Here is a 57,671-nt window from a genome sequence, read left to right as displayed (position 1 = left end):
CTCATGCCCAGGTCGTCGAGCCATTGACGCAACGTATCCAGAGTGGGAACGACCAGTGATGTCATAATAATGTGCGACCTCTATTGATGAAAAAAATACCGGCACAGCTTACGCAAAAAGAGCGTGTCATACCACGATCGCAATCGATATTGTGTTTAGCCGCCGATTTTAAGACAAAATTCAGGCGTAGCATGGCGCTCGATCCACTGGATCATCTTGCCGGCAATGTCTATCCCGGTGGTTTTCTCGACCCCTTCCAGTCCCGGAGAAGCGTTAACCTCCATGACCAGCGGCCCACGTTCTGCACGCAAAATATCCACACCTGCAACATCCAGCCCCATAGTCTGAGCGGCTTTGAGCGCAATTTTTCTTTCGCGCGGCGTGATATTCGCAATCGTAGCAACCCCGCCGCGATGGAGATTAGAACGAAAATCGCCCTCTTTCGCCCGGCGTTCAATGGCGGCCACCACCTCGTCTCCCACCACGAAACAGCGAATATCCCGCCCTTGCGCTTCTTTGATATATTCCTGAACCAGAATATGAGCATTCAGCCCACGAAACGCATCCACGACGCTTTCCGCGGCTTGCCGCGTTTCCGCCAGCACCACGCCGATCCCCTGTGTACCTTCAACCAGTTTCACCACCAGCGGCGCGCCGCCAACCATATCAATCATGTCGCTGGTATCGTCCGGGGAGTGAGCAATCCCGGTAATGGGTAAATCGATTCCCTGACGCGCCAACAACTGCAGCGAACGCAGCTTATCGCGCGCGCGCGTAATCGCTACCGATTCATTTAACGGATAGCTACCCAACATTTCAAACTGACGCAGCGCCGCCGTACCATAAAAGGTAATCGCTGAACCAATCCGTGGGATCACCGCGTCAAAATGAGGAAGCTGGCGGCCCTTGTAATGAATAGATGACGCCGCCGGGCTGATGTTCATATAGCAAGAAAGCGGATCGATAATTTCAACCAGGTGACCGCGCTGCATCGCCGCTTCACGCAGGCGCTTACAAGAATAGAGCGTTCCGTCCCGGGACAAAATGGCAATTTTCACCCTGCACCTCTCAATGACCTGGTAAAAGCAGGCGTATCATACACTGGGTTGAAATCTTTAGCGCGTGGCCCATCCCTGTTTATGCAAATATTCCAGGATAAAGGGACGACTTTCTTTAATGATGGTTCGACGAATGTGATCGCTCCAGGTGTCACGACGCGTATTACTGCCGCGGGTCAGATAGTACTGCGCAAGCTGTTCGTCATACTGCGACAAAACGTCTGTATCAAGCGGCTGATACTGGTTTTCGTGCACAACCAGCGACGCAGGCAGGCGCGGCTTGATATCCGGGTTATCCGCAGGCCAGCCAAGGCACAAACCAAACAGCGGCAGAACGTGCTGAGGCAACTTCAATAATTCCGTGACCGACTCAATATTGTTACGCAACCCACCTATATACACACCGCCAAGTCCCAGCGATTCTGCCGCCGTCAGCGCATTTTGCGCCATCATCGCCGTATCAACCACGCCCAGCAGCAGTTGTTCTGCCAGCCCCAACTGCGCGTCAGGGCAAATCTGCAAATGACGGTTAAAGTCAGCGCAAAACACCCAGAATTCAGCGGCCTGCGCCACGTGCTTTTGACCGCCAGATAAGGTAGCCAGCGATTCACGCAGGGTTTTATCGGTTATCCGAACAATCGTTGTGCACTGTAAAAAACTGGAGCTTGAAGTGCCCTGAGCGGCGGCAATAATCGCCTCTCGCTGTGCGTCAGAAATAGCTTCTTCGGTGAAATGGCGAATGGAACGGTGGCTGCGGATTAAATCAATGGTTGGCGTCATCTCTTTTTTCTCTGTCTGAACGGGAAGAATCGTCGGGAGCGCGCGACAGGAGCTGCGGCGCCAGCAGTTGAGCAATGCGCCACATCAACATCACCGCGGCGGGGAGCATCAGCAGTACGCCCAGAAATATCATCACAACTAAGGCGAGCGGGCTGTTAAGCGGCGCGGGTAAGGTCAGATAATCGTTAAGCGACAGCAACGCCAGCGATAACAAAACCATCCCCATTATTTCCAGCATCAATACGCTTTTCGGTAATACACCAATGGTGCGCATAAGCGGTCTCCCGGCGAAATGGCTTTTATTATAAAACGTTCCGGCTCGTCGTGTTTAACAGTTATAGCTTGAGGATATCAAAGCAACAGGCCGAACCTGCTTTCCATCCGTCACAAATCGCGGCATCATAATAAGTATTCGCCATCCGGCCTGATAAGTTCGAGGAGAGAGAGATGTTTGCCGTTATTTTTGGTCGTCCAGGGTGCCCGTATTGCGTGCGCGCAAAAGAATTAGCAGAAAAATTAAGCAATGAGCATGACGATTTTAACTTCCGCTACATTGATATTCATGCCGAAGGTATTACGAAAGCCGATCTGGAAAAGACGGTAGGTAAGCCAGTAGAAACCGTTCCGCAGATTTTTGTTGATCAAAAACACATCGGCGGCTGCACGGATTTTGAGGCGTGGGCAAAAGAGAATATGAATCTGTTCGCCTGATAGCTGTTTCTACGCCCTCCGCAGGAGGGCGTGATCAGTTCTTTTTCCGTCGTTGATGCTGATTGAACAAGCTACTGATAAACAAAAAACACAATGCGCCAAGCGCGCACCAAAACACCGCACTGAATAACCACGCCAGTTCTTGCCACAATGAACGCGTCGGCATAAAAACGAACCGCATTAGCAACAGACAGCATGGCGCCGCCAACATTGCACCCAGAAGAGGTCTGAGCACCTCCCGACGGTGGGAGAAAAAGCTTGCTGCAGCACCAGGCAAGATAAAAAACAACAACCCGACCTCAGGATGCCCTGCCGCTCTGAATGCCCCTTTCACGTTTAGCGTTAATGAAAGACACACCACAATAAACAGCACAAAGCAGCAGATCGCCCCCGCCCAACTTTGCTTATGTTTCAATCGTTCCTCCTGACACATTCTCTATCGAACACTCTTTTCGCCCGCAGGCGTCCAGTCAGATAAAGTAACTCGGCATTCCATGCCAAAAACACACCCACACGATTCTTATAGCCGTTGATACGTAATGAGATTAAACTATCCGCATATATTGTTATGCTGCATTAATCGGGGCTGTGTGCGGTGCTGTCGCCCCTTAATTTCTGGCAAAAACATTAGCGTAAATTGCCATTTCTTTCAATAGCTTACTAGTAAACAAGAAGTTAGCCTCAGTGAATATAAACGTCGCAGATTTGTTAAATGGGAATTACATCCTGTTATTATTTGTGGTCCTGGCTCTGGGCCTCTGCCTGGGTAAATTACGCCTGGGTTCAGTCCAACTCGGTAATTCCATTGGCGTTTTAGTGGTGTCCCTATTATTAGGTCAGCAGCACTTTAGTATTAACACCGATGCATTAAATCTCGGCTTTATGCTGTTTATTTTTTGTGTCGGCGTCGAAGCCGGCCCCAACTTTTTTTCGATTTTTTTTCGCGATGGGAAAAATTATCTAATGCTTGCTCTGGTGATGGTCGGTAGCGCAATGCTGATCGCCCTGGGGCTGGGTAAGCTATTTGGCTGGGACATCGGCCTGACGGCGGGTATGCTGGCCGGTTCGATGACCTCCACGCCGGTGCTGGTCGGCGCAGGCGATACCTTGCGCCATTCCGGAATGGCAGGCGCGCAGCTTTCCACCGCCCTCGATAACCTGAGTCTGGGTTACGCCCTCACCTATTTGATTGGACTGGTCAGTCTGATTGTCGGTGCGCGCTACCTGCCGAAACTTCAGCATCAAGACCTGCAAACCAGCGCCCAACAAATTGCGCGTGAACGAGGTCTGGACACTGACGCCAACCGTAAGGTTTATCTGCCAGTGATCCGCGCCTATCGCGTAGGCCCGGAGCTGGTAGCATGGGCTGATGGTAAGAACCTGCGCGAGTTAGGTATTTATCGTCAGACCGGCTGTTACATTGAACGCATCCGCCGCAACGGCATCCTGGCTAACCCGGACGGTGACGCAGTGCTGCAAATGGGCGACGAAATAGCCTTAGTCGGTTATCCAGACGCGCATGCCCGCCTCGATCCCAGTTTCCGTAACGGCAAAGAAGTGTTCGATCGCGATCTGCTCGATATGCGTATCGTCACGGAAGAGATTGTGGTGAAAAACCACAATGCCGTTGGTCGTCGCCTGGCCCAGTTGAAACTGACCGACCACGGCTGTTTCCTCAACCGCGTGATCCGCAGCCAGATCGAAATGCCTATTGATGACAACGTCGTGCTCAATAAAGGTGACGTGTTGCAGGTGAGCGGTGATGCCCGTCGCGTTAAAACGATCGCAGATCGTATCGGCTTCATTTCCATTCACAGTCAGGTGACCGATCTGTTGGCCTTCTGCGCCTTCTTTATCATTGGTCTGATGATTGGGATGATCACCTTCCAGTTCAGCAATTTCAGCTTCGGCATCGGGAATGCAGCGGGATTACTGTTCGCCGGGATTATGCTGGGCTTCCTGCGTGCCAACCATCCTACGTTTGGCTATATCCCGCAGGGCGCGCTGAACATGGTGAAAGAGTTTGGTTTGATGGTATTCATGGCAGGCGTCGGTTTAAGCGCGGGTAGCGGCATTGGCAATGGCCTTGGCGCCGTGGGTGGTCAAATGCTGATTGCCGGTCTGATTGTGAGCCTGGTTCCGGTTGTTATTTGTTTCTTGTTTGGCGCTTACGTATTGCGCATGAACCGCGCCCTGCTGTTTGGCGCCATGATGGGCGCACGTACCTGCGCTCCGGCAATGGAAATCATCAGCGACACGGCCCGCAGCAACATCCCGGCATTAGGCTATGCTGGCACCTACGCCATTGCCAACGTTCTGCTGACGCTGGCGGGGACACTCATAGTCATCGTCTGGCCTGGCCTTGGTTAGCACTGAAAATTACCCTTAAAAGAAAATTTTTTGCAGTTCAGCAGAACTTTTCTTCAAGGTGTCAGTCATAACTATTGCCACTGCTTTTCTTTGATGTCCCCAATTTGTGGAGCCCATCAACCCCGCCGTTTTGGTTCAAGGTTGATGGGTTTTTTGTTGCCTGAAATTTGCTATCCCCCCTTCTCCCCGTAATTCCTCCCCAAATTTGCAGCACGCTGGTTATGGCACATACTTTTAATCGGTGCTTAAAGGTAACGGGAGTTTACTATGTTGCTTACTGGAAAGGTTGCGGTGATCTTCGGCGGCAGCGGTGCTATTGGTAGCGCGGTTGCACAGGCGATGGCACGCGAAGGTGCCCATGTATGCCTGGGCGCGCGCTGTCAGGAAAAACTTGATTGGGCGGCCAGTCGCCTGCGAATGGCGGGGGGTACCGTCGATACGTTTATCACCGATGTGCTCGACGAGCACGACACCTCAACACAAGTTACCCGCCTGGTACAGCAAACCGGTGGAATTGATGTGGTGGTTAACGCGACCGGCTTTATGCATGAACAGGGCAAGCGCATCGACGCATTATCCCTCTCTGAGTTTATGAGCGGTATCACCCCTTTCCTTGCGGCGCAGTTCAATATCGCAAAAGCCGTAACACCGCACATGGGCGGCGATCGAGCAGGCGTCATTCTCACCATCGTTGCGCCCGCCGCCCCGATGGCAATGCCCGGGCATCTCGGCCATATCGTCGGCTGTGCAGGAACAGAAGCGTTTATTAAAGCGCTTGCCAGCGAGACGGGACCAAAAAACATTCGTGTCGTCGGCGTGCGCTCGCATGCGATTGTGGATGCGGTAGCGGCCGGTTCCTATACCGGGGAGATTTTCACCGCGAAAGCACAGTCAATGGGTTTAACCGTCGAACAATGGTTAGGCGGTGCGGCACAAGGCACCATGCTCGGACGCCTGCCTACGCTGGCACAAATCGCTGAGGTTACAACCTTTCTGGCTTCAGACCATGCCGGAGCAATAACCGCCACAGTGGTAAATATTACCGGGGGCGCAACTGTAAGCTAATTTACTCGCTTTTTTACGCCGCGCGCTGCTGCGAGCCTTTTTTTGCACTCGGGCGGGAACACAATGCTATACCGCACATAATAACCAACGCGCTCACCAGATGATATGAATGCAGAGTGACGTGCAAAAACATAACGCTAAATAATCCGCCACTCAGTGGGATCAAGTGTGAATATATCTCTCCGCGGGTTGCGCCAATGGCGCTAATCCCTTTGTTCCATAACAGATATGACAGCCAGGAAGGAAAAATAACAAGGTATGCCAGCCCAGTAATAACGCCTGTATTGGCATAGCTATCCCAGCCCGGCATACCATTGCGCATCAGCTCCACAGCCAGTACCGGAATAAGCACCATCGCACCGAGCAGCGCGCTCACGGCGACAAAGGCATTTCCCTTCACCTCACGCGGTTTAATGCGCAAAAAAGCACAATAAACAGCCCAACTTACCGCCGACCCCATGGTCCAGACATCGCCCTGATTCAGATGTGCAAATACCCGCGCGTGTATCATATCGCCCTGCGACACCAGCCAGGTAACACCAACTGTACTCAGGATCACACCGGCTATATTTCGCGCAGAAATCCGCTCTTTAAAAAAGAACTTATTGATTAACAGAACGAGCGCCGGGGTGGTGGACATATAAATCGCCGCATTGAGCGAGGTTGTATATTGCAGGCCGATATACAGCGTTAAGGGAAAAAGAACCTGACCACAAAGCGCGAGGAAGACGATAGTACCAAAGGATTTTTTCATCACCGGCCATTGATCTGCGACCTGACGAAAATAGAGCGCCATCAATAATAACGCGGTAAATATCCAGCGTGCCGCTGATAAAACAATGGGATCAACTTCAGCGACCAATAGATGACCAATCACATAATTTCCACCCCAAAAACAGGCAGCCAGACTGAGTAAAAGATAGGGCATATATGCGCCTTATTGTCAGTTGTACGGTATGACCACAAGGCTACGGCGGCGTGAAAATGAATGCTAATATAACGTTTTTATCCATGTGCATAGATTAAAACTATGAAATTTACGCTAAGGCAACTTGAGTTTTACATCGCACTTGCAGAAACATTACAAATTTCCAAAGCTGCTGCGCGCTGTCATATTTCTCAGTCATCAATGACTATTGCCATGCGGAATCTGGAAAAAGCATTAGACGTGCAGCTATTTGTACGTTACCCCAAAGGGGTGAAGCTCACCGCCGAGGGCGAGCGCTTTCTGGCACATGCCTGCAACATCATCAACAGTAGCCACTCGGCTGTTGACGACCTGCATGACAGGAGTGAAATTCTTACCGGCACGGTGCGCATAGGCATTGCCGAAACGCTCTCTGCTTATCTTATCCCGGATATACTCAACGATATTGAACGACGTTTTCCTTTGCTGGAGATCGTGTTTTATGAAGCTACAGCACCGGAACTGGTACAAGCGCTCCGGGAACACAAGGTCGATTTTTGTCTGCTTCTGACCTCAAACATCAGCCATGATAACGACCTGGAGATCGAAACATTTATTCGTTCACAGCGCCGCCTGTGGACGTCTATTGGGCATCCGCTACAGAGCAAATCTTCGATCCGTTTAAAAGACGTCGAGAAGCTTCCATTTTTACTGCTGGAAACCGATAAGTACCCTGACGTAATCATCAATTACTGGCAGCAGCGTGGTTATACGCCCAATATCAGTTTTCGCAGCAACTCTTTTGAAGCCATAAGAAGCCTGGTTGCAAAAGGCAGAGGCATAACCATTTTATCCGACCTGGTGTATCGCCCGTGGTCACTGGATGGTCTGCGCGTTATGCACAGAACGATTGATGATTTTATTACTTATATGGATGTCGGGACGGTAAAAATAGCCGCCCGACCATTGACGCCAGCGGCGATGAAAGTCATCGATTTTTTACGTCAGGCCGTTACCCGCCTCGACAAACCATTTTGATAATTTTATCTCTGCGGCAATCCGGCAATACGCTCCACCATCACCAGAATATCTTCCCGCGACAGCGGTTTTTTGTCGGTGACAAAATGCAGCGTCATTCCTTCGAGAAACGCATCCAGCGCCCGCGCAGTTACCGGTTCAAACCATTGTTCCAGCGTTTGTTGACTGCGTAACATCCAGTTTTGCATCACCATTTTCAACGTCGGTTTGCGACTGGCGAAAGCATACAGCTGGTACATAAGTTCCATATTATCGGGCGTCGTAACCTGGGAGCTGTAAATCATCTCGGTAATGGCATGGCAGGCTGCCTGCGCATCCGCAACGTCGGCAAAAAAAGCCTGATACTGCTGAGACATTGTGTCAGTAAAGCGCCCGAACGCCTCCATTAAAAGCTCATCTATTCCTGAGAAATAATAGGTCATTGAACCCAGCGGCACCCCGGCAATCATGGCGATTTTTCGGTGCGTAACCCCATGGACACCGTAGGCGATTACCGCCGCCAGGGTGGCCTGAACTATCTTTTCCCGCCGTAGCGGATCGTTCGCGCGTCGCACTGCATTTCCTCTCCTTGCATTTGTGTACAAATGTACACAGTCTTGCTAATGTTGTCTTCTTCCCTCTTTTCTTTGGCTCGAATTCATGACTGGCATCTCATCACGCAAAGCCTTAAGACGTCGCACCTGGGCGCTTTTCACGTTTTTCTTTTTACCCGGATTACTAATGGCTTCCTGGGCAACGCGTACTCCTGCCATCCGAGATATCCTCTCCATCTCCACCGCCGAAATGGGCGCGGTATTGTTTGGACTCTCAATTGGTTCGATGAGTGGCATTCTTTGTTCGGCCTGGCTGGTGAAACGATTTGGCACGCGTAAAGTGATCCGCACCACCATGTCCTGTGCAGTCCTCGGGATGGCTATCCTCAGCGCAGCGCTCTGGTTGCATTCCGCATGGCTTTTCGCGTTTGGCCTGGGCGTGTTTGGCGCCAGCTTTGGCGCGGCGGAAGTCGCCATCAACGTCGAAGGCGCGGCAGTTGAGCGCGAAATGAACAAAACCGTGCTGCCGATGATGCATGGTTTTTACAGTCTGGGAACGCTGGCGGGAGCCGGGGTCGGGATGATGCTTACCGCCTTCAGCGTTCCAGCGACTTTACATATTTTACTGGCGGCAATGGTGGCAATCACGCCTATCTTTATCGCCATCAAGGCCATTCCAGACGGCACAGGCAAGAATGCCTCTGACGGCGCTCACTCCAGCGAAAAAGGCGTGCCTTTTTATCGCGACATTCAGTTGCTGCTGATTGGCGTCGTAGTGCTGGCAATGGCGTTTGCTGAAGGTTCGGCCAACGACTGGCTGCCGCTGCTAATGGTAGATGGCCACGGGTTTAGCCCGACATCAGGCTCGCTGATTTATGCTGGTTTTACGCTGGGTATGACCGTGGGTCGATTCACCGGCGGCTGGTTCATCGACCGCTACAGCCGCGTCGCGGTAGTGCGTGCCAGCGCGCTGATGGGTGCGCTTGGCATCAGTCTGATTATTTTTGTCGATAGCACATGGGTAGCAGGTGTTTCCGTTATTCTCTGGGGGCTTGGCGCATCACTCGGCTTCCCGCTGACCATTTCAGCCGCCAGCGACACCGGTCCCGATGCGCCAACCCGCGTCAGCGTTGTGGCGACCACCGGCTACCTGGCGTTCCTGGTAGGGCCGCCGCTGCTCGGCTATCTGGGTGAACACTACGGCCTGCGCAGCGCTATGCTGGTGGTGCTGGCGCTGGTGCTTATCGCCGCCATCGTCGCGAAAGCGGTGGCGAAACCGGATCTCAAAAATACCCCTGTGATGGAGAACAGCTAATGAGCATCAAATTAATTGCAGTCGACATGGACGGCACTTTTTTAAGCGACCAAAAAACCTATAACCGTGAGCGGTTTATGGCGCAATACCATCAGATGAAAAAACAAGGCATCCGTTTTGTCGTCGCCAGCGGCAACCAGTATTACCAGCTCATCTCCTTTTTCCCTGAACTGGCCAATGAAATCTCATTTGTCGCTGAAAACGGCGGTTGGGTAGTCAGTGAAGGGAAAGATATTTTTAACGGTGAACTGGCAAAAGACGATTTCAAGGCCATCGTGGATCATCTGTTGACCCGTACGGACATCGACATTATCGCCTGCGGTAAAAACAGCGCCTATACGCTCAAAAAATACAGCGATGAGCATAAATCCGTTTCCGCCATGTACTATCATCGTCTTGAGTTTGTAGATAATTTTGACAATCTCAACGACGTTTTTTTCAAATTCGGGCTGAATATTTCAGACGACCGTATCCCGCAGGTGCAGGCCGATCTCCATGAGGCAATTGGCGATATCATGGTACCGGTGCATACCGGCTACGGCAGCATCGATTTAATTATTCCAGGTGTGCATAAGGCAAACGGTCTGCGCCTGCTGCAACAACGCTGGAATATTAGCGACGACGAGGTTGTTGTGTTTGGCGATGGCGGAAATGATATTGAGATGCTGCGTCAGGCGGGATTTAGTTTCGCAATGGCCAACGCTCACGAACCGGTTGTCCAGGCGGCAAAATATCGCGCGGGATCGAACAATGAAGAGGGTGTGCTGGATGTTATCGACCGCGTATTAAAAAACGAAGCGCCGTTTACGCATTAACGCCTCAGCACAGACGGCAACAAAATGATGATATGATCTATTCATAATCCGCCTCAAATTAACTCCACTGGATTATTACCTCCGGTGATTACTTCAGGCGAGCGGATCATGAAGAAAAGTGTACTGATGGCGACATTGTTGCTGGGCTTTACCGGAACAGCATTTGCGCAAAGCGTTACCGTGGATGTACCAAGCGGTTATAAAGTGGTGGTCGTGCCCTCTTCCGTCAGCGTTCCGCAGGCGGTCAGCGTGACGACCGCGCCGCAAACGGTGTATGTTGCGCCGGCACCTGCCCCGGCCCCGGTCTATCGCGCGCATCCTTATGCGCGACATGTTGCCAGCGTAGGTGAAGGGATGATCATCGAACATCAGATTGACGATCACCACTAAGTTTTGCGAAGCCCGGGCAACCGGGCTTCAGCCTTCCCGGGAATTCCCTACCCGTTTATCTTTCAGAAAGATAACCATCAATATCAGCCACAGTACGCCGCTTGCCAGATTAAACAGGCTGAACAAGCCGTTTCCTCCCAGCAGATAAGCATGTTTGCTCAACTCAATACCGACGGTAAAAATCAGCATCTGCAACATGCCCATGGCGGCAGAAACCGTACCCTTACTCATTTCACTGGCAAACAACGTCAGGCGGACCAACCCCGCATTCGCCACGCCAATGCCAAACGCATAGATACTCAAACCCGCCGTCATCCACAAATACGCATGGGATGACACCACCGTGGCCGCCGCGGCAATCACCAGCCCGACGGCGATAGGCCAGCCGCCCATGATAATCAGCGAACGCACGGTCTTGCGCGAAGTCAGACGCGCCAGCACCAGATTACCAGCAATCAGCGCCCCAAAAATCGGCACCTGCAACAGGCCATATTCGTAACTGCTGAGGTGTTCTCCGCTGATGATAATAATCGGCGACTGGGCAATCCACGCCAGTAACGGCAGGCTGACAAAACCCAACGCCAGCGCGCCGGCAACAAAACGCCCATTTTTTAGCACTAGCTTATAATCTTTACCCAGATCTTTAATGGACAGTTTTTCACCAAGCCGGGTCGCCGTTTCCGGCATCGCGCGTTGCAGGCCAAAAAAGGAGATAGCTGCGAGGGCGGCAAACAGGATAAACATCCCTTCCCACGGCAGAACATGCACCCAGGCCGCGCCAACTAACGGTCCCAGCAGCGGCGCAATCAGCGCCACGTTTGCCATCAGCGCGGTAATTTTAATGCATACCGCTTCCTCAAAAGATTCCTGAATTGCGGCGTAACCCACCGCGCCAATAAAGCACAGGCTTATCCCCTGCAAGAAACGCAGAAAGGTAAATTGCTCAATATTCTGTGCCAGCAGAGTCGCAAGGCAGGTCACAATGAACCACAGCACACCGGTTAACATCACCGGGCGACGACCAATACGATCCGACAGCGGTCCTAACAGCCACTGTAAAAACATGCCACCCGCCAGATAGGCAGTCATGGAAGTGGGTACCCAGTCTAATCCGGCCTGATATTGCTCCACCACCGCCAACATTCCAGGTTGGATCATATCGTTACCGATATAAGTAGAGAATTCGTAAAGCACCAGACAGAGAGGAAAAAGTAATGCCTGACGCCCCAACCGGGCGCCTGAAGATAAACGGTTTTGCATGCAGTCTCTTAGCAAAGGAAAAAACGCGCAAAGTGTAATAAATGCGCCGTACCGGTGATAGTGAATTATGTGATTTGAAAGCAAAATGCGCACATTTTTACATTCATTTGCTCAAGAACATTTTGCTTTAAGGTTAATTTAAGTTGAGGCCGCTATCATGCTCAATAAGTCCCATTAATTGTCTTAAAAATAGTCATTTAGCAGACAAATAAGACAAGACCGCTTTTTATCCTGTAACAGCAATTTTATGCTCTCCCCCTATGGGCCTTTTAACAATTACACTGAGTCTGGACGTTATGCTGGAAAACCTGAACAACTCGCTTTTTTATCTCATCAATGCCACGCCGGACTCTGCGCAATGGGCTATCTCGCTCGCCATATTTATTGCCAAAGATTTAATCAGCATTGTCCCGCTGTTAGCCGTTATTCTCTGGCTTTGGGGACCGCGCGCTCAGGTTACTCTCCAGCGCCAGTTGGTCATAAAAATGGCGATAGCGCTGGCAGTCGGCCTGACTATTTCATGGCTGATAGGGCATCTGTTCCCCCACGATCGTCCGTTCGTTAACCACATTGGGTACAACTTCCTCCACCATGCGGCGGATGACTCTTTCCCGAGCGATCACGGCACGGTTATCTTTACTTTTGCTCTGGCTTTCCTGTTCTGGCATCGTCTGTGGACTGGCGCGCTGCTGATGGTTGTCGCCGTGGCGATTGCATGGTCGCGCGTTTACCTTGGCGTACACTGGCCGCTGGATATGCTGGGCGGATTCCTGGCTGGGCTGATCGGCTGCCTGAGCGCCCAGATGATCTGGCAACGATTCGGCGCCACCCTATATTTCGGCTTGCAGACCTGCTATCGCACCTGTTTCGCTCTGCCCATCCGTAAAGGCTGGGTGCGTGACTAACCCACGGTAAAAAGAGTAGTATTAGGCGCAATACGAGCACTTATACTACTCTCCAGGGGAACTATGGAAACTCGACGCGACGAGCGTATTGGTCAGTTGCTACAGGCGCTGAAACGCAGCGATAAATTACACCTCAAAGAAGCCGCGACGCTGCTGGGCGTATCTGAGATGACCATTCGTCGCGACCTGAATAATAACAATGCGCCTGTCGTCTTGCTCGGGGGCTATATTGTTCTGGAGCCCCGCAGCGCCAACCACTATTTAATCAGCGATCAAAAATCCCGTCTGGTTGATGAAAAGCGCCGTGCCGCCCAGCAGGCAGCGAGCCTCGTACAGGCGCATCAGACCATCTTTTTCGACTGCGGCACGACCACGCCGTGGATTATTGAGGCTATCGACAATGAACTGCCTTTCACCGCAATCTGCTACTCGTTGAATACATTTCTGGTATTGCAGGAAAAACCGCAGTGTCGCGTCATTCTGTGTGGCGGGGAATTTCATGCCAGTAACGCCATCTTCAAACCGCTCGATTTTCAGGAAACACTGAATAATCTGTGCCCGGATATCGCCTTTTATTCCGCGGCAGGCGTGCACATTGAGAAAGGCGCGACCTGCTTTAATCTGGAAGAATTAGCGGTGAAACACTGGGCAATGTCGATGGCGCAGCATCACGTTCTGGTGGTCGACCACAGCAAGTTTGGGAAGGTACGTCCTGCGAGGATGGGGGAATTAAAACGTTTTGATACCATCATCAGTGATAGCCGCCCCGACGATGAGTTTGTGGAATACGCTAAGGCGCAACGCATAAAGCTGTTGTATTAGGTGATACTGCCGGACAGCGATAGTAGCGCCATCCGGCAATCGGTTAGATTAAGAGAACCAACCGCCAAACCACTGGTGGAACTTCATCATCACAAAATCCCACATCCGGCTAAAGAAACCACCTTCTTCCACCGCTTCCATCACCATCAACGGACGCTGCTCGATAGATTTACCGTTCAACTGGAAGTCGATAGTCCCCACAACCTGCCCCTTTTTCAGCGGCGCGGTTAACTGTGGCTCGGTCAGCGTAAAGCTGGCTTTCAGGTTCTTAAGCTGACCGCGCGGGATGGTAACCGAACCCGCTTCCCCGGCACCCAAATTGACTTCGCTCTTATCGCCAAACCAGACGCGCTGAGTCACGAAGGTGGCATCCGGCTTGATCGGCGTAACGGTTTCAAAGAAGCGGAAGCCCCAGGTCAGCAGCTTTTCGGACTCATTAAAACGGATACGGTCGGTTTTCGCTCCCAGCACGACGGAGATCAGGCGCATATCCCCCTGGGTCGCGGAAGCGACGAGGTTATAACCTGCGCCCGCCGTGGTACCGGTTTTCATTCCGTCCACGTTCAGGTTGGTGCTCCACAACAGACGGTTGCGGTTCGGCTGGCGAATTTTATTAAAGGTAAACTCTTTCTCTTTGTGAATAGCGTACTCTTCGGGCACATCGTGGATTAACGCCTTGCCGAGCAACGCCATATCACGCGCGGTACTGAACTGCCCTGCCGCATCCAGGCCATGCACCGTCTGGAACGTGGTATTGGTCAGTCCCAGCTTTTTCGCGTAACCGTTCATCAGACCGATGAAGGACTCCTGGCTCCCGGCAACGTAATCAGCGAGTGCGATACAGGCATCATTACCAGACTGAATGATAACGCCTTTGTTCAGATCGGATACCGCAACCTGATCGCCTGGTTTGAGGAACATAACCGACGAACCGCGCAGGGCCGGATTACCGGTCGCCCAGGCATCTTTGCCCACGGTGACCATGTCGTTGAGATTAATTTTTCCGGCCTTCAGCGCCTGACCGACCACATAGCTGGTCATAATCTTGGTCAGACTGGCAGGATCCAGTTTCTCATCAGCATTACCTTCCGCCAGCACCTTGCCGCTGGCGTAATCCATCAGGATCCATGCTCGCGCGTCCACGCTCGGCGGAGCCGTGGGTTGCTCCGCCGCCTGTACGGTCGGCGCCAAAAGGATTAAGAGTGCAGAACCTGCAGCAAAGCTGCGAAGTGAAGAGAAGTATTGCGTCATAAATGCCACCCGAGTATCCATTCTAAAAAACCACGTCATACCACACCGTGTTTACACAAAACTGGCCAGACAACCTCGGCCAACCCATTGCAGAAAAAACCTGATGGATGACGTGTAAAATAAGTGCGGTGAGTAATAACGCACTAACGAGCTTAAAGAAACCGTAAGTTGGTAAAGTTTTTAAAGTTTATGCAATAACGCCGCGCAGCGCTGCCCCTGGCACGATTTTTTTAGACGTTGTTGCGTAAATATTAGGTTTACCCCACCATGTGAGCGAGTCAGAGGGTATCTGCAGCCATGAAGCTGCTCAATTAATTTGCGGGGTTACTATGATTACACTGTGGGGTCGCAATAACTCGACCAACGTAAAAAAAGTATTGTGGACGCTTGAAGAACTGGAACTGCCGTACAACCAAATTCTGGCGGGCGGGCAGCATGGCGGTAACCGCGACGCCGACTATCTGGCGATGAACCCGAACGGGTTGGTCCCACTGCTACGCGATGATGAAACGGACGTTGTCCTGTGGGAATCCAATACTATTGTCCGTTATCTGGCGGCTCAGTACGGACAAAATCGCTTATGGATTGACGCCCCGGCCGCGCGTGCCGTCGGCGAAAAATGGATGGATTGGGCGAACCAGACGCTGAGTCCTACGCACCGGGTTATCTTATTTGGTCTGGTCCGAACACCGGCCGATCAGCGCGACATGGCAGCCATTGAAGCAAGTGCTCAGGTTTGCGATAAGCTGTTTGCTATTCTGGATAACGCGCTGGCGGACCAGCCGTGGTTCTCCGGAGCTGAATTCGGCACGGCGGATATCGCCATTGCGCCATTCGTCTATAACCTGTTCAACGTTGGTCTCACCTGGACCCCGCGGCCACACCTGGAACGCTGGTATCAGCAACTGACTGAACGCCCGGCATTTCAAAAAGTGGTAATGATCCCGGTCAGCTAATCAGCTCAGGGACTCACTTTCAATAATTCCCCGTCGGACTCGTCGGTTAACACGTACAAATAGCCGTCTGGTCCGACGCGCACATCGCGGATCCGCTGCCCTCTATCCTGTAAAATGCGACCATCCTCCGTGACCGCATTCCCTTTGACGCTCAGCACGATCACCTCTTTATCTTTCAATGCGCCAATGAATAACTTTTGCCGCCACTGCGGGAAGGTATCGCTATGATAAAAAGCCATTCCGCTGACCGCCGGTGACTTTTCCCAGTAAAAGATGGGTTGCTCAGTACCCGCAACAATTTGGCCTTTTGCTTCGGGAATTTTAAGACCACTGTAATTAACGCCCCAGGTGGCGATCGGCCAACCGTAGTTTTTGCCTCTTGCGGGGATATTGATTTCATCGCCTCCGCGCGGACCATGCTCATTGAGCCACAGCGCATCGCTCCATGGATTCATCGCCATACCTTGTGGATTACGGATGCCATACGACCAAATTTCTGCCCGCGCCCCCGCCTGATTCACAAACGGATTATCCGGCGGTGTTTTGCCCTCGTCGGTCAGACGTACCACCTTGCCCTGCAATTTATCCAGATCCTGCGCGGTTGCACGTTGGTTATTTTCACCCAGGCCAATAAACAGATAGCCATGGCCATCAAACACCATGCGCCCGCCAAAATGGTTTCCGGTTGAGAGCTTCGGCTGTTGGCGAAAAACGGTCTGGAACGCTTGCAGGTGTTTGAGATCGTCGCTCAGGCGTCCGTAACCTACCGCCGTGCCGGCTTTACCTTCACTGTCGGCTTCAGCAAAGCTGAGCCACACTCGCCGGGATTGTGCAAAATCAGGCGCTAACGCCACATCCAACAATCCTCCCTGACCATTCGCCCAGACTTTAGGTACGCCGGTCAGCGGGTCGGAAAGCCCCTTATCAGGTTGCCAAAGTCGAAGCTGACCGCCTTTAAGGGTAATTAATATACCGCGATTATCGGGTAAAAAAGCCAGCGACCACGGGTGATCAAGTTTGGTTTGCAGCACCTCCACCTTTACCGCGGCGGCATAAGAGGAAAATAGCGCAAGTGGGATAGCACAGAGAAAGAGTCGACGCATAACACCTCCTTAATGGCTCTGCATAAAGCGTAGCCAGCAGGGGGAATTACCCCGTCACATTTACATAATCTTAACGAAAAGGGGGAGCGCCCTCCCCCTGATTCAGACGTGTTCCAGCGTTGGATAAGATTGCAAACACTGGATGCTCAGCGTCAGCGTTGTCAGGCAGTTTTCCAGTTTCTCTGCGTTAACGGCGATAAAAGTTGGACAATCGTGATGTCCACTCATAAGACAAACAGCGGCGGCGGCTAACGCCCCTTCAGCACGATGAAGGGCATTCCACTCTTCCTGATCAAGATGCATACCGTGAAGCTGTGATTGCTCGTGCAATTCGCGATTCAGCACAAAAAAATTATCACGCAGACGATCGCTCTCGCTGACTGACATGTAGCCTTTCGCTTTTCTCAACAGCAGATAAGCGGCAAGTTCGATACGGGCGTTTATCAATTTGTTGAGAAGATCGGTTCTCAGTCTGTCAACAACCATACTTTGTTCCTCCTCTTTCCAACCATGGTGCAACCTAATAGTATGGTTGTTTTTTGAACAAATAGATGTCCTACATCAACAAAGCTCAATTGATTAACATAATTTACAATGTTACAACTCCAGGCGATGCGCTTAGCGAAAAGAGTCAGTTTCCCGCTGGCATGACATTTTTTGCTATACCTGATGTGATTACTGCCGTAGTGCTGATTATGAGGGGTCTATGTCGAAAGCAAATGATGCAGAGAAAATTCGCACGCTCTCAAAAATTGATCTCAATCTGCTGACGATTTTCTGTTTGATCTATAGCGTAGGCAGTATCTCCCGAGTCGCTGATATGTTGAATATCTCACCCTCTGCCGTCAGCCAGTCCTTGAGAAAACTGCGCGAAATGATGGGGGATAATCTGTTTGTCCGCAGCGGAAATGCGCTGTTACCGACGGTCTACTCTGATGAGCTTTATGATAATACGATCCCTATTATCGACAAACTGTCGTTGCTGATGCCGCTTTCCACGCCTGCCGCCAAAAAAAGGCTAACGCTCTATACGGAATCCTTTATTTCCCCTATCGTCATTCCCGACGTTACCGCGAGGATAATCGATACCGACGCCGATATCAGTCTCTTGCATCTCACCGCCGACCTGAATGAACAGAGCATTATTGAGTTATTGAATATGCGTCAGGCGGATGCCATTTTTTCAACTTTTTCCGTTGAGTCAGCAAGCCTTTCATGCCAGAAAATATGCGATATGCGCCTGGTACTGGTAGCGTCGCAGAATAACGATTTATACGGTAGTTCCATTAGCGAAGCACAATTCAGAAACGCGAACCTGGTGGGTTATAATACCAAGAATGAAAAAATCATTTACCATCGCAGTATTGTGGATAAAAAATTCAGATCCGGGGATCGCTGCCTGCTGACCTCATCATTTACGGCGATACTGACGATTGTGTCCAATACCCATTGTATAGGGGTGATCCCGGAAAAGGTATTTGCAACACATGCTCATCTGTATGGGCTGAAAAAAATAAACACACCGTTTCCCCTGCCGCAATTTAGTGTGTTTGCTTCATCGCGCAAAGACAGCAATACCCATAAGATCCTCTCCCCCATTCTGGCCGATTTGCAAACCGCCTCCCTGTTATGAAAACCAGGGAGGCTCAGCGTTGGGAAAATTGCTATACGTGAATTTTAGCTATGCGCCAGATATGGTCGGCATATTCCTGCACCGTTCTGTCCGATGAGAAATACCCCATGTTGGCAATATTGTGCATCGTCCTGGTCGTCCACTCCCGGGGAGTTCGATACAGCTCATCCACCGCATCCTGACAGTTCACATAGCTGCGGTAATCCGCCAACACCTGATAGTTGTCGCCAAAATTGATTAATGAATCCAGCACGTCTCTGTAACGTCCGGGCTCCTGAGGGCTGAACATACCCGTACCGATTTGCGTCAGCGCCAGGTGCAGTTCCTCATCATTTTCAAAGAGGCGTCGCGGGTCATAGCCATCGCGTCGTAAGGCTGCAACCTGATTAGCCGTATTACCAAAGATGAAGATGTTATCTTCCCCAACGTACTCGCGCATTTCAATATTCGCACCGTCGAGCGTACCGATGGTCAACGCGCCATTCATACCAAACTTCATATTGCTGGTCCCGGAGGCTTCCGTCCCGGCCAGGGAAATTTGCTCTGACAGATCGGCAGCCGGAATAATTAGCTGTGCGAGACTGACGCTGTAATCCGGGATGAAAACCACCTTCAGTTTGCCGCCTGTTTGCGGGTCATTGTTGACTAACTGCGCCAAATCATTAATTAAGCGGATAATTTGCTTCGCCATGTAATAAGACGAGGCGGCTTTTCCGGCAAAAATATTCACCCGTGGAACCCAGTTGGCATCCGGCGCGGCTTTAATCCGGTTATAGCGCGTGATCACATGCAGCACATTCATAAGCTGCCGCTTGTATTCGTGAATACGTTTCACCTGCACATCAAACAGCGCATCAGGATTCACCACCACGCCGTAATGGGCGGCAATATGTTGCGCCAGTCGCTGCTTATTTTCATACTTCGCCCGGCGTACCGCCTCATTCACCGTCGGATAATCTATGTATTGCTTTAACTCGCCCAATTGCATTAATTTGGTCCGCCAGCTTTCACCAATATTCTCATCCAGCACATTGGCAAGCGGAGGATTAGCCAGCGCCAGCCAACGCCGCGCCGTGACACCGTTGGTTACGTTGGTGAAACGCAGAGGAAAGATACGCGCAAAATCAGCAAACAGAGAGTCGGTCATCAGTTTTGAATGCAACGCCGACACGCCATTTACCTTATGGCTGACAACCACCGCCAGCCAGGCCATGCGCACCACGCGCCCATTAGATTCATCAATCAGCGATACGCGCTGCAACAGTTCACTGTCATCGCGATAGCGCTCCTGTAACGTCTTCAGGAAGCGGTCGTTAATCTCAAAAATAATCTGCAAATGACGCGGTAAAATTCGACTTAACATTTCTACCGGCCAGGTTTCCAGCGCTTCGCTCATCAACGTATGGTTGGTATAAGAAAAAATCTGACAAGTCACGTCAAACGCGTTATCCCAACTAAACTGGTGATGATCGATCAACAAACGCATCAGCTCAGGGATCGCCAGCACCGGATGCGTATCATTGAGGTGGATAGCGATTTTATCGGCCAGATTATCGTATGTGCGGTGCAACTGATAATGTCGGCTCAGGATGTCCTGAATCGTGGCCGAGGCCAGGAAATAGGCCTGGCGTAAACGCAGTTCTCGCCCTGCATCAGTCGAATCATCCGGGTACAAAACTCGCGAGATCCGCTCGAAGTGATATTTGTTTTCCACTTCCGTAGCAAAGTCTTCCTGCTGATTCAGTTTGCCTGCATTGACCTCACTATTTACCTGAACGTTCCACAACCGCAATGTATTGGTGGTGTCCGTCGCATAGCCGGGGATAATCTGATCATGGGCCACCGCCAGAATATCTTCAGTTTCTAGCCAGCGGGTTTTATTCCCTTCTTGTTGCAGTCGCCCGCCAAAGCGCACTTTATAATGCGTATTATGACGTTTGAATTCCCACGGATTACCATATTCTAACCAATAGTCCAGCGACTCTTTTTGCACGCCATCGACGATATTTTGTTTAAACATACCGTAGTTATAGCGAATGCCGTATCCGCATCCCGGCAGGCCAAGCGTTGCCAGCGAATCAAGGAAACAAGCCGCCAGTCGTCCAAGGCCGCCATTCCCAAGTCCGGGATCATTTTCCTCGTCAATCAGCTCTTCCAGTTCCAGCCCCATTGCCTCAAGCGCGCTTCTGACTTCGTCGTAAATACCTAACGAGAGCAACGCATTAGACAGCGTACGGCCAATTAAAAATTCCATCGACAGATAATAAACCTGGCGCGCATCCTGAGAGAATTGTGCCCGATTAGAACGGTGCCAGCGCTCGACCATTCGATCGCGTACCGCATATAACGTCGCATTAAGCCACTCCCGTTTCGTGGCGATGGCGGGATCTTTGCCAATAGTAAATAAAAGTTTATTAGCAATATCATCTCTCAGTTTATCAACATCAGAGTCCGCCGCGAGCGGCAGTGGCGAAATATACATATTAACGTTACCTTTCAAATTATGCAGGATGGGTAATAGACAGGTGAATTATTTAAACTCCGGGTTTGCGAGCGTCAGTTTTTTGCCGAATAATTTCATGACTGGCGATAAACGTTAATTCTGTCATTAATGCACGCCAACTTAAGCCTGTGGCCAGTGAGATATAATATAAACTCACACCATTAGCATAAAGAGTTTTAGCCATTTCAAGTTTCGACTGCAAAACAATATCTTTCAAATTTAACCTCATTAATAACGCTCGACGAGATAAAATTTACGCTAATTAATTTCTACAGCCAAGAAGTGACACTTAAAGCCGGAATTAGAGTCGCTAAACACCTTCCGCTAACCGATCCACTATTTATAGGTATTGGTCTTTATTCTCCCGGTCTTATGCCGATCAGATATAGATGTACCGTGACGGCATCTGTATAATCCCCCGATTACGAGCAATGTACAGTATAAGAAAATGGCAAAAATTGGTTTTATATCACTAGGTTGTCCGAAAAACCTCGTCGATTCTGAGCGCATCCTGACCGAACTTCGTACCGAAGGCTATGATGTTGTGCCAAGCTACGACGACGCGGATATGGTTATCGTTAACACCTGCGGCTTTATCGACAGCGCGGTTCAGGAGTCCCTGGAAGCAATCGGCGAAGCGTTGAACGAAAACGGCAAGGTGATCGTTACCGGCTGTCTGGGCGCGAAAGTCGATCAGATCCGTGAAGTCCACCCGAAAGTGCTGGAAATCACCGGTCCGCACAGCTATGAACAGGTTCTGAAGCACGTTCACCACTATGTGCCAAAACCAAAGCATAACCCGTTCCAGAGTCTGGTTCCTGAGCAGGGCGTCAAGCTGACTCCGCGCCATTATGCCTATCTGAAAATTTCTGAAGGCTGCAACCACCGCTGCACGTTCTGCATTATTCCGTCGATGCGTGGCGATCTGGTGAGTCGTCCGATCGGCGACATACTCAGCGAAGCCAAGCGTCTGGTAGATGCGGGCGTGAAAGAGATACTGGTCATTTCTCAGGATACCTCCGCGTACGGCGTGGATGTGAAGCATCGCACCGGTTTCCATAACGGCGAGCCGGTCAAAACCAGCATGGTTGATCTGTGCGAACAGTTATCAAAACTGGGGATCTGGACGCGTCTGCATTACGTCTATCCCTACCCGCACGTTGATGACGTGATCCCGTTGATGGCGGAAGGCAAAATTCTGCCGTATCTGGACATCCCGCTGCAGCATGCCAGCCCGCGTATTCTCAAGCTGATGAAACGCCCAGGTTCAGTCGACAGACAGCTGGCGCGCATCAAGCAGTGGCGTGAAATCTGTCCTGAACTGACGCTGCGCTCTACCTTCATTGTTGGTTTCCCGGGTGAAACAGAAGAAGACTTCCAGATGTTGCTCGACTTCCTGAAGGAAGCACGCCTGGATCGCGTCGGCTGCTTTAAGTACAGCCCGGTAGAAGGCGCTGGCGCCAATGACCTGCCGGATCAAATCCCGGAAGAGGTGAAAGAAGAACGCTGGAACCGCTTTATGCAGTTGCAACAGCAGATCTCTGCTGAACGCTTGCAGGAGAAAGTGGGCCGCGAAATTCTGGTTATCGTTGATGAAGTTGACGAAGAAGGCGCGATTGGTCGCAGTATGGCTGACGCCCCGGAAATCGATGGCGCGGTATACCTGAATGGCGAAACCAGGGTGAAACCTGGCGATATCATCCGCGTGAAGGTCGAAAACGCAGATGAATACGATCTGTGGGGCACCCGCGTTTAAATAGAGCAACCCAACGTAGGCCGGATAAGCGTTACGTCTTATCCGGCCTATGGTTTATCCTTTTATCTTCGGGTCCAGCGCGTCGCGCAGGCCATCGCCCAGTAAGTTAAACGCCAGCACCGTCAGAAATATCGCCACCGCCGGGAAAATCGCCACGTGCGGCGCAATCACCATATCGGCCCGCGCCTCATTGAGCATTGCCCCCCACTCCGGGGTCGGCGGCTGCGCGCCCAATCCCAGGAATGACAAGCTCGCGGCAGAGATAATCGACGTGCCAATTCGCATGGTAAAAAAGACCACAATCGATGAGACCGTTCCCGGCAGAATATGGTTAAAGATGATGGTTGCATCGCTGGCGCCAATACTGCGCGCAGATTCAATAAAGGTCTGCTGCTTCAGCACTAGCGTATTCCCACGCACCAGACGCGCGAAGGCCGGAATAGAAAAAATAGCCACGGCAATAATCACGTTGGCAATACCGCTGCCCAGCACTGCCACCACTGCGATCGCCAGCAAAATACCCGGAAAGGCGAACAGTACATCGCAGATGCGCATAATCAGTCGATCCCACCAGCCTTCGTAATATCCTGCCAGTAACCCCAACACGGTGCCAATCGTCGCGCCAATAAATACGGCAAAGACTCCTGCCGCCAACGAGATTTGCGCCCCAACCAGCACACGGCTAAAGATATCCCGTCCCAGGGAGTCAACGCCAAACCAGTGCAGCATCGACGGCCCGTCATTCAGACGGTCATAATCGAAGTAGTTTTCGGCATCAAATGGCGTCAGCCAGCGGGCAAAAATCGCCACCATAATCAGGATAAGGACAAACAATCCCGCGATCATCGCCATGCGCTGGCGGCGGAAACGACGCCAGAACTCATGCCACGGCGTGCGAATCTGCTCTGGCTTAACAAGGGGCATCGCATTTAAAATCGCCTGTCGGCGCCAGTTAAAAAATCGCATCCTTACTTGTACCTGATAGCCGGATTAATGGCGGCGTAGAGTACATCCACCACTAAATTAATAAGAATAAACTCCAGAGAGAATAACAGCACCTCGGCCTGTATCACCGGGTAGTCGCGCATTTCGACTGAGTCCACTAACAGTCGTCCAAGCCCTGGCCAGTTAAACACCTTCTCAACCACGATTGAGCCGCCGAGTAAAAAACCAAACTGTAGCCCCATCATGGTAACCACCGGGATCATCGCGTTACGCAGACCATGTTTTAACACCACCCAGGTTTCACTCACCCCTTTAGCTCGCGCGGTGCGCATATAATCTTCACTGAGCACATCGACAAACGAAGCACGGGTAAAGCGGGCCAGCACCGCAGCCACCGCCGCCCCCAGCGTAATTGACGGGAGGATATAGTGCAGCCAGGTGTCAGCGCCCACGGTGGGCAACCAGCCGAGTTCAACGGAAAATATCTGCATAAGCAGCATGCCGAGCGCAAAAGCCGGAAAAGAGATCCCGGTGACCGCCAGCGTCATACTTAACCTGTCCGGCCAGCGATTACGCCACACGGCGGCGATAATCCCCGCCGTCATGCCAAATAACACTGCCCACGCCATACTGGCAATTGTCAGCCATAGCGATGGCATAAAACGGCTGGCAATCTCTTCCGCAACCGGGCGGCGAGAAACCATCGAGGTTCCAAAATCGCCCTGCAACACGTTGGTCATGTAATGCCAGAACTGAATATGCAGCGGTTGGTCCAGACCCAGTTGCTTACGCACCAGTTCAATCACCTCAGCATCGGCCTCCGGTCCGGCAATCAGCCGGGCCGGATCGCCGGGTAGCAGGTGAACAAATAAAAACACCAGCACCGCCACAATCAACAGCGTTGGGATCAACCCCAGCAGGCGCTTGAAAACATAGTTAAGCATCACGCTCCCTTCGCCGGCCCCTGCATTACGGGGCCGAATGCATCGCTTATTTTAAATCCGCATCATCAAAGCTAAATCCGGTATCCGGCATGATCCAGAATCCCGTCAACCTGGTGCTGTGCGCCGAAATCAGTTTTTCCACTACCAGCGGGATCCACGGCGACTCTTTCCAGATGATATCCTGCGCATCTTTGTACAGCTTCGCTTTCTGCGCCGGATCGTTGGTTTGCAAAGCCGCGGCTAAATCACTGTCCACCTGCTTATTGCTGTAGAACGCCGTGTTAAATAGCGTCGGCGGCCAGTTTTGTGATGCAAATAGCGGCGACAGCGCCCAGTCCGCTTCACCTGTAGAAGCAGACCAGCCGGTGTAGAACATCCGCACTCCGCTCTCTTTCTGCGCTTTACCTTCAACTTCCGCCGCTCGCTGACCAGCGTCCATCGCCGTTACCTGCGCCTTAATGCCCACCTGTGCCAACTGCTGCTGGGTAAATTGCAGTACTTTCTGCGCGGTACTGTGGTTATGCGAAGACCATAGCGTGGTGGTAAAACCATTAGGGTAACCCGCTTCTTTCAGCAACTCGCGCGCTTTCGCCGGATCGTAAGGCCACGGCGTATAGCTTTGCGCATAGGCAATCGATGGCGGGAGAACACCGGTGGCAGGCGTCGCGTACCCGGCAAAAGCGACTTTCACCAGCGCCTGGCGGTTGATGACATAGTTCAGCGCCTCACGCACCTTCGGGTTATCGAATGGTTTTTGCGTGACGTTCATGCTGATATAGCGCTGCATGATAGACGGACTGGCCACCAGTTCCAGGTTTTTGTTCTTCGCCAGTAGCGCCGCCTGCTCGTAAGGGATCGGGAAGGCAAACTGCGCCTCCCCGGTCTGCAGCATGGCCGCTCGCGTGTTGTTGTCGGTCACCGGACGCCAGGTAATCGTATCCAGCTTTGGCAACCCTTGCTGCCAGTAGCCCGCGAACTTCTTAACCTTGACAAAATCCGTCTGATTCCAGGTTTCAAGCTGATACGGTCCGGTGCCGACAGGATGAAAGCCGATCTCCTTACCGTATTTCTCCAGCGCGGCAGGCGAAATCATCGCCGTTGCCGGGTGCGCCAGAATATTGATGAATGCCGAGAACGGTTGCTTCAGCGTAATCTTCACCGTCGACGGGTCGACAACCTCGGTTTTATCAATATTCTTATACAGGTTGTAGCGTTTCAGATGGTTTTCCGGATTACTGGCCCGATCGAGGTTAGCTTTGACCGCATCGGCGTTGAAGTCAGTGCCATCCTGAAACTTCACGCCCTGACGCAGCTTAAGGGTGTAAGTCAGGCCATCATCAGAAACCGTATAACTCTCCGCCAGCACATTTTTCAGCTTCATCTCTTTATCAAGGCCAAACAGTCCTTGATAAAACGACTTTGCTACCGCCTGCGACAACGTGTCGTTCGCGTCATAGGGGTCGAGCGTGGTGAAGTTAGATCCCACTGCCACCACCACGTCTTTGGCGGCCCAGCCCGGTGCGGTGGCCAGCGCCGAGGCCACTCCCACAGCAACCAGCCATTTTCGAGCAACAATTTTTGTCATGTTATTCTCCTTAAACCCTGTCTGCCTGTTATAAACGCGAAAGCGCATTTTCTGGTTGTGGACGCGCGACATAATGCCCCGGGCCAACTAACTGTAGTGACACGGGGGAAATCTCTTCGCCGCGCTTGCGGATATTGCTGGGGATATCATCCGATAACAGCACGCGCTGGGGCCGATGATGTGATGGATCGGCAACCGGTACTGCCGCCATCAGTTTGCGCGTATACGGATGCTGTGGATTTTCAAATACCGCCCGCCGGGTGCCGATCTCGACAATCTGCCCCAGATACATCACCGCCACACGGTGACTGATCCGCTCCACTACCGCCATATCGTGGGAAATAAACAGATATGCGATCCCCATTTCGCGCTGCAGGTCGAGCAACAAGTTGATAATTTGCCCACGAATCGAGACATCCAGCGCCGAGACCGACTCATCGGCAATGATTACCTTGGGATTGAGCGCCAGCGCCCGGGCAATGCAGATACGCTGACGCTGACCGCCGGAAAACTCGTGCGGATAGCGCCAGGCATGCTCAGGGAGCAATCCTACGCGCTCCAGCAGCCAGGCAACCCGTTTTGCCGCCGCATCACCTTGCAGTAATCCATGCACCCGTAACGGCTCTAAAATGGAGTATCCCACCGTCTGGCGAGGATCGAGCGATGCATAAGGGTCCTGGAAGATGAACTGAATGTCCCGGCGCAGCGGCTGCAGTTTGCTGGCGGCGAGGGTATCAATCCGCTGTCCGTTGAAGATGATCTCTCCACGCTGAGACTCAACCAGGCGCAGCAACGCCCGCCCTGTGGTAGACTTGCCGCAGCCCGACTCGCCCACCAGCGAGAGCGTTTCTCCCGGCCACAGGTCAAAGCTAACGTTTTCCACCGCATGCACCTCACGGGTTACCCGGTTAAGAATGCCGCTGCGCAGAGGAAAACGCGTCACCAGATTGCGTACCCGTAGGATAGGCTCGCCTTCAACTACGGTGTCCTGCTTGGTTTGCGGTTCAACATGACTGGGATCGTGTAAAGAAATAAGTGGGAAACGGCGCGGATACTCTTGTCCGCTCATGGCGCCAAGCTGCGGTACGGCTGCCAGCAGCGCTTTAGTATAGGGATGCTGGGGCGCATGAAAGATCTGCTCAACGCTGCCGGTTTCAACCGCCTCACCCTGATACATTACCAGCACACGGTCGGCAATATCCGCCACCACGCCCATATCGTGGGTAATAAAGATCACCCCCATCGACATATCCTGCTGCAACACTTTTATGAGTTGCAGGATCTGCGCTTGAATAGTGACATCCAGCGCGGTGGTCGGCTCATCGGCAATCAGTACCGCAGGGCGGCACGACAGCGCCATGGCGATCATCACGCGCTGGCGCATGCCGCCGGAAAGCTGGTGCGGATAACGCGATAAAATCGCCTTCGCCTCAGGAATACGGACCTGATCGAGCATCCGTTTAGCTTCCAGCATCGCCTCTTCATGACTGGCCCCCTGGTGTAAACGGATAGACTCGGCAATCTGCTCACCCACGGTAAACACCGGATTTAGCGATGTCATCGGCTCCTGAAAGATCATCGCGATATCCGCGCCGCGCACGTGGCGCATCTGTGATGCGCTCTGTTCACCCAGCTCAATAACCTGGCGGTTGCGGCGTCGGAGGAGCATTTCATCACAGCTCACCTCGCCGCCAGCCTGTTCTATCAGACGCATCAGCGACAAAGCCGTGACCGACTTTCCTGAACCTGACTCGCCAACTATCGCCAGCGTTTCGCCACGCTTCAGACGAAATGACAGATTACGCACCGCACTTACGCGCTGCTGTTCCTGTTCAAAGGCAATGTTCAGGTTACTCACTGCCAGCACGTCACTGACGTCAAGCTCATCACTGTGTGGCAACGGTATCTCCTTTTTCCCGATAAATACCGGTGGTTGGCGTATCGCCCGCGTATCCCCAGGCACGGTACATGCCTTCACTGTTAAACGGTAAGGCGACATTGCCCTCATGATCGATAGCAATTAAGCCGCCACTGCCGCCCAACGCCGGTAATTTTTCCATCACCACACGCTCGCACGCCTCAGATAAACTCAGGCCGCCATAATCCATCAATGCCGCAATGTCATAAGCCGCCAGCGCACGAATAAAGACTTCTCCGGTTCCGGTGCAGGAAACCGCCACGTTTGCGTTATTGGCATAACAGCCTGCGCCAACCAGTGGACTGTCACCCACCCGGCCCGGCAATTTGTTGGTCATCCCGCCGGTCGATGTCGCCGCCGCCAGATTACCAGACATATCCAGCGCAACCGCCCCCACGGTACCCATTTTGTTGTTCTCATCCAGTGGGGTAGCGTTATGATCCAGCACCATTTCACCCGCCGTTCGCGCCGCCAGCAGTTGAGCGTAGCGTTCTGGCGTCGAGAAAATATCCGCCGAAACGCGCTCCATACCCTGCGCAATGGCAAAATTCTCTGCCCCATCACCTATCATCATGACGTGTGGGCTGTGTTCCATCACCAGGCGTGCCGCGAGAACTGGATTTCGCAGATGACTGACTCCCGCGACGGCTCCCGCTTTCAGGGTATTACCGTCCATCACGCAGGCGTCCAGCTCATGGGTTTCATCACGGGTATATACTGCGCCAATTCCGGCATTAAACAGCGGGCACTCTTCCAGCAGACGCACGGCCTCGGTCACCACATCCAGTGCGCTACGCCCCTCTTCGAGCATCCGCTGACCGGTTTCGACAACATCTGACAGCGCCTGTATATAACGCAACTCCTGCTCCTGGCTCAGCTGTGCACGGGTAATAGCCCCGGCGCCGCCGTGAATTGCAATAACTGCTTTACCCATTTTTTCGTCCATTAAGGTGACCGGTTCCGGGGTTATAAATATCAGAATTTCGGTGACTTATTGATTCGATTTTTGAATATAGAAAGATGCAGACGTCATGTAAAGGTAAAGGCCTGCCTCTCATAATCGATGCTGTCAGGTCATTCAGATGGAGTTAACAGAAATGAATCCCCGACGACGTTGAAGAACCTATTCAAGCAGATCGGTAATCTGTTTTTTTGCATGCCATACAAACCGTTGTACTGACGGCATGGATTCAGCCCAGTTCGTTTTGGCCACCCCCAGATATTCCGCACATGCAGCTTGCAGCGTGTCAGCATGCTCAACGGGCAATTTAGGCATGAGCCACGACGCGGCCTCATCCTTAGCGACAATATCGCCGGTCACGACGCTGTACCAGATACGCGCCAGAGCCAGAATAATATTGCGCTCATCACCCTCTAAATCTGCGGGTTCTTGCCACTGTTCAAGAGTATGTCGAAACGTTTTCAAGACATCATTGGCAGGAATGGCGTTGAAAAATATATCAGCGGGTTCACCGAACAACGGTACGCTGGCGCGCCGGGCCTGGGTCAGCAAAATGGCAAGATCAGCATCCGTCAGCGCCGGTTCAAACACGCCGGTGCCGATCTCCTCACGCAACCACTCGCCAAACTGCATTTCTCTTACGGGTGGGAATTGCCACGGTACGATCAGCGAGTACACAACAACGGTGACTTCCAGCGCGCGGTAACGTTCTGAGGTTCCGGGCGGCGCTGAAATGGTCAGCAATTCCCGCATCACGGTTTCTCTTAACCGGGCATCCATTGGTTCCCGTATGGTGACCAACAAATCAATGTCGCTGAGAGGTTTTAAACCGCTGTCGACAGCAGAACCATACAGATGAATAGCCACGAGATTCTCTTCGAAAAGCTGGCGGATGAGCGCACTGGCGGCATTCACCTGTCGTCGAATTGCGTCCGGAATAGGAGTAGCCATTTAGCCCCCTGGGGAAAAAGAGCGGAAATATTGAGTCTATACTGCATTTTTCCTGTGGCGCTATCCTCTGGCATGAAACCTTGATCAGATCTGATTCTAAGCCTGAGGTAGCATACTGTCCGCGGCCATTTTCTGACATAATGGCCGGATTCGATTTTGCCCGCAGGAGTCTTCTCATGGAATTTACCGCCGGACTGATGCCGCTTGAAACGGCTCTCTCTCAGATGCTGTCGCGTATTACCCCGCTCACCGCCGTCGAAACGCTGCCGCTGGTTCAATGCTTTGGCCGCATTCTGGCCGCCGACGTCGTTTCCCCCATTGATGTACCAGGATTCGATAATTCGGCAATGGATGGCTATGCGGTGCGATTAGACGATTTACGCTCGGGTCTGCCGCTTGCGGTAGCAGGCAAAGCCTTTGCCGGACAGCCTTTTCACGGCGAATGGCCCGCGGGGACCTGTATCCGCATCATGACCGGTGCCCCGGTGCCTGCCGGTTGTGAAGCGGTGGTCATGCAGGAACAAACGGAACAAACCGATGACGGTGTACGTTTTACCGCCGAAGTCCGCGGCGGACAAAATATTCGTCTGCGCGGTGAAGATATTGCAAACGGTGCAGTCGTCTTCCCCGCCGGGACCCGCCTGACAACCGCCGAGCTCCCGGTTCTGGCTTCGCTCGGTATTGCTGATGTGCCTGTTGTGCGCAAAGTCCGGGTGGCGTTGTTCTCCACCGGTGATGAACTGCAACTGCCGGGTCAACCGCTGGGCGACGGACAGATTTATGACACCAACCGTCTGGCCGTTCACCTGATGCTGCAACAGTTGGGCTGCGAGGTGATCAACCTTGGGATTATTCGCGACGATCCCAACGCGCTACGCGCGGCGTTTATTGAAGCCGACAGCCAGGCCGATGTCGTTATCAGCTCCGGTGGCGTTTCTGTCGGTGAAGCGGATTACACCAAAACCATTCTGGAGGAACTGGGAGAAATTGCCTTCTGGAAGCTGGCCATCAAACCGGGCAAACCGTTCGCCTTTGGCAAACTAAGCAACAGTTGGTTTTGCGGCCTGCCGGGTAACCCGGTGTCAGCAGCCCTCACCTTTTATCAACTGGTGCAACCAATGCTGGCGAAGCTTAGCGGCAACACGGGCTGTGGGTTGCCTCCTCGTCAACGCGTACGCACCGCGTCACGTCTGAAGAAAACGCCAGGCCGTCTGGATTTTCAACGTGGCGTATTGCAGCGCACCGCAGAAGGCGAACTGGAAGTCACCACCACCGGACACCAGGGTTCGCATATTTTTAGCTCCTTTAGCCTCGGCAACTGTTTTATCGTGCTGGAACGCGATCGTGGTAACGTTGAAGCCGGAGAGTGGGTAGAAGTCGAGCCGTTTAACGCGCTGTTTGGAGGTCTGTAATGGCGGAACTCAGCGACCAGGAGATGATGCGCTATAACCGGCAAATCATTCTGCGCGGCTTCGATTTTGAAGGTCAGGAAGCGCTGAAGGAGGCGCGGGTACTGGTCGTTGGTCTGGGGGGACTTGGCTGCGCCGCGACCCAATACCTGGCAGGCGCTGGCGTCGGGCATTTAACGTTGCTCGACTTTGACACCGTTTCCGTGTCGAACCTCCAGCGCCAGACGCTGCACAGCGATGCAACTGTAGGGCAACCGAAAGTGCTATCCGCCCGCGACGCGCTGGCGCGGATTAACCCTTATATCGCCATTACGCCAGTGAATGCGCTGCTGGATGATAGCGAAATTCACGCGCTGATCGCCAAACACGATTTGGTGCTGGACTGTACGGATAACGTCAGCATCCGCAACCAACTTAATGTTGGCTGCTTTAGCGCAAAGGTTCCGCTGGTTTCCGGGGCGGCAATTCGCATGGAAGGACAAATTACCGTCTTTACCTATCAGGAAGGCGAACCTTGCTACCGTTGCCTGAGCCGCCTGTTCGGTGAAAATGCCCTCACCTGCGTGGAAGCTGGCGTAATGGCTCCGCTAATCGGCGTGATCGGCTCATTACAGGCCATGGAAGCCATTAAATTATTGGCAAACTACGGTAAACCCGCATCTGGAAAAATCGTCATGTACGACGCCATGACCTGCCAGTTTCGCGAAATGAAGCTGATGCGTAACCCGGGATGTGAGGTGTGCGGGCAGTAACGGTAAGCCCCGGCGGCATTTATTTTCCGGGGCTGTATTAACATACATTCAATGCGTCAAAGATTTAATATCTTCCTCAGATAGCCCAGTGATTCTCACGATAAGCTCCCGTGGGAGACCATCGGCCAGCATTGAGTGGGCAATGCGCTGCGCTTCCTCGCGGCGACCTTCAACCCGGCCTTGACGCATGCCTTCCCGTAGCCCCTTTCGTTGCCCTGCCCTACGTATTTTTTCAACAATATTCATTGTACGCTCCTTGTGTTCGGGTACCTGCTGCGCCAGCTTACGCATAAATCGCCCAAAGCGCGGTTTGTGACCATGCTGGATTAGCAGATAATTAAACAGCGCTTTTAGCTGGCTGTCATTAGCACTTCCTGTAACCAGCAGCGTAGCCAGATTGTCCACCAGTCCTACTAAATCGCGCTGGCGAATATGCTTTTGAATCAATTCCAACAGTGCGATACGCCGGTGCTGCATAATTTCTTCATCCGGGATCACGGTAATATCCACCAATGGAAATGCCGACAGATAAAGCTGGCGCGCCAGGAGCGGATTATCAAACTCATCCAGCCAGCATAAAGAGAAGGGATAAGGCGTATCGACGCCATGATAAAACAACATCGGCACGACTAACGGTAAGCGGGTATGCCCGGCGTCAAGGTGGCTTTGCATTGCCGCTATCGCATAACGCATCAGGCGAAACGACATATGCACATCAGGACGACTTTGATGTTCAATCACGACATAGATATAACCCTCCCCTTCACTGGTTTTCATCGACCAAAGCACATCTGAATAATATGCGCGTAAGTTTTCTTCAATAAAACTGGTCGGTTGCAGTTCTAACGTCGCCAGATCGCAAAGCGCCCGTAGCGTGGGAGGAAGATGAATTTCAATAAAATCACGGGCTGTGGCAGGGTATTTTAAAAATGTTTTAAACAGCGCATCGTGCGGTGTGGCTGTAGGTGTTTTTTTCATGGCGGTCCGTCACCTGATAAACATGATGACGTGAATGTACCCGTCGCGATGACGGGTAGCATGCAGGCTTTACCGGTTTTACGAGGGGGATTCGCAGTTTATTGCTCTTAACTGCAACAGATTCATTTTAACGGAATCACCTACGCAAATATGCCGGAGTAATCCGACCTAAAACTAGATCGACGTCCGTCCAAACGCCCCCTGCCAGTCCTGCTCAAACTTCACAATCGCCGCATCCACAGCCGGAGAGGTCATAAACTGCTGCGCCACGTCCAGCGGCAGCGTGATGGACTCGCAGCCTGCCAGCAGGCAATCCAGTGCCTGACGCGGCGTTTTGAAGCTAGCTGCCAGTACTTTGGCGTGCGGCGCATGCATGTTCAGTAAGGTTTGCAGATCGGTCACCGTCTGAATACCATCTCCCCCCTGCGCATCCACGCGGTTTACGTATGGCGCAACATATTCCGCTCCTGCCAGCGCCGCTAACAGCCCTTGCGCAGCACCGTATACCGCGGTACCCAGCGTCGGGATCCCTTCTTCTTTCAGTAGCTTAATTGCCGCCAGACCTTCAGCCGTCACCGGCACTTTGACCACGATATCCGCGATAATTGCCCGCAGTTTACGCGCATCATTGACCATGCCTTCGGCGGTCGTCGCCATCACCTGCGCAAACAGACGGCCTTGTCCTCCCATCGCTTCCTGCAGTTGCGGCAGCAACACTTCCAGCCTCTCTTTACCAGCCGCCACAATGCTCGGGTTAGTGGTCACCCCAGCCAACGGCAAAACACGCGCCAGAGCTTTGACAGCGGCAACATCAGACGTATCTAAATAGAGTTCCATAACCTTTCCTCAAACGAATAATTAGCATGAATAAAAGGTAGCACGGCGAAACCTCACGGTTAGTTGACGCACATCAATATAACTTTCATTCGAAAGTAATTTAATCTTTATACGAAAGAAAAGAGGCCGCTTATGATTTTCAATATCCAGCGCTATTCCACGCATGATGGCCCCGGTATCCGTACCGTGGTGTTCCTTAAGGGATGCTCCCTGGGCTGCCGTTGGTGTCAGAACCCGGAAAGCCGCGCCCGCACACAGGACCTGCTCTATGACGCACGGTTGTGTCTCGACGGTTGCGATCTCTGTGCTCAGGCGGCACCTGCGGTGATCGAGCGAGCGCTGAGCGGTCTGCTTATTCATCGCGAAAAACTGACCGATGACGCTTTCGCTGCGCTGACTGACTGCTGTCCAACCCAGGCGCTGACCGTCTGCGGAGAGGTAAAAAGCGTGGACGACATCATGGCGACCGTACTGCGTGATAAACCGTTTTACGATCGTAGCGGTGGGGGTCTCACCCTCTCCGGTGGCGAACCGTTTATGCAGCCAGAACTGGCGGCAGAATTATTCAAGGCCAGCCACGATGCGGGCATTCATACGGCGGTCGAAACCTGTCTGCATGTGCCGTGGAAGTATATCGAGCCGTCATTACCTTACGTTGATCTGTTCCTGGCTGATTTAAAACATGTCGCCGACGCGCCGTTTAAGCAGTGGACCGATGGCAGTGCCTCTCGTGTATTAGACAATCTGAAAAAATTGGCCGCTGCGGGTAAAAAAATGATTATCCGCGTACCGCTGATTCAGGGTTTCAACGCTGACGAAGCCGCCATCCAGACTATTACCGATTTTGCTGCCGACGAGCTTCACGTCGGTGAGATCCATTTTTTGCCCTATCACACCCTGGGCATCAATAAATACCACTTACTCAGTCAACCCTACAACGCACCGGATAAACCGCTTGAGGCGCCTGCCCTGCTCGAATTTGCTCAGCAGTATGCCCACCATAAAGGTTTAACCGCGGCCCTACGAGGATAATCGCCATGACCACTCTGAAACTGGACACACTCAGCGACCGTATCAAAGCGCATAAAACAGCCCTGATCCACATCGTGAAGCCTCCGGTTTGCACCGAGCGCGCCCAGCACTATACCGAGATGTATCAACAACATCTGGATAAGCCGATCCCGGTACGCCGCGCGCTGGCGCTGGCCCATCATCTGGCGGAACGCACTATCTGGATCAAGCATGACGAACTGATTATCGGCAACCAGGCGAGCGAAGTGCGCGCTGCACCGATCTTCCCGGAATACACCGTCTCCTGGATTGAAAAAGAGATCGATGACCTCGCCGACAGGCCGGGCGCTGGCTTTTCGGTAAGTGAAGAGAACAAACGCGTATTGCACGAGGTGTGCCCGTGGTGGCGCGGCCAGACCGTACAGGATCGCTGCTACGGGATGTTTACCGATGAGCAGAAAGGTCTGCTGGAAACCGGCATTATCAAAGCCGAAGGCAATATGACTTCCGGCGACGCACACCTGGCGGTGAACTTCCCGCTGCTGCTGGAAAAAGGTCTCGACGGCCTGCGCCACAAAGTTGATGAACGTCGCTCCCGCATCAATCTGACTTGTCTGGAAGACCTCCATGGCGATCAGTTCCTGAAAGCGATTGATATCGTGCTGGAGGCCGTCAGTCTGCATATTGAGCGCTTTGCCGCTCTGGCACGTAAAATGGCGTCCACGGAGACCCGCGCCAGCCGTCGCGAGGAACTCCTGACCATGGCGGAAAACTGTGATGTGATTGCCCATGAGCCGCCTAAAACGTTCTGGCAGGCGCTGCAGTTGTGCTACTTCATCCAGTTGATTCTGCAAATTGAATCCAACGGCCATTCAGTGTCGTTTGGTCGCCTGGACCAGTATCTCTATCCTTTCTACCGTCGTGATGTGGAGCTGAATCAATCGCTGGATCGCGAACACGCCATAGAGCTGCTGCACAGCTGCTGGCTGAAGCTGCTGGAAGTAAACAAAATCCGCTCCGGCTCCCACTCCAAAGCATCGGCAGGTAGCCCGCTGTATCAGAACGTGACCATTGGCGGACAGAATCTGGTTAACGGTCAGGCGGTGGATGCCGTCAACCCGCTCTCCTACGCCATTCTCGAATCCTGCGGCCGCCTGCGCTCTACTCAGCCTAACCTGAGCGTGCGCTATCATGCGGGGATGAGTAACGATTTCCTTGATGCCTGTGTGCAGGTCATTCGCTGCGGCTTCGGGATGCCAGCCTTTAACAACGATGAAATCGTCATACCTGAATTTATCAAGCTTGGCATTGAACCGCAGGATGCCTACGACTATGCGGCCATTGGTTGCATCGAAACCGCCGTTGGCGGCAAATGGGGCTATCGTTGTACCGGTATGAGCTTTATTAACTTTGCCCGTGTGATGCTGGCGGCGCTGGAAGGCGGACGCGATGCCACCAGCGGCAAGGTCTTCCTGCCGCAGGAAAAAGCGCTCTCGGCCGGCAATTTCAACAATTTCGATGAAGTGATGGACGCCTGGGATACACAGATTCGCTACTACACGCGTAAATCCATCGAAATCGAATATGTCGTCGACACCATGCTGGAAGAGAACGTACACGATATTCTCTGTTCGGCGCTGGTAGACGACTGTATCGAACGCGCGAAAAGCATTAAGCAAGGCGGCGCGAAGTATGACTGGGTATCAGGTTTGCAGGTGGGTATTGCCAACCTTGGCAACAGCCTGGCGGCAGTGAAGAAACTGGTCTTCGATCAAGGCGCTATCGGCCAGCAGCAATTAGCTGCTGCACTGGCTGATGATTTTGACGGTCTGACTCACGAGCAATTACGCCAACGACTGATCAACGGCGCGCCGAAGTACGGTAACGATGACGATTCCGTTGATACGCTGCTGGCCCGCGCTTATCAGACCTATATTGATGAACTGAAACAGTACCATAATCCACGTTATGGTCGCGGTCCGGTTGGCGGCAATTACTACGCCGGGACCTCTTCTATCTCCGCCAACGTGCCGTTTGGCGCGGCAACCATGGCAACGCCGGATGGCCGTAAAGCTCACACCCCGCTGGCTGAAGGCGCGAGCCCGGCTTCCGGGACGGACCATCTCGGCCCGACGGCGGTGATTGGATCGGTGGGTAAATTGCCTACCGGCTCCATTCTCGGCGGTGTGTTGTTAAATCAGAAGCTGAATCCGGCCACGCTGGAGAATGAATCAGATAAGCAAAAACTGATGATCCTGCTGCGCACCTTCTTTGAAGAGCACAAAGGCTGGCATATTCAGTACAACATTGTGTCCCGTGAAACGCTGCTGGAAGCAAAAAAACACCCGGATCAATACCGTGACCTGGTGGTGCGTGTCGCAGGCTATTCCGCCTTCTTCACTGCCCTGTCTCCGGATGCGCAGGACGATATCATCGCGCGGACTGAGCATATGCTGTAAGCAATATTGTAGGCCGGATAAGGCGTTCACGCCGCCATCCGGCACGCTACCCTCCCCATTGCCGGATGCGCTGACGCTTATCCGGCCTACAACTGCTCTCCCCTTAGCCGGGTAAGGCGAAGCTGCCACCCGGCCTTTTACTTTCATTCGAAATTAAATTTGTGCTTCAGGTCACATTGTTATTAGAATGTTTCTGGTCGCAGTTATGAGCCAGGAGCAAGTATGACCATCAAAGTTATCGTCACCGATATGGACGGAACTTTTCTCGACGACGCCAAGAAATACGATCGTGCACGTTTTATGGCGCAGTATCAGGAACTGAAAAAACGAGATATTGAATTTGTCGTGGCCAGCGGCAACCAGTATTTCCAGCTGATCTCCTTTTTCCCGGAGCTTAAAGACGAAATATCGTTTGTCGCTGAGAATGGCGCGCTGGTTTATGAGCATGGCAAACAGCTGTTTCACGGCGAGCTTACCCGTCACGAATCACGCATTGTTATTGGCGAACTCCTCAAAGACAAGCAGCTCAATTTTGTTGCCTGTGGTCTGCAAAGCGCCTACGTCAGTGAGAATGCTCCTGAGTCTTTCGTGGCATTGATGTCGAAACACTACCATCGCCTGAAACCGGTGAAGGATTATCAGGACATTGATGATGTGCTGTTTAAGTTTTCACTGAACTTACCCGACCAACAAATCCCGTTGGTTATCGATCACCTGCATACCGCTCTGGATGGCATAATGAAGCCCGTCACCAGCGGCTTTGGGTTTATCGATTTGATTATTCCGGGCTTACATAAAGCCAACGGTATCAGCCGCCTGCTGAAACGCTGGAACCTGTCTCCACAAAACGTCGTCGCCATTGGCGATAGCGGCAACGATGCAGAAATGTTGAAAATGGCGCATTACTCTTTCGCCATGGCCAATGCGGCAGAGAGCATCAAAGCGATTGCCCGCTATCAGACCGATGACAATAACCATCAGGGCGCGCTGAATGTGATTCAGGCGGTGCTGGATAACACCTCTCCTTTTAACTAACGTCTAATCCTGCTAACCGGGGCGTGCTCCGGTTCTCACGCTTAATGCATTCCGTGCACACCATCAAGTTTTTAAACTTGCATTAACCTATTTTTAACTTATATTGCATGTGTAAGATAAATTAGTTTCGAATGAAAGTTAATGCGAGGTGGTTATGGCTTTTACGTTTACCAGCGACACATTGCCCGTCGATCACAAAGCGGCAATCCGTCAGATGAAACAACAATTGCGGGCACAGCTTGGGGATGTTCAGTTGATTTTCAATCAGCTGAGCGATGCCATTGCCACTCGCGTGGCGGAAATCAACACCCTCAAAGCGCAAGGTTCCCCGGTTTGGCCAACGTTGTCCTATGCGGATATCAAGGCGGGACGCGTAAACGCAGAGCAGCGTGAAGAGATTAAGCGTCGCGGATGCGTGGTCATCAAGGGACATTTCCCCCGTGAACAGGCGCTGGCATGGGATCAGTCGATGCTCGATTACCTGGATCGAAACCATTTCGATGAGGTCTACAAAGGCCCCGGTGATAACTTCTTTGGCACCCTCAGCGCATCCCGACCGGAGATCTACCCCATCTACTGGTCCCAGGCGCAAATGCAGGCCCGTCAGAGCGAAGAAATGGCCAATGCGCAGTCATTCCTTAATCGTCTGTGGACGTTTACAAGCGAAGGGAAACAATGGTTTAACCCGGACGTCAGCGTCATCTATCCTGACCGCATACGTCGTCGTCCGCCGGGAACAACGTCCAAAGGGCTGGGCGCGCATACGGATTCCGGCGCGCTGGAGCGCTGGCTTCTGCCGGCATATCAGCAGGTCTTTGCGAATGTTTTCAATGGCAAGCTGGAAGATTACGATCCATGGCAGGCGGCGCATCGCACAGAAGTTGAAGAGTACACGGTAGATAACACCACTAAATGTTCAGTATTTCGTACCTTCCAGGGCTGGACGGCACTCTCCGATATGTTACCAGGTCAGGGATTGTTGCACGTAGTCCCGATTCCTGAAGCGATGGCCTATGTGCTATTACGTCCATTGCTTGACGATGTGCCGGAAGATGAGCTTTGCGGCGTCGCGCCCGGCAGAGTTCTGCCGATTTCCACGCAATGGCATCCGCTGCTGATAGAGGCGTTAACCAGTATTCCGCAACTGGACGCCGGCGACTCCGTCTGGTGGCATTGCGATGTGATCCACTCCGTCGCGCCGGTGGAAAATCAGCAGGGCTGGGGCAATGTGATGTATATCCCTGCCGCGCCGATGTGCGAAAAGAATCTGGCCTACGCCCACAAAGTGAAGGCCGCGCTGGAAAAAGGCGCGTCGCCGGGGGATTTCCCGCGCGAGGATTATGAAGCTGACTGGGAAGGACGCTTCACGCTGGAGGATTTGAATATCCACGGTAAGCGCGCGCTGGGTATAGCTTAGCTGTCGTACAGTCCTTCCCGATCAACGGCGGTGCGTCGTTTCCCCTGACGTATCCGCCGTACTGATTCCCGTACGGCCAGCATGCCGTTAAGCAACAACGTCCCCACCGGCGCATCCGGGCGCATCAGCCGCTGCTGGAGCATATATACCGCTTCCGTTCCAAGTTCATCGCGGGGAACATGCACTGCGGTTAAGGGTACATCCTGAATCGCCGCCAGATTAAAGCCGTCGATGCTCATGACAGAGACGTCCTGAGGTACGCGCAGGCCGTGTTTTTGCAGGGCACTGATGGTACCCGCCGCCATAAAATCGCCGCCAACTAAAAATGCAGTCGGCAGATCCTTACCCTGCCGCTCAATAAGCCAGGCATTTACCAGCTCCTCCGTTTCACGAGCGCTAAAGCTCGGCACCACCAGCAGATCGCGCAGGTCATTAAATTTCAGGTTGTGTGACTGCCACGCGTCGCGGATCCCCGACAGGCGCAGCTCCATAGTGTAGCGGCGCAGACACATTACATTCAGCACCTCCCGGTGCCCCATTTCGAACAGATATTCCGCCGCCCGTTCGCCAATGGCGCGGTGATCGGGCGTGACGGCGGGCAGGCGCATGTGCCGGTCCCGGCAGTTAATTAACATGCAGGGTTTAGCGACATCCACCGCCAGATCGTGGATATGAGGATCGTCGATACCGAGAAGAATGGCGGCCTGGGTGTCCGGCTCGTTCATTCGCGTCAGAAACAACTGCGCATCGCTATCATTCTCTTCCAGCGCGCAATAGCGCAGGCGAACCTCGTGGGATGCCAGGCCTTTACTCACGCTCTGGATCACGCGGTAGTAAAAGATGTCGGACCGCTCGTCAAACGCCCGCTGCGGCGCAAAAACCACCAGAGAGTTAAGCAGCAAACGCCCGGCCGCCATGCCGTCAATCACCCCCAGCTCCCGCGCGCATGCCAACACCTTTGCCCGTGCTTTCTCACTGGTGTTGGCCTTCCCCGCCAGCACGCGGGAAACCGTGCTGATAGAGAGCTGAGTACGGGCTGCGATTTCGGTAATTTTTAGCCTTTTGTCCATTTTGTGATCTGGCTCCATTTGCAAAATGAAAAAATTTTCATGGCGCATTTATCAGTAAATAACTGGAATAGGAGCCATCATGCCAAATGACTTACGTTATTTATGAGAAATTTTGCACAAAAACGACTATTTCCCGCTCATGTTCTCCCTTAAGGTGAACTTGTCACACCACTTCCATACTAGTTGTATATCAACTTACGTATTTTAAATGTATAGAAATCAAAGCCATAAAAATTTGTGTGACACCTGAACCTCCGTCCCTTACCGTCCGTCTTGTGGAGAGTAAAATGAGTCAGGACATCAATAACACCGTTGCGACAAGCAACACCCGTCGCGTCATTAAGAACCTGCGCTGGTACATCCTGGTGCTGTTCTTACTTGGCGTCACCGTTAACTACATCACCCGAAACTCGTTAGGTATTCTCGCTCCGGAGTTGAAAGAGAGCCTCGGGATCACCACCGAGCAATACTCCTGGATCGTCGGCGCGTTTCAGATTGCCTACACCATTTTCCAGCCCCTGTGCGGCTGGCTGATCGACGTTATCGGCCTGAAGATTGGCTTTATGATCTGCGCCGCGATCTGGGCGCTGATGTGTATTTTCCACGCGGGCGCCGGAAGTTGGCTACACCTGGCCATTCTTCGCTTCTTTATGGGAGCGACCGAAGCGGCTGCGACCCCGGCGAACGCCAAAACCATTGGCGAATGGTTCCCGAAATCTGAACGTCCCGTTGCTGCCGGTTGGGCGGGTGTGGGTTTCTCCATCGGCGCGATGCTGGCACCGCCTATCATCTACTTTGCTCACGCCTCGTTCGGCTGGCAGGGCGCGTTTATGTTTACCGGCGTGCTGGCGCTGCTATGGGTGATCCTGTGGTGGGCGTTCTACCACAATCCGGAACAGCACCCGAACCTGAGTAAGGACGAGCTGGCGTTTATTAAGCAGGATAACGAACCGCCAGCGGTCAAACTGCCCTTCCTGACTGCGCTGAAGACCGTCTCAAAAAACAAACGCTTCTACGGCATCGCCATCCCGGCCTTTATGGCGGAGCCCGCCTGGGCAGTGCTGAGCTTCTGGGTGCCGCTGTACCTTGCCAAAGAGCACGATATGGATTTGAAGCAGATTGCGATGTTTGCCTGGCTGCCGTTCCTCGCCGCCGACCTCGGTAGCGTGGTGAGCGGTTACCTGACGCGTCTGTATACCCGTCTGTTCGGCTGCTCCCGCGTTAACTCTGTGGTAGCAAGCTCCGTGACGGGCGCATTCCTGATGATCTCTCTGGGCATCGTAGCCATCACCCGCGACCCGTATATCACCATCGTGCTGATCTCCATCGGCGGCTTCGGGCACCAGATCATCTCCTGCATGCTGAGCGCCCTGGTCGTGGAGTCGTTCGACAAAGGCCAGATGGCGACTGTCAACGGCATGCGCGGCTCTGCTGCGTGGATCGCCAGCTTCCTGTTCTCGCTGTTAATCGGCGTAACCGCCGACAAAATCGGCTTTAACCCGCTGTTTATTGCCATGGGCTTCTTTGACCTGATTGGCGCTGTCTTCCTGGTAGCATTTATTGCTGAACGTCGCGCTAAACGCGCCTGATAGTGGATGTATTGCATATGAAAACCCTGAAAAACTGGATCGTAGATAAGCAGTCAGCAAACCATCTTGAACTGCTGGTCGATAACCAGCACCGTCTGTGTCTGTATGTGCTGGAAGAGAATCTTTTCCGCGTGCTGGTTAAGCGCAAAGGCGAGCTGGCGCTGGACCGCACCTGGAGCATCGCACCGGAAAAAGACGTGCCGTGGGAAGGCCGCCATCGTGACGACATAAGCGGTTTCTCCTGCCCGGCCTGGAACCTGACGCAGCAGGATGGTGCGCTAACCGTGGCAACCGAACAGCTACGCGTGACCGTCCACCAGCCGCTGTGGCTGGAGTGGCACTACCGCAATGAGGCGGGCGAGTGGCAGCCGCTGGTCAATGACCGACCAACCAGCGCCTACCTGCTGAATGCCCACGGCGACGGCGTGGCGCACTATCTGAGCCGCTCTCAGGATGAGCGTTTCTACGGCCTGGGCGAGAAAGCGGGCGATCTGCAGCGCAACGGTAAACGCTATGAAATGCGCAACCTCGATGCGATGGGCTATAACGCAGTCAGCACTGATCCGCTGTACAAGCACATCCCGTTCACTATCGCCCGCCGCCATGATGTGAGCTACGGCCTGTTCTACGACAACCTGAGCAGTTGCTGGCTGGATTTGGGTAACGAAATCGATAACTACCACACCGCCTATCGCCGCTGGCAGGCGGAAGCCGGGGATATTGATTACTACATCTTTACCGGCAAGCGCGTGCTGGACGTCACCAAAGCCTTTGTCCGTCTGACCGGCAAAACGCTGTTCGGACCCAAATGGAGCTTGGGCTACAGCGGCTCGACCATGCATTACACCGACGCACCGGACGCGCAGAACCAGCTCATGAACTTCATCCGCCTGTGCGCAGACCACGCTATTCCGTGCGACTCGTTCCAGCTCTCGTCCGGCTACACCTCGATCAACGGCAAGCGCTACGTCTTTAACTGGAACTACGACAAGGTGCCGCAGCCGAAGGTGATGAGCCAGGCGTTCCACGACGCGGGGCTGAAACTGGCGGCCAATATCAAACCGTGCCTGTTGCAGGATCACCCGCGTTATAACGAAGTGGCAGAACGCGGCCTGTTTATTCGCGATTCAGAAACCGATGCGCCAGAACGTTCCAGCTTCTGGGATGATGAAGGCTCTAACCTTGACTTTACCAACCCGCAGACTATCCAGTGGTGGCAGGAAGGCGTGACCACGCAGTTGCTGGAGATGGGGATCGACGCCACCTGGAACGACAACAACGAGTTTGAAGTGTGGGACGGCGAAGCGCGCTGCCATGGCTTCGGCCAGGAGATCGCTATCAAGCACATTCGCCCGGTAATGCCGCTGCTGATGATGCGCGCCTCGCTGGAAGCGCAGCAGCGTTTCGCCCCGGAGAAGCGCCCGTATCTCATCTCCCGTTCCGGCTGCGCCGGGATGCAGCGCTACGTGCAGACCTGGAGCGGTGATAACCGCACCAGTTGGGACACCCTGCGCTTCAACACCCGCATGGGGCTGGGGATGAGTTTGTCCGGGCTGTTCAACGTCGGTCACGACGTCGGCGGTTTCTCCGGCGACAAACCGGACGCCGAGCTGTTTGTCCGCTGGGTACAAAACGGCGTGATGCATCCGCGCTTTACCATTCACTCATGGAATGATGACCACACGGTGAACGAGCCGTGGATGTATCCGGGCGTGATGCCTGCCATTCGTGGAGCCATTGAACTGCGCTATCGCCTGCTGCCGTATCTTTACACCCTGCTCTGGCAGGCGCATGCCGACGACGAGCCGATGCTGCGCCCGACCTTCCTCGATCACGAGCACGATGCGCAGACCTTTGAAGAGTGCGATGACTTCCTGCTGGGCCGCGACCTGCTGGTGGCAAGCGTCGTCGAAGCCGGGCAGCGCGAGCGTCGCGTCTGGCTGCCGGATAACGAAACCGGTTGGTACGATTTTTACACCAACGAGTGGTTCGCTGGCGGGCAATCGATCGTTCTCGACGCGCCGCTGGAAAAGCTGCCGCTGCTGGTACGCGCAGGTGCTGCTCTTCCGCTAAGCGAACGCATTACCCACGTGTCCGCTGAAAAAGACAACACCCGTGAGCTGAAGCTGTTCCCGGTGAAAGGCGTCGGCACAACCTCCGGCCTGCTGTTTGAAGATGACGGCGAAAGCTGGGGCTACCAGAATGGCAATGCGCTGTGGGTGGAATGGGAGATGGTGTGTGATGGCGCAGCGATCAATCTGAAGGTCAACGCACGTGGGGATTATCATCCGGCGTGGAAGGCGCTGAAGGTGTCGTTACCGGCGGGGGAAAAACGTAAGCTGCTGGTGAATGGGGTTGAAGGGGGCGAGTGGCTGGTGTAGTGCTGCCTGATGCCCTCACCCTACCCCTCTCCCACAGGGAGAGGGAATAAAGGCTCGACGCCTTTCCCTAAGTATTTCGCGCTGCAGGAAGGCGGCAAACCTGTGAATCCCCGGGAGCTTACATTAGTAAGTGACCGGGGTGAACAGGTGAAACCAACACATCTGCAGCGTGAAAGACGACGGGAAATTAGCCGTCGATACCTTTACTACGCAGGTAATCTTCGTAGTTACCGGTGAAGTCGATCACGCGCTCCGGCGTAATTTCAATCACACGGGTTGCCAGAGAACTGACGAACTCACGGTCGTGAGAAACGAAAATCAACGTGCCCTGATACATTTCCAGCGCCATGTTCAGCGACTCAATCGATTCCATATCCAGGTGGTTAGTTGGTTCATCCATTACCAGAATATTCGGTTTCTGCATCATCAGCTTACCGAACAGCATGCGCCCTTTTTCACCACCGGAGAGCACTTTTGCAGGCTTCTTGATATCGTCCTGGCTGAACAGCAGACGACCGAGGAAGCTGCGCACAACCTGTTCATCATCGCCTTCTTGTTTCCACTGGCTCATCCACTCGAATACGGTCAGATCGTTTTCGAACTCATATTCATGATCCTGCGCGTAGTAACCAACTTGCGCGTTTTCGGACCACTTCACGGTACCGTTATCCGGCTGCAAATCACCGACCAGCGTTTTCAGCATAGTGGATTTACCCACGCCGTTGGCGCCCAGAATGGCAATCTTCTCACCCACTTCGAGCAGCAGATTGAAGTTTTTAAACAGCGGGCCTTCATCAAAACCTTTAGTAAGCGCTTCCACTTCCAGCGCGTTACGGAACAGTTTCTTATCCTGTTCGAAGCGAATGAACGGGTTCTGACGGCTGGAAGCTTTAACTTCTTCCAGTTTAATTTTATCGATCTGACGGGCGCGGGAAGTCGCCTGACGAGATTTTGAGGCGTTGGCGCTAAAGCGGCTGACGAAAGATTGCAGGTCAGCAATCTGCGCTTTCTTCTTGGCATTATCGGCCAGCAGACGTTCACGCGCCTGTGTTGCCGCCGTCATGTATTCGTCGTAGTTCCCCGGATAAACACGCAGTTCGCCGTAGTCCAGATCCGCCATGTGCGTGCAGACCATGTTCAGGAAGTGACGGTCGTGCGAAATGATGATCATGGTGCTGTCACGTTCGTTCAGCGTCTGCTCCAGCCAGCGGATGGTGTCGATATCCAGGTTGTTCGTTGGTTCGTCGAGCAGCAGAATGTCCGGGTTAGAGAACAGCGCCTGCGCCAGAAGCACACGCAGCTTCCAGCCGGGTGCGACTTCGCTCATCGGGCCGTAATGTTGTTCTACCGGAATACCCACGCCCAGCAGCAGTTCGCCCGCACGCGCTTCAGCAGAATAACCGTCCATTTCACCGTACTGAACTTCGAGGTCAGCCACTTTATAGCCGTCTTCTTCACTCATTTCGGCCAGCGCGTATATACGATCGCGCTCCTGCTTCACTGCCCACAGTTCAGCATGCCCCATGATCACGGTGTCAAGCACGGTGAACTCTTCAAAGGCGAACTGATCCTGACGCAGCTTACCGATGCGCTCATTCGGATCGAGGGAAACGTTACCCAGCGTCGGTTCGAGATCACCGCCGAGAATTTTCATAAAAGTGGATTTACCGCTACCGTTCGCGCCAATCAGGCCGTAACGGTTGCCGCCGCCAAATTTGACGGAAATATTTTCAAACAGCGGCTTACTGCCAAACTGCATGGTGACGTTGCTGGAAACTAACACTGGCGTATCCTGAAAGAGAAAGAAATATGTGACAAACCGCTTATTATGCCATAAGTCTACGATAAGATCGCCCCTTCATGCTGAAGGGGGAAAGTGAAAGCAAAAGGAAAAAAATGTGATTTAGTACACATCCGAATTCCTTGTTGCTCAGATTGCACATATAATGCGTGCCCAACACTACATAAATCTCAACCCACTCGCCTGCCTGGCACTGAATCTCGCATACATGAAGATGAATATGAAATTGACAACGCTTTTCGCGGCGGCACTTGCGGTAGTTGGTTTTTGCAACACTGCCTCAGCCGTCACGTACCCGCTGCCTACCGATGGTAGCCGTTTGATTGGCCAGAACCAGGTCATCACCATTCCTGAAGGCAATACCCAACCGCTGGAGTATTTTGCGGCAGAATATCAGATGGGTCTGTCTAACATGCTGGAAGCGAACCCTGGCGTGGATACTTTCCTGCCGAAGGGCGGCACCGTACTGAACATTCCTCAGCAGTTGATCCTGCCGGATACCGTGCATGAAGGTATTGTTATCAACAGCGCTGAAATGCGTCTGTACTACTACCCGAAAGGCACCAACACCGTTATCGTTCTGCCGATCGGTATCGGCCAGTTAGGCAAAGACACGCCAATCAACTGGACCACCAAAGTAGAACGTAAGAAAGCGGGCCCAACCTGGACGCCAACGGCGAAAATGCATGCGGAATACCGCGCTGCGGGCGAACCGCTGCCGGCCGTGGTTCCGGCAGGCCCGGATAACCCGATGGGGCTGTACGCACTGTATATCGGCCGTCTGTATGCTATTCACGGCACCAATGCTAACTTCGGCGTTGGCTTACGTGTCAGCCACGGTTGTGTCCGTCTGCGTAACGACGACATCAAATTCCTGTTTGAAAATGTGCCGGTCGGCACTCGCGTACAGTTTATCGATGAGCCGGTGAAAGCCACTACCGAACCAGACGGCAGCCGCTACATCGAGGTACACAACCCGCTGTCCACCACGGAAGCACAGTTTGAAGGCGGGGAAATCGTACCTATTACGCTGAACAAGAGCATTACCAGCGTCACCGGTCAGCCTGATGTCGATCAGTCCGTCGTTGAGCAGGCGGTACAGAACCGTTCTGGTATGCCGGTTCGTCTGAACTAATCTGCTATACAGGCCCGATGGCGCTACGCTTATCGGGCCTACCAACGCAGTAGGCCGGATCAGGCGCCAGCCGCCATCCGGCACACCATATCAATTACATCATCTGCAGCAAAACATACCCTACCAGCGCCGCCCATATCAGCATCGGCAACGAATACCAATGAAAACGCCACCAGATCCGTCGATCGTTTGCCATGCGTAAAGCGATAAGATTCGCCAGCGATCCCGGCAGCAGACCAAACCCACCCACATTAACCGCCCAGGCCAGCAGCAGCGTCGGCGGAACGTAGTTCAGCAACAAAATCGTACTGGGAACATTACTGATAAACTGCGACAGGCCAATGGCCGTCAACCAGAGACCCGGCGCTGAGAGCGTGCCAATCTGGTGCGTTATCCCCTGCAATGCCGGTAGCTGCGTCAGCAAATACACATCAATAAACATCGCCATAAATACCAGCAGCAGCGTCCAGTCCACGCTGAGGATGACGCGACGCGCCAGAACCATGAACCCCGCCGCCACAATCGCCAGCCCCCACAGCTCTTGTTTTAACTCCAGCGCCGTCAGAAAGATGATATACAGCGCCAGACAGCTCCACACCAGGCGTGGTTGCCAGTCTGGCGCGCGCGTCCCGTTATGATAGTGCAATGCTTTGTTCGGGAAACTGAACCAGCACAGCACCACCAGCGTCAGCATCATGGCACCCGCGAGCGGCGCCATTTGCCACGTAAACGTGGTAAATGACAACCCGGAGCGCCCCCACATCAGGATATTTTGCGGATTGCCGATTGGCGTCAGCAACGATCCGGCGTTTACCGCCAGCGCCTCAAAGATAATCAGGCGATTCACCGGAATGGCGCACAATTTTTTCAGGGTGATGGTCAGCGGGACAACAATAAACAATGCCACATCGTTGGTCAGAAACGTCGACAGCAGCGCCGCCGCCAGCACCATAAATATCGCCAATTGGCGTTCAGTGTGAAAGCGGCGGGTCATCTTGCGCCCTAACACATCGAAGTAACCGCTTAATTCAACGCCTTTGGTCAGTAACATCAGGCCGCTAAGCGTAATAATGGTGTGCCAGTCAATCGCTCCAGGCCAGGAACGGGGCGTAAATGGCGTGAACACGCTCAGTACAACCCCGACGATGATTAACAGCTGGAAAAAACGATCGCGCTGCAAGGCGCGTAGTAAAGGAAAACTCATTCAGAGCCAGATCCTTGCTGTTGCGTAAAACGGCTAAAAGCCTCCAGCGTTTCCTTACTGACGTGGTGCTCCATTCCCTCTGCGTCACGGCGGGCAATTTCCGGGCTGATACCTAACATCAACAGGAAATTTTCCACAATCTGATGACGCTCCCGGCTCTCCTGGGCCAGACGTTCGCCTTCTGCGGTTAAAAACACACCGCGCCAGGGGATCATTTCAATCAACCCGACGGAAGCAAGGCGTTTCAACATTTTGGCAACCGTCGGCTGGGAAACCCCGAGTCGGGCAGCCATGTCAACCTGGCGCGCTTCACCTACCTCAATAATGAGATCGGAAATCAGCTCTACGTAGTCATCAATCAGCTCGCGGCGATGCGCCTCCCGGACCTGACGAAATCCTTCAACGTGTTCTTCGACATTCACCAATTGCGTCACTTTTTTTGTTGTTGGCGTACCTGCGCGACGACTCATTCTGCTTCCTCGTTACTGTGACGCGTTAACGGCATCTGATTAGAGAGCGCTCATTGTAAACCAGAGTTGCGTGGGCACAAAAAATTAACGTTTTAGCAATAGCTATATAATATAGCCTGTGCTATATCTGTATATAATAAAGACATCCCTCAAGGACTGATGGGATCGTGAAGTCAGGAGGTTTATATGAATGAATTTAAGAGGTGTATACGCGTGTTTAGCCATTCTCCCTTTAAAGTACGGTTGATGCTGATCTCTATGCTGTGTGACATGATCAACAGCAAACCAGAGCAGGATAAACCTTCAGAAAAATAATGCGGCGTCGCGGTACGCCGCTTCCTTTCCCTGCTGTCATCTGGGTACAGTAGTGTTTTTCGTCCCAATAACCCTGCTTTTTGTCAGTTTTGCCACCTCTCTCGCAAAACAATTTCCTTGTAGTAGTTGACCTTCTCTCATGCACACTCTATCTTTTCGCAGCCCTGCGTATATTGCGGCTCGCGGATGCGGACCCTATCCCTCTTCTCGCTCTCTCAGGCAGGCAATGACCCTTAACGCCAGGGTAAGCACATGGCGTTTTTGCATTAGTGGCGTATGAATTTAACCCTCAAAGATTCAATCATTGCTCGTAGCCGGGCCATTAGTCCGTGGACTGGCCTCTATTTCTTACAGTCTATGCTGATCAACCTGGCGTTGGGCTATCCGCTTAGCTTGCTCTACAGCGTTGCTTTCACCTGTATATTAATACTGCTGTGGCGCAGCGCGCCGCGCGCGCAGAAAGTGCTGATCGGCATTTGCTCACTTATTGCGGCAATGTACTTTCCGTTTGGTCAGGCTTACGGTTCGCCTAACTTCAATACGTTGCTGGCGCTGCATTCAACCAATATGGAAGAGTCCACCGAGATCCTGACCATCTTCCCCTGGTACAATTATCTGGTTGGGGTATTTATTTTTGCCCTCGGCGTTATCGCCGTACGCCGTAAAAAAGAAGCGCAGAAGCGCAGTTGGAATAAGTACGACAGTCTGTGTTTATTGTTTAGCGTCATCGCGTTTTTTGTTACCCCGGTACAAAACCTGGCCTGGGGCGGCGTGTTCAAGCTTAAGGACACCGGTTATCCGGTTTTCCGCTTCGCCAAAGACGTGATCGTCAATAATAACGAAGTGCTCGATGAACAGGAGCGCATGGCGAAGCTGTCGAGTGTGAAAGACAGCTGGACAGTAACCGCCGTGAAGCCAAAGTATCACACCTATGTCGTGGTCATTGGTGAAAGCGCCCGCCGCGATGCATTAGGCGCGTTTGGCGGTCACTGGGATAACACCCCGTTTGCCAGTTCCGTTAACGGCTATCTGTTCGCAGATTACATTGCCGCAAGCGGTTCAACGCAAAAATCGCTTGGCTTAACGCTTAATCGGGTCGTTGATAATAAGCCGCAGTTCCAGGATAACTTTGTCACTCTGGCTAACCGCGCGGGATTCCAGACGTGGTGGTTTTCCAATCAGGGGCAGATTGGTGAATACGATACGGCTATCGCCAGTATCGCAAAGCGGGCTGATGAAGTGCACTTCCTCAAAAATGGTGATTTCGAAGCGGATAAAAATACCCGTGACGAAGAACTGTTAAAGATGACCGCCCAGGTGCTGGCAACCGAGCGCACTCAGCCGCAGCTCATCGTGCTGCATTTAATGGGTTCACATCCGCAGGCCTGCGACCGTACGCAAGGAAAATACGAGACCTTCGTTCAGTCAAAAGAGACATCTTGTTATCTGTACACCATGACGCAGACGGATGACCTGCTGCGCCAGCTTTACGAGCAATTACGTAACAGCGGCAATAGCTTCTCGATGGTCTATTTCTCCGATCATGGCCTCGCCTTTAAAGAGCGGGGAAAAGAGGTGCAGTACCTGGCGCATGACGATCGGTTCCAGCAGAATTTCCAGGTGCCTTTTATGGTGCTGTCGAGCGATGATAAAGCGCATCGGGTGATCAAAGCCCGTCGCTCTGCCAATGATTTCCTCAGCTTTTTCTCTCAATGGACGGGGATCAGCGCGAAGGAAATTACCAACAGCTACCGTTTTATCTCAGAGAAGAAAGCCGGACCGGTGTATATCACCAACTTCAAACTGCAGAAGGTGGATTACAACCATCTGGGTACCGATATCTTTGAGACCAAATCTCGTTAATCTCTAAATTACACGCAAAAAAAATCCGCCTCAAAAGGCGGATTTTTTATATCACCGAAGTGATTAGAAGCGGTAACCCACGCCAGCGATCCAGGTGCCAACGTCAACGCTACGAATACGGCTCTGCTCATAGGAGAAGTCCAGAGCAACGTTTTCGATCGGGTTGAACTGCAGACCAGCACCGTAAGAGAAACCGTAGTCGCTGGTGGTGTGGTTGTCAGCCGGAGATGCAGCGTTCTGGAATTTACCGTAACCAACACCCACTACACCGTAGATGCTTGCCCAGTCGTTCAGACGGTAAGCCGGACCCGCAGTGATGCCGTAGTACTGGGTTTTGTTGTAGTCGCCAGAAGCATCGGTACGGTCTTTTTCAGTGTAAGTGAAGGAACCGATTACACCCAGCGGGTTGTTGTCCTGCTCGTAGCGATACTTCAGGTTGAAACCGTTCATTTTGTTCGCTGCGCCCTGAGCATCACTCTGAGCGTAACCACCAGTAACGGTAGAAGTAGCAGCTACAGCAGTACCTGCGGAGAAAGCCAGAACAGCGGCCAGTGCTGAAAGACATGCAATTTTTTTCATAACCACCTCAAATGTGCTTCAAGTAAATCCTAAGTTTTAAATATAACAAAAATTGATGGGAAACTCTTTGCGATTCGCGGTGTCTAACGGGCTCTTTCATGTAACAAAACATTTCACAAGCCAGCTATACCTTTCAATTTACACCACTTTTTTAATCTAATGAGCCATTATTGCGCGCACAATACGACACATTCATCCAGATAATTCCTAATCACGCAGATTATTAATCCACCAATTTCGTACCATTGTACGGATCTGAAGAATTTTTTTTTCAACCAATACTCAACCAGTTGAGTGTATTTCCATTACACTCGCTGTTTTACTTTTCTATACATTTTGCCATCCGCGTCGCAACGCCGCGCAGATGAAGAGATGTAACCATCATTTGTCAGGAGAAAGGATGCCGGGGTCGTTACGAAAAGCGCCAGTTTGGTTACCTATTTTAGTTTTGCTTATTGCTATGTCCTCCATTCAAAGCGGAGCATCTCTGGCAAAATCGCTGTTCCCTCTCGTCGGTGCGCCTGGCGTTACCGCGCTGCGCCTCGCACTGGGCACGCTCATCCTTATCGCCTTCTTTAAACCCTGGCGTTTACGTTTTGCCAAAGAACAGCGCCTGCCGCTGCTGTTTTATGGTCTGTCTCTTGGCGGGATGAACTACCTCTTTTATCTGTCTATTCAGACTGTCCCGCTGGGAATTGCCGTGGCGCTGGAGTTTACCGGCCCGCTTGCAGTGGCGCTGTTTTCATCCCGACGCCCTGTAGATTTTATTTGGGTCGCGCTGGCCGTTCTTGGGCTTTGGTTCCTGTTACCGCTTGGCCAGGACGTTTCTCATGTGGATTTAACCGGCGCAGCGCTGGCGCTGGGAGCTGGCGCCTGTTGGGCCGTTTATATTCTCACCGGGCAGCGTGCCGGCGCGGAACATGGTCCGGCAACCGTAGCGGTTGGTTCATTAATCGCCGCGCTGATTTTTGTTCCCATTGGCGCAGTTCAGGCCGGCGATGCCCTGTGGCACTGGTCAATACTGCCGTTGGGCCTGGCCGTGGCCGTACTCTCCACCGCGCTCCCCTACTCATTAGAGATGATCGCACTAACGCGATTGCCAACGCGGACTTTTGGTACGTTAATGAGCATGGAACCCGCGCTGGCTGCGGTTTCGGGAATGATCTTCCTCGGTGAAACGCTAACGCTTATCCAGACGCTGGCCCTGGGGGCGATTATTGCCGCATCAATGGGTTCTACACTCACTATTCGCAAAGAACCGCAAATTAAGCAAGTTGACGTGAATTAACCCCTTAATATTCTGCATGGTTTGCATAATCATGCAGAATATCCAATTGTAAATCTGCGTGATAATTTTTCTAATAAATAGATTTTTCTCATTCGCCTATTTCTTTTAATTTCCACATTAACATAAAAATAACATTGAATGACAATCAAACCATGTATCCTCATGATTTCAATATATTTTTATTATCCGCTCATCTCTTCGCTATTAAAGTAATAGGTAACACCGGAAAAATAAATCCAAAATTAGCGCTATACTTATTTCCGTTGAAGAGTTGGGACATAAATATCAAGAGGATATGAAAATATGAGTACCGCAAAACTGGTAAAAACAAAAGCATCCGCCCTCGTTTATACTCGCAACGATGTGACAGACAGCGAAAAGAAAGCAACGGTAGAACTGCTGAATCAGCAAGTGATCCAGTTCATCGACCTGTCGTTGATCACTAAACAGGCTCACTGGAACATGCGCGGCGCGAACTTTATTGCTGTCCATGAAATGCTGGATGGCTTCCGTACTGCCCTGACCGATCATCTCGATACCATGGCTGAGCGCGCCGTACAGTTAGGTGGTGTGGCATTGGGTACAACCCAGGTCATTAACAGCAAAACGCCGCTGAAAAGCTATCCGCTGGATATCCATAGCGTACAGGACCACTTAAAAGAGCTGGCCGATCGTTATGCAGTGGTCGCCAACAGCGTACGTAAAGCCATTAGCGAAGCAAAAGACGAAGATACAGCGGATATCTTCACCGCTGCGTCACGCGATCTCGACAAATTCCTGTGGTTTATCGAAGCCAACATTGAATAACTGTAGGCATAAGAATTACCTATAAAACCCTCGCTCCGGCGGGGGTTTTGCACATCTATGGTGCATAACATTGATCATTCGTCACTCCAAAGTAAATTAATTGTAATAATCACCTCACACAATCGTTAACGAAAGATTGTTTTATCAACAATTTTTACGCTAAATAGTCATACCGTTTGCACCGTGTCAGGTACGCACCAAATGAGTGCCCCAAAATAGTGCAGATTATCCGCTTTGCCCTACTTATTGTGCAGAGAAAAGAAATACCTTCTTTTTAAAACAATGAGTTGCAAAAGTGGCACGATTTTTTCATTAAGCCATATGTTCTCGCAGGGGATCGCCCCGTGGATATAAAAGGAAATCCTATGAAGTCTGTATTAAAAGTTTCACTGGCTGCACTTACCCTGGCTTTTGCGGTGTCCTCCCATGCCGCAGATAAGAAACTGGTTGTCGCAACTGACACCGCGTTTGTTCCATTTGAATTCAAACAGGGTGACAAATACGTTGGATTTGATGTGGATCTGTGGGCTGCCGTCGCCAAAGAATTGAAGCTGGATTATGAACTGAAACCAATGGATTTCAGCGGCATCATCCCTGCTCTGCAAACCAAAAACGTCGACCTGGCACTGGCGGGTATCACCATCACCGACGAGCGTAAAAAAGCGATCGACTTCTCTGACGGCTACTACAAAAGCGGTCTGTTAGTGATGGTCAAAGCGAATAATAACGACGTTAAAAGCGTGAAAGACCTGGATGGTAAAGTCGTTGCTGTGAAGAGCGGCACCGGTTCCGTTGATTACGCAAAAGCTAACATCAAAACCAAAGACCTGCGTCAGTTCCCAAATATCGATAACGCCTATATGGAACTGGGCACCAACCGCGCAGACGCCGTGCTGCATGACACGCCAAACATTCTTTATTTCATCAAAACCGCGGGTAACGGCCAGTTTAAAGCCGTAGGTGACTCGCTGGAAGCTCAGCAGTACGGTATCGCCTTCCCGAAAGGCAGCAATGACCTGCGTGAGAAAGTGAACGGCGCGCTGAAAACGCTGAAAGAGAACGGCACTTATAACGAGATCTACAAAAAATGGTTCGGTACTGAACCTAAATAATAACTGGCAGTGGTGCCCGGTGGCGCGATGCATACCGGGCCTTTCCCAGGATTTTGAGACCTGTAACCGGATAAGCACAGCGTATCTGGCAAAACGGGCATTTGAATATTTACACCACGGTAACAGGAACGACATATGCAGTTTGACTGGAGTGCCATCTGGCCCGCCATCCCGCTTTTGATTGAAGGCGCCAAAATGACCTTATGGATCTCGATCCTCGGTCTGGCTGGCGGCCTGGTAATCGGGCTTGCAGCAGGGTTTGCGCGTACTTTCGGCGGTTGGATAGCCAACCACGTAGCGCTGGTGTTTATCGAAGTCATTCGCGGTACACCAATCGTTGTGCAAGTGATGTTTATCTACTTCGCTCTGCCAATGGCGTTTAACGATTTACGTATTGACCCCTTTAGCGCCGCCGTTGTCACTATTATGATCAACTCCGGTGCCTATATTGCGGAAATCACCCGCGGCGCGGTGCTCTCAATCCATAAAGGATTCAGTGAAGCCGGACTGGCGCTTGGACTTTCACGTACAGAGACTATCCGTCACGTTATTTTGCCTCTCGCGCTGCGTCGTATGCTGCCGCCGCTGGGCAACCAGTGGATCATCAGCATTAAAGATACCTCGCTGTTTATCGTCATTGGCGTCGCTGAACTGACCCGTCAGGGCCAGGAAATCATTGCCGGTAACTTCCGCGCACTGGAAATCTGGAGCGCCGTTGCGGTGTTCTATCTGATCATTACGCTGGTGCTGAGCTTCATTCTGCGTCGTCTGGAAAGAAGGATGAAAATCCTGTGATTGAATTTAAAAACGTTTCTAAGCACTTTGGTCCTACCCAGGTTCTCCACAATATTGATCTGAACATTAAGCAGGGCGAAGTCGTGGTCATCATCGGGCCGTCCGGTTCCGGTAAATCTACTCTGCTGCGCTGCATTAACAAGCTGGAAGAGATAACCTCTGGCGATCTGATCGTCGACGGTCTGAAAGTCAACGATCCCAAGGTCGATGAGCGGTTAATTCGCCAGGAAGCCGGGATGGTGTTTCAGCAGTTCTACCTGTTTCCCCACCTGACGGCGCTGGAAAACGTCATGTTTGGGCCGCAGCGCGTACGCGGGGCGAATAAAGAACAGGCAGAGAAGTTGGCGAAAGAATTGCTGGCGAAGGTCGGCCTGGCCGAGCGCGCGCATCACTACCCTTCTGAACTGTCCGGCGGTCAACAACAGCGTGTGGCTATCGCCCGTGCACTGGCAGTGAAGCCGAAAATGATGCTGTTTGATGAGCCAACCTCGGCGCTTGACCCTGAACTGCGTCACGAAGTTCTGAAAGTCATGCAGGATCTGGCGGAAGAAGGAATGACCATGGTGATTGTGACCCACGAAATCGGCTTTGCCGAAAAAGTGGCCTCACGTCTGATTTTCATTGATAAGGGACGTATTGCCGAAGACGGTAATCCGCAAGCCCTGATTGAAAATCCCCCCAGCCAGCGTTTACAGGAATTCTTGCAGCACGTCTCCTGATGCGTTGACCTCCCTTCGCCCGAAGGGAGGTTTTCACCAGAATCCTCTCATTTCCATTCTCTTACGCTCTGGCATCTATACTTATCCTTTTGAATTTATTTTCTCATGGGAGGAGTCATGCGCTGGATCCTGTTGATCTTCTTTTGTCTGCTGAGCATACCGTCTCACGC

General features: G+C 52.5%; 55 protein-coding genes (2 of these 55 cut by a window edge). 29 read left to right on the top strand and 26 right to left on the bottom strand.

Features of this window, described 5'->3' with window-relative positions:
- The 4 genes from FDX09_RS14200 to FDX09_RS14185 all read right to left on the bottom strand — a co-directional run.
- Nucleotides 1-65 carry the 5' portion of a YbjN domain-containing protein gene (locus FDX09_RS14200; protein WP_038639236.1) on the bottom strand. Its footprint begins 412 nt before the window's first position, so only the first 65 of its 477 coding nucleotides appear in the window; its start codon is at nt 63-65; the stop codon falls past the left edge of the window.
- A 90-nt stretch (nt 66-155) separates the two neighbouring features.
- On the bottom strand, nt 156-1,058 hold the full coding sequence (rimK, locus tag FDX09_RS14195) for a 30S ribosomal protein S6--L-glutamate ligase (RefSeq protein WP_038639233.1): 903 nt from the start codon (nt 1,056-1,058) through the stop codon (nt 156-158).
- Between the two features lie 57 nt (nt 1,059-1,115).
- Nucleotides 1,116-1,838: a nitroreductase NfsA gene (gene nfsA / locus FDX09_RS14190; protein ID WP_087857572.1), complete on the bottom strand. Its 723-nt coding sequence runs from the start codon at nt 1,836-1,838 to the stop codon at nt 1,116-1,118.
- Nucleotides 1,822-2,112 (bottom strand): YbjC family protein, encoded by a 291-nt coding sequence (locus FDX09_RS14185; RefSeq protein WP_085049182.1) that lies wholly within the window; start codon nt 2,110-2,112, stop codon nt 1,822-1,824. The genes nfsA and FDX09_RS14185 overlap by 17 nt, the downstream gene beginning before the upstream one ends.
- Before the next feature lie 173 nt (nt 2,113-2,285).
- Here FDX09_RS14185 and FDX09_RS14180 point away from each other — a divergent pair, with 173 nt between their 5' ends.
- On the top strand, nt 2,286-2,549 hold the full coding sequence (locus FDX09_RS14180; protein WP_016152408.1) for a GrxA family glutaredoxin: 264 nt from the start codon (nt 2,286-2,288) through the stop codon (nt 2,547-2,549).
- 34 nt (nt 2,550-2,583) lie between these two features.
- Here the strand turns inward: FDX09_RS14180 and FDX09_RS14175 are convergent, their stop codons facing one another.
- The gene (locus FDX09_RS14175; RefSeq protein ID WP_061388467.1) at nt 2,584-2,964 is read right to left on the bottom strand and encodes an inner membrane protein YbjM; all 381 of its coding nucleotides are present in this window, start codon (nt 2,962-2,964) and stop codon (nt 2,584-2,586) included.
- Nucleotides 2,965-3,233: 269 nt separating this feature from the next.
- Between FDX09_RS14175 and FDX09_RS14170 the strand changes: the two genes are divergently transcribed.
- Together FDX09_RS14170 and FDX09_RS14165 are read left to right on the top strand one after the other, a co-directional pair.
- Complete coding sequence (locus FDX09_RS14170; RefSeq protein WP_038639225.1) at nt 3,234-4,919, top strand: aspartate:alanine antiporter; 1,686 nt, start codon at nt 3,234-3,236, stop codon at nt 4,917-4,919.
- A gap of 267 nt (nt 4,920-5,186) precedes the next feature.
- Nucleotides 5,187-5,984, top strand: coding sequence for an SDR family oxidoreductase (locus FDX09_RS14165; protein WP_137347402.1), 798 nt, complete (start codon nt 5,187-5,189; stop codon nt 5,982-5,984).
- 13 nt (nt 5,985-5,997) lie between these two features.
- On the opposite strand, the gene FDX09_RS14160 is transcribed toward FDX09_RS14165, so the two are convergent.
- Entirely contained in the window at nt 5,998-6,912 is a 915-nt protein-coding gene (locus FDX09_RS14160; RefSeq protein ID WP_137347401.1) for a DMT family transporter, read from the bottom strand.
- Between the two features lie 102 nt (nt 6,913-7,014).
- Here FDX09_RS14160 and FDX09_RS14155 point away from each other — a divergent pair, with 102 nt between their 5' ends.
- On the top strand, nt 7,015-7,929 hold the full coding sequence (locus tag FDX09_RS14155; protein WP_137347400.1) for a LysR family transcriptional regulator: 915 nt from the start codon (nt 7,015-7,017) through the stop codon (nt 7,927-7,929).
- A 5-nt stretch (nt 7,930-7,934) separates the two neighbouring features.
- Here FDX09_RS14155 and FDX09_RS14150 read toward each other — a convergent pair whose 3' ends face one another.
- Nucleotides 7,935-8,483 (bottom strand): TetR/AcrR family transcriptional regulator, encoded by a 549-nt coding sequence (locus FDX09_RS14150; RefSeq protein ID WP_121528821.1) that lies wholly within the window; start codon nt 8,481-8,483, stop codon nt 7,935-7,937.
- Between the two features lie 85 nt (nt 8,484-8,568).
- On the opposite strand from FDX09_RS14150, the gene FDX09_RS14145 reads away from it, so the two are divergent.
- From FDX09_RS14145 to FDX09_RS14135, 3 genes are all read left to right on the top strand, one after another.
- On the top strand, nt 8,569-9,777 hold the full coding sequence (locus FDX09_RS14145; RefSeq protein ID WP_085049177.1) for an MFS transporter: 1,209 nt from the start codon (nt 8,569-8,571) through the stop codon (nt 9,775-9,777).
- On the top strand, nt 9,777-10,592 hold the full coding sequence (locus FDX09_RS14140) for a Cof-type HAD-IIB family hydrolase (RefSeq protein ID WP_087857578.1): 816 nt from the start codon (nt 9,777-9,779) through the stop codon (nt 10,590-10,592). The genes FDX09_RS14145 and FDX09_RS14140 overlap by 1 nt, the downstream gene beginning before the upstream one ends.
- Before the next feature lie 108 nt (nt 10,593-10,700).
- Complete coding sequence (locus FDX09_RS14135; protein ID WP_038639207.1) at nt 10,701-10,982, top strand: hypothetical protein; 282 nt, start codon at nt 10,701-10,703, stop codon at nt 10,980-10,982.
- A gap of 27 nt (nt 10,983-11,009) precedes the next feature.
- On the opposite strand, the gene FDX09_RS14130 is transcribed toward FDX09_RS14135, so the two are convergent.
- Entirely contained in the window at nt 11,010-12,242 is a 1,233-nt protein-coding gene (locus FDX09_RS14130) for an MFS transporter (protein WP_038639204.1), read from the bottom strand.
- 296 nt (nt 12,243-12,538) lie between these two features.
- Here FDX09_RS14130 and ybjG point away from each other — a divergent pair, with 296 nt between their 5' ends.
- Both ybjG and deoR read left to right on the top strand, forming a co-directional pair.
- Entirely contained in the window at nt 12,539-13,147 is a 609-nt protein-coding gene (gene ybjG, locus FDX09_RS14125) for an undecaprenyl-diphosphate phosphatase (protein WP_137347399.1), read from the top strand.
- Nucleotides 13,148-13,210: 63 nt separating this feature from the next.
- Nucleotides 13,211-13,969 (top strand): DNA-binding transcriptional repressor DeoR, encoded by a 759-nt coding sequence (gene deoR / locus FDX09_RS14120; RefSeq protein WP_042309541.1) that lies wholly within the window; start codon nt 13,211-13,213, stop codon nt 13,967-13,969.
- Between the two features lie 48 nt (nt 13,970-14,017).
- Here deoR and dacC read toward each other — a convergent pair whose 3' ends face one another.
- Nucleotides 14,018-15,220 (bottom strand): serine-type D-Ala-D-Ala carboxypeptidase, encoded by a 1,203-nt coding sequence (dacC, locus tag FDX09_RS14115; RefSeq protein ID WP_032940149.1) that lies wholly within the window; start codon nt 15,218-15,220, stop codon nt 14,018-14,020.
- Between the two features lie 329 nt (nt 15,221-15,549).
- Between dacC and FDX09_RS14110 the strand changes: the two genes are divergently transcribed.
- Entirely contained in the window at nt 15,550-16,176 is a 627-nt protein-coding gene (locus tag FDX09_RS14110) for a glutathione S-transferase family protein (RefSeq protein ID WP_137347398.1), read from the top strand.
- A 5-nt stretch (nt 16,177-16,181) separates the two neighbouring features.
- On the opposite strand, the gene FDX09_RS14105 is transcribed toward FDX09_RS14110, so the two are convergent.
- The gene (locus FDX09_RS14105; RefSeq protein ID WP_069323229.1) at nt 16,182-17,279 is read right to left on the bottom strand and encodes a PQQ-dependent sugar dehydrogenase; all 1,098 of its coding nucleotides are present in this window, start codon (nt 17,277-17,279) and stop codon (nt 16,182-16,184) included.
- 102 nt (nt 17,280-17,381) lie between these two features.
- Nucleotides 17,382-17,765 carry a biofilm formation regulator BssR gene (gene bssR, locus FDX09_RS14100; protein WP_006685335.1) on the bottom strand — a complete coding sequence of 128 codons (384 nt, stop codon included), beginning with the start codon at nt 17,763-17,765 and terminating at the stop codon, nt 17,382-17,384.
- Nucleotides 17,766-17,985: 220 nt separating this feature from the next.
- On the opposite strand from bssR, the gene FDX09_RS14095 reads away from it, so the two are divergent.
- The gene (locus FDX09_RS14095) at nt 17,986-18,912 is read left to right on the top strand and encodes a LysR family transcriptional regulator (protein WP_087857581.1); all 927 of its coding nucleotides are present in this window, start codon (nt 17,986-17,988) and stop codon (nt 18,910-18,912) included.
- 31 nt (nt 18,913-18,943) lie between these two features.
- Here FDX09_RS14095 and glgP read toward each other — a convergent pair whose 3' ends face one another.
- Both glgP and FDX09_RS14085 read right to left on the bottom strand, forming a co-directional pair.
- Nucleotides 18,944-21,394: a glycogen phosphorylase gene (gene glgP / locus FDX09_RS14090; protein WP_137347397.1), complete on the bottom strand. Its 2,451-nt coding sequence runs from the start codon at nt 21,392-21,394 to the stop codon at nt 18,944-18,946.
- Nucleotides 21,395-21,446: 52 nt separating this feature from the next.
- Complete coding sequence (locus FDX09_RS14085) at nt 21,447-21,632, bottom strand: glycine cleavage system protein T (RefSeq protein WP_223851239.1); 186 nt, start codon at nt 21,630-21,632, stop codon at nt 21,447-21,449.
- 231 nt (nt 21,633-21,863) lie between these two features.
- On the opposite strand from FDX09_RS14085, the gene rimO reads away from it, so the two are divergent.
- Nucleotides 21,864-23,171, top strand: a complete 1,308-nt coding sequence (rimO, locus tag FDX09_RS14080; protein WP_137347395.1) for a 30S ribosomal protein S12 methylthiotransferase RimO — start codon at nt 21,864-21,866, stop codon at nt 23,169-23,171.
- Nucleotides 23,172-23,225: 54 nt separating this feature from the next.
- On the opposite strand, the gene gsiD is transcribed toward rimO, so the two are convergent.
- The 6 genes from gsiD to FDX09_RS14050 all read right to left on the bottom strand — a co-directional run bounded on the left by gsiD (nt 23,226) and on the right by FDX09_RS14050 (nt 30,475).
- On the bottom strand, nt 23,226-24,137 hold the full coding sequence (gene gsiD / locus FDX09_RS14075; protein WP_069323226.1) for a glutathione ABC transporter permease GsiD: 912 nt from the start codon (nt 24,135-24,137) through the stop codon (nt 23,226-23,228).
- A 2-nt stretch (nt 24,138-24,139) separates the two neighbouring features.
- The gene (gsiC, locus tag FDX09_RS14070) at nt 24,140-25,060 is read right to left on the bottom strand and encodes a glutathione ABC transporter permease GsiC (protein ID WP_069323225.1); all 921 of its coding nucleotides are present in this window, start codon (nt 25,058-25,060) and stop codon (nt 24,140-24,142) included.
- 46 nt (nt 25,061-25,106) lie between these two features.
- On the bottom strand, nt 25,107-26,645 hold the full coding sequence (gsiB, locus tag FDX09_RS14065; RefSeq protein ID WP_137347394.1) for a glutathione ABC transporter substrate-binding protein GsiB: 1,539 nt from the start codon (nt 26,643-26,645) through the stop codon (nt 25,107-25,109).
- A gap of 28 nt (nt 26,646-26,673) precedes the next feature.
- A complete protein-coding gene (gsiA, locus tag FDX09_RS14060) occupies nt 26,674-28,545 on the bottom strand; it encodes a glutathione ABC transporter ATP-binding protein GsiA (protein ID WP_137347393.1) in 1,872 nt (623 codons plus the stop codon).
- On the bottom strand, nt 28,532-29,497 hold the full coding sequence (gene iaaA / locus FDX09_RS14055) for a beta-aspartyl-peptidase (RefSeq protein ID WP_137347392.1): 966 nt from the start codon (nt 29,495-29,497) through the stop codon (nt 28,532-28,534). The genes gsiA and iaaA overlap by 14 nt, the downstream gene beginning before the upstream one ends.
- Nucleotides 29,498-29,686: 189 nt before the next feature.
- Entirely contained in the window at nt 29,687-30,475 is a 789-nt protein-coding gene (locus FDX09_RS14050; RefSeq protein WP_137347391.1) for an aminoglycoside adenylyltransferase family protein, read from the bottom strand.
- A 176-nt stretch (nt 30,476-30,651) separates the two neighbouring features.
- Here FDX09_RS14050 and moeA point away from each other — a divergent pair, with 176 nt between their 5' ends.
- Both moeA and moeB read left to right on the top strand, forming a co-directional pair.
- Nucleotides 30,652-31,887: a molybdopterin molybdotransferase MoeA gene (gene moeA / locus FDX09_RS14045; RefSeq protein ID WP_137347390.1), complete on the top strand. Its 1,236-nt coding sequence runs from the start codon at nt 30,652-30,654 to the stop codon at nt 31,885-31,887.
- Nucleotides 31,887-32,636: a molybdopterin-synthase adenylyltransferase MoeB gene (moeB, locus tag FDX09_RS14040; protein WP_137347389.1), complete on the top strand. Its 750-nt coding sequence runs from the start codon at nt 31,887-31,889 to the stop codon at nt 32,634-32,636. The genes moeA and moeB overlap by 1 nt, the downstream gene beginning before the upstream one ends.
- Nucleotides 32,637-32,684: 48 nt before the next feature.
- Here moeB and FDX09_RS14035 read toward each other — a convergent pair whose 3' ends face one another.
- Together FDX09_RS14035 and fsa are read right to left on the bottom strand one after the other, a co-directional pair.
- Nucleotides 32,685-33,614 (bottom strand): Rpn family recombination-promoting nuclease/putative transposase, encoded by a 930-nt coding sequence (locus FDX09_RS14035; RefSeq protein ID WP_121528809.1) that lies wholly within the window; start codon nt 33,612-33,614, stop codon nt 32,685-32,687.
- A gap of 174 nt (nt 33,615-33,788) precedes the next feature.
- Nucleotides 33,789-34,451, bottom strand: coding sequence for a fructose-6-phosphate aldolase (gene fsa, locus FDX09_RS14030; protein ID WP_085047456.1), 663 nt, complete (start codon nt 34,449-34,451; stop codon nt 33,789-33,791).
- 132 nt (nt 34,452-34,583) lie between these two features.
- Between fsa and FDX09_RS14025 the strand changes: the two genes are divergently transcribed.
- The 4 genes from FDX09_RS14025 to FDX09_RS14010 all read left to right on the top strand — a co-directional run bounded on the left by FDX09_RS14025 (nt 34,584) and on the right by FDX09_RS14010 (nt 40,373).
- Nucleotides 34,584-35,483: a glycyl-radical enzyme activating protein gene (locus tag FDX09_RS14025; RefSeq protein ID WP_137347388.1), complete on the top strand. Its 900-nt coding sequence runs from the start codon at nt 34,584-34,586 to the stop codon at nt 35,481-35,483.
- 5 nt (nt 35,484-35,488) lie between these two features.
- Nucleotides 35,489-37,921: a glycyl radical protein gene (locus FDX09_RS14020; RefSeq protein ID WP_137347387.1), complete on the top strand. Its 2,433-nt coding sequence runs from the start codon at nt 35,489-35,491 to the stop codon at nt 37,919-37,921.
- Between the two features lie 222 nt (nt 37,922-38,143).
- Nucleotides 38,144-38,956, top strand: coding sequence for a Cof-type HAD-IIB family hydrolase (locus tag FDX09_RS14015; RefSeq protein WP_038639148.1), 813 nt, complete (start codon nt 38,144-38,146; stop codon nt 38,954-38,956).
- 154 nt (nt 38,957-39,110) lie between these two features.
- Nucleotides 39,111-40,373: a DUF1479 domain-containing protein gene (locus FDX09_RS14010; RefSeq protein WP_137347386.1), complete on the top strand. Its 1,263-nt coding sequence runs from the start codon at nt 39,111-39,113 to the stop codon at nt 40,371-40,373.
- On the opposite strand, the gene FDX09_RS14005 is transcribed toward FDX09_RS14010, so the two are convergent.
- Nucleotides 40,370-41,443, bottom strand: coding sequence for a LacI family DNA-binding transcriptional regulator (locus FDX09_RS14005; protein WP_137347385.1), 1,074 nt, complete (start codon nt 41,441-41,443; stop codon nt 40,370-40,372). The two genes, FDX09_RS14010 and FDX09_RS14005, sit on opposite strands and share 4 nt — an antisense overlap.
- Nucleotides 41,444-41,730: 287 nt before the next feature.
- Here FDX09_RS14005 and FDX09_RS14000 point away from each other — a divergent pair, with 287 nt between their 5' ends.
- Both FDX09_RS14000 and FDX09_RS13995 read left to right on the top strand, forming a co-directional pair.
- Complete coding sequence (locus tag FDX09_RS14000; RefSeq protein WP_137347384.1) at nt 41,731-43,032, top strand: MFS transporter; 1,302 nt, start codon at nt 41,731-41,733, stop codon at nt 43,030-43,032.
- 17 nt (nt 43,033-43,049) lie between these two features.
- Nucleotides 43,050-45,413 carry a glycoside hydrolase family 31 protein gene (locus FDX09_RS13995; RefSeq protein WP_137347383.1) on the top strand — a complete coding sequence of 788 codons (2,364 nt, stop codon included), beginning with the start codon at nt 43,050-43,052 and terminating at the stop codon, nt 45,411-45,413.
- Between the two features lie 187 nt (nt 45,414-45,600).
- Here FDX09_RS13995 and FDX09_RS13990 read toward each other — a convergent pair whose 3' ends face one another.
- A complete protein-coding gene (locus FDX09_RS13990) occupies nt 45,601-47,196 on the bottom strand; it encodes an ABC-F family ATPase (protein ID WP_038639134.1) in 1,596 nt (531 codons plus the stop codon).
- Between the two features lie 232 nt (nt 47,197-47,428).
- Here FDX09_RS13990 and ldtB point away from each other — a divergent pair, with 232 nt between their 5' ends.
- Nucleotides 47,429-48,349: a L,D-transpeptidase gene (gene ldtB, locus FDX09_RS13985; protein ID WP_087857625.1), complete on the top strand. Its 921-nt coding sequence runs from the start codon at nt 47,429-47,431 to the stop codon at nt 48,347-48,349.
- Nucleotides 48,350-48,443: 94 nt separating this feature from the next.
- Here the strand turns inward: ldtB and FDX09_RS13980 are convergent, their stop codons facing one another.
- Nucleotides 48,444-49,553 (bottom strand): anion transporter, encoded by a 1,110-nt coding sequence (locus FDX09_RS13980; RefSeq protein WP_137347382.1) that lies wholly within the window; start codon nt 49,551-49,553, stop codon nt 48,444-48,446.
- Nucleotides 49,550-50,023, bottom strand: a complete 474-nt coding sequence (mntR, locus tag FDX09_RS13975; protein ID WP_038639127.1) for a manganese-binding transcriptional regulator MntR — start codon at nt 50,021-50,023, stop codon at nt 49,550-49,552. The genes FDX09_RS13980 and mntR overlap by 4 nt, the downstream gene beginning before the upstream one ends.
- 186 nt (nt 50,024-50,209) lie before the next feature.
- Here mntR and mntS point away from each other — a divergent pair, with 186 nt between their 5' ends.
- Together mntS and FDX09_RS13965 are read left to right on the top strand one after the other, a co-directional pair.
- Nucleotides 50,210-50,338: a manganase accumulation protein MntS gene (gene mntS, locus FDX09_RS13970; protein ID WP_003831584.1), complete on the top strand. Its 129-nt coding sequence runs from the start codon at nt 50,210-50,212 to the stop codon at nt 50,336-50,338.
- A 276-nt stretch (nt 50,339-50,614) separates the two neighbouring features.
- Nucleotides 50,615-52,201 carry a phosphoethanolamine transferase gene (locus tag FDX09_RS13965; RefSeq protein WP_085047461.1) on the top strand — a complete coding sequence of 529 codons (1,587 nt, stop codon included), beginning with the start codon at nt 50,615-50,617 and terminating at the stop codon, nt 52,199-52,201.
- Between the two features lie 63 nt (nt 52,202-52,264).
- Here the strand turns inward: FDX09_RS13965 and ompX are convergent, their stop codons facing one another.
- Nucleotides 52,265-52,780 carry an outer membrane protein OmpX gene (gene ompX / locus FDX09_RS13960; RefSeq protein ID WP_003035257.1) on the bottom strand — a complete coding sequence of 172 codons (516 nt, stop codon included), beginning with the start codon at nt 52,778-52,780 and terminating at the stop codon, nt 52,265-52,267.
- A 400-nt stretch (nt 52,781-53,180) separates the two neighbouring features.
- On the opposite strand from ompX, the gene rhtA reads away from it, so the two are divergent.
- The 6 genes from rhtA to ybiO all read left to right on the top strand — a co-directional run.
- Nucleotides 53,181-54,068, top strand: a complete 888-nt coding sequence (rhtA, locus tag FDX09_RS13955; protein ID WP_085047462.1) for a threonine/homoserine exporter RhtA — start codon at nt 53,181-53,183, stop codon at nt 54,066-54,068.
- A 303-nt stretch (nt 54,069-54,371) separates the two neighbouring features.
- Nucleotides 54,372-54,875, top strand: coding sequence for a DNA starvation/stationary phase protection protein Dps (dps, locus tag FDX09_RS13950; RefSeq protein WP_038639118.1), 504 nt, complete (start codon nt 54,372-54,374; stop codon nt 54,873-54,875).
- Nucleotides 54,876-55,240: 365 nt separating this feature from the next.
- Nucleotides 55,241-55,987, top strand: a complete 747-nt coding sequence (gene glnH, locus FDX09_RS13945; RefSeq protein ID WP_038639115.1) for a glutamine ABC transporter substrate-binding protein GlnH — start codon at nt 55,241-55,243, stop codon at nt 55,985-55,987.
- Nucleotides 55,988-56,122: 135 nt separating this feature from the next.
- Nucleotides 56,123-56,782 carry a glutamine ABC transporter permease GlnP gene (glnP, locus tag FDX09_RS13940; protein ID WP_006685364.1) on the top strand — a complete coding sequence of 220 codons (660 nt, stop codon included), beginning with the start codon at nt 56,123-56,125 and terminating at the stop codon, nt 56,780-56,782.
- Nucleotides 56,779-57,501: a glutamine ABC transporter ATP-binding protein GlnQ gene (glnQ, locus tag FDX09_RS13935; protein WP_042309588.1), complete on the top strand. Its 723-nt coding sequence runs from the start codon at nt 56,779-56,781 to the stop codon at nt 57,499-57,501. The genes glnP and glnQ overlap by 4 nt, the downstream gene beginning before the upstream one ends.
- Before the next feature lie 117 nt (nt 57,502-57,618).
- Nucleotides 57,619-57,671, top strand: the 5' end (the start) of a protein-coding gene (gene ybiO / locus FDX09_RS13930) for a mechanosensitive channel protein (protein WP_137347381.1). 2,185 nt of this gene lie beyond the right edge of the window; 53 of the gene's 2,238 nt are visible here — the first part of the coding sequence; it begins with the start codon at nt 57,619-57,621; the stop codon falls past the right edge of the window.

Origin of the sequence: Citrobacter sp. wls717 (assembly GCF_005280955.1) — a bacterium.
Taxonomy (GTDB): Bacteria; Pseudomonadota; Gammaproteobacteria; order Enterobacterales; family Enterobacteriaceae; genus Citrobacter; species Citrobacter werkmanii.
This window is presented reverse-complemented; position numbering and strand designations above follow the sequence as displayed.

Excerpts from the sequence above, each read along its gene's own strand:
- FDX09_RS14035 (WP_121528809.1), bottom strand. The coding sequence starts at position 33,614 with ATGAAAAAAACACCTACAGCCACACCGCACGATGCGCTGTTTAAAACA.
- moeB (WP_137347389.1), top strand. The coding sequence starts at position 31,887 with ATGGCGGAACTCAGCGACCAGGAGATGATGCGCTATAACCGGCAAATC.
- FDX09_RS14095 (WP_087857581.1), top strand. The coding sequence starts at position 17,986 with ATGTCGAAAGCAAATGATGCAGAGAAAATTCGCACGCTCTCAAAAATT.
- ldtB (WP_087857625.1), top strand. The coding sequence starts at position 47,429 with ATGAATATGAAATTGACAACGCTTTTCGCGGCGGCACTTGCGGTAGTT.
- FDX09_RS14105 (WP_069323229.1), bottom strand. The coding sequence starts at position 17,279 with ATGCGTCGACTCTTTCTCTGTGCTATCCCACTTGCGCTATTTTCCTCT.
- deoR (WP_042309541.1), top strand. The coding sequence starts at position 13,211 with ATGGAAACTCGACGCGACGAGCGTATTGGTCAGTTGCTACAGGCGCTG.
- dacC (WP_032940149.1), bottom strand. The coding sequence starts at position 15,220 with ATGACGCAATACTTCTCTTCACTTCGCAGCTTTGCTGCAGGTTCTGCA.
- nfsA (WP_087857572.1), bottom strand. The coding sequence starts at position 1,838 with ATGACGCCAACCATTGATTTAATCCGCAGCCACCGTTCCATTCGCCAT.
- FDX09_RS14165 (WP_137347402.1), top strand. The coding sequence starts at position 5,187 with ATGTTGCTTACTGGAAAGGTTGCGGTGATCTTCGGCGGCAGCGGTGCT.
- iaaA (WP_137347392.1), bottom strand. The coding sequence starts at position 29,497 with ATGGGTAAAGCAGTTATTGCAATTCACGGCGGCGCCGGGGCTATTACC.
- rimO (WP_137347395.1), top strand. The coding sequence starts at position 21,864 with ATGGCAAAAATTGGTTTTATATCACTAGGTTGTCCGAAAAACCTCGTC.
- FDX09_RS14135 (WP_038639207.1), top strand. The coding sequence starts at position 10,701 with ATGAAGAAAAGTGTACTGATGGCGACATTGTTGCTGGGCTTTACCGGA.
- mntR (WP_038639127.1), bottom strand. The coding sequence starts at position 50,023 with ATGAGTCGTCGCGCAGGTACGCCAACAACAAAAAAAGTGACGCAATTG.
- gsiD (WP_069323226.1), bottom strand. The coding sequence starts at position 24,137 with ATGCGATTTTTTAACTGGCGCCGACAGGCGATTTTAAATGCGATGCCC.
- FDX09_RS14020 (WP_137347387.1), top strand. The coding sequence starts at position 35,489 with ATGACCACTCTGAAACTGGACACACTCAGCGACCGTATCAAAGCGCAT.
- FDX09_RS13980 (WP_137347382.1), bottom strand. The coding sequence starts at position 49,553 with ATGAGTTTTCCTTTACTACGCGCCTTGCAGCGCGATCGTTTTTTCCAG.
- FDX09_RS14110 (WP_137347398.1), top strand. The coding sequence starts at position 15,550 with ATGATTACACTGTGGGGTCGCAATAACTCGACCAACGTAAAAAAAGTA.
- FDX09_RS14130 (WP_038639204.1), bottom strand. The coding sequence starts at position 12,242 with ATGCAAAACCGTTTATCTTCAGGCGCCCGGTTGGGGCGTCAGGCATTA.
- FDX09_RS14005 (WP_137347385.1), bottom strand. The coding sequence starts at position 41,443 with ATGGACAAAAGGCTAAAAATTACCGAAATCGCAGCCCGTACTCAGCTC.
- FDX09_RS14145 (WP_085049177.1), top strand. The coding sequence starts at position 8,569 with ATGACTGGCATCTCATCACGCAAAGCCTTAAGACGTCGCACCTGGGCG.
- FDX09_RS14140 (WP_087857578.1), top strand. The coding sequence starts at position 9,777 with ATGAGCATCAAATTAATTGCAGTCGACATGGACGGCACTTTTTTAAGC.
- moeA (WP_137347390.1), top strand. The coding sequence starts at position 30,652 with ATGGAATTTACCGCCGGACTGATGCCGCTTGAAACGGCTCTCTCTCAG.
- glnP (WP_006685364.1), top strand. The coding sequence starts at position 56,123 with ATGCAGTTTGACTGGAGTGCCATCTGGCCCGCCATCCCGCTTTTGATT.
- mntS (WP_003831584.1), top strand. The coding sequence starts at position 50,210 with ATGAATGAATTTAAGAGGTGTATACGCGTGTTTAGCCATTCTCCCTTT.
- FDX09_RS14050 (WP_137347391.1), bottom strand. The coding sequence starts at position 30,475 with ATGGCTACTCCTATTCCGGACGCAATTCGACGACAGGTGAATGCCGCC.
- FDX09_RS14160 (WP_137347401.1), bottom strand. The coding sequence starts at position 6,912 with ATGCCCTATCTTTTACTCAGTCTGGCTGCCTGTTTTTGGGGTGGAAAT.
- FDX09_RS13995 (WP_137347383.1), top strand. The coding sequence starts at position 43,050 with ATGAAAACCCTGAAAAACTGGATCGTAGATAAGCAGTCAGCAAACCAT.
- FDX09_RS14010 (WP_137347386.1), top strand. The coding sequence starts at position 39,111 with ATGGCTTTTACGTTTACCAGCGACACATTGCCCGTCGATCACAAAGCG.
- glnH (WP_038639115.1), top strand. The coding sequence starts at position 55,241 with ATGAAGTCTGTATTAAAAGTTTCACTGGCTGCACTTACCCTGGCTTTT.
- FDX09_RS13965 (WP_085047461.1), top strand. The coding sequence starts at position 50,615 with ATGAATTTAACCCTCAAAGATTCAATCATTGCTCGTAGCCGGGCCATT.
- FDX09_RS14000 (WP_137347384.1), top strand. The coding sequence starts at position 41,731 with ATGAGTCAGGACATCAATAACACCGTTGCGACAAGCAACACCCGTCGC.
- ybjG (WP_137347399.1), top strand. The coding sequence starts at position 12,539 with ATGCTGGAAAACCTGAACAACTCGCTTTTTTATCTCATCAATGCCACG.
- FDX09_RS14185 (WP_085049182.1), bottom strand. The coding sequence starts at position 2,112 with ATGCGCACCATTGGTGTATTACCGAAAAGCGTATTGATGCTGGAAATA.
- rhtA (WP_085047462.1), top strand. The coding sequence starts at position 53,181 with ATGCCGGGGTCGTTACGAAAAGCGCCAGTTTGGTTACCTATTTTAGTT.
- FDX09_RS14015 (WP_038639148.1), top strand. The coding sequence starts at position 38,144 with ATGACCATCAAAGTTATCGTCACCGATATGGACGGAACTTTTCTCGAC.
- FDX09_RS14025 (WP_137347388.1), top strand. The coding sequence starts at position 34,584 with ATGATTTTCAATATCCAGCGCTATTCCACGCATGATGGCCCCGGTATC.
- gsiC (WP_069323225.1), bottom strand. The coding sequence starts at position 25,060 with ATGCTTAACTATGTTTTCAAGCGCCTGCTGGGGTTGATCCCAACGCTG.
- fsa (WP_085047456.1), bottom strand. The coding sequence starts at position 34,451 with ATGGAACTCTATTTAGATACGTCTGATGTTGCCGCTGTCAAAGCTCTG.
- gsiB (WP_137347394.1), bottom strand. The coding sequence starts at position 26,645 with ATGACAAAAATTGTTGCTCGAAAATGGCTGGTTGCTGTGGGAGTGGCC.
- dps (WP_038639118.1), top strand. The coding sequence starts at position 54,372 with ATGAGTACCGCAAAACTGGTAAAAACAAAAGCATCCGCCCTCGTTTAT.
- ompX (WP_003035257.1), bottom strand. The coding sequence starts at position 52,780 with ATGAAAAAAATTGCATGTCTTTCAGCACTGGCCGCTGTTCTGGCTTTC.
- bssR (WP_006685335.1), bottom strand. The coding sequence starts at position 17,765 with ATGGTTGTTGACAGACTGAGAACCGATCTTCTCAACAAATTGATAAAC.
- FDX09_RS14180 (WP_016152408.1), top strand. The coding sequence starts at position 2,286 with ATGTTTGCCGTTATTTTTGGTCGTCCAGGGTGCCCGTATTGCGTGCGC.
- glgP (WP_137347397.1), bottom strand. The coding sequence starts at position 21,394 with ATGTATATTTCGCCACTGCCGCTCGCGGCGGACTCTGATGTTGATAAA.
- FDX09_RS14155 (WP_137347400.1), top strand. The coding sequence starts at position 7,015 with ATGAAATTTACGCTAAGGCAACTTGAGTTTTACATCGCACTTGCAGAA.